A 57,671-nucleotide genomic window follows, 5' to 3' on the forward strand; every position below is an offset into this window, starting at 1 on the left:
GCGACTTTTCGTAAAAAAATGATCAGACAAAGCAGAGTTGATCAATAGCCGCTCAGAGTTGAAAGATATATCGTAACCGAAACAGGCCTGTCTACGCAGGCTTGCGCTGGAAATCCTTGTGGTAGTTTGTTCTTCACCACAGTGTCATCAGCCTGGCATGTATCCGTTTTTCAACTGGACGGCGCTCACTTAGGCGCAAGGCGAATAGCACCGTCAAGCCGAATCACTTCGCCGTTGAGCATGTCGTTTTCAATGATATGCAGGGCTAGTTTCGCGTAATCCTGTGGAGTGCCCAAGCGACTTGGGAATGGCACATTGGCTGCCAGTGCGTCCTGCACCTCTTGGGGCATGCCAAACAGCATCGGTGTACCGAAAATGCCGGGGGCTATCGTCATATTGCGAATACCGTCACGCGCCAAGTCGCGCGCGATGGGTAATGTCATGGCCACTATGCCGCCTTTGGATGCGCTGTAGGCTGCTTGGCCAATTTGACCGTCGTAGGCCGCAACACTGGCCGTAGAAATGAGAACACCGCGCTCGCCAGTAGCCTCGGGCTCGTTATCCAGCATGGCCGTCGCAGCGAGGCGAATCATATTGAAACTGCCAATCAAATTGATCTGGATAGTTTTGCTGAATGCAGCTAGATCGTGCGCTCCTTTTTTGCCAGCCGTTTTTTGTGCCGGAGCAATGCCGGCACAATTAATCAAGCCAGAAAGCCGGCCTAACTTGACTGCTGCGGCAACGGCTGCTTGACCATCGGTTTCTGATGTGACATCCGTTTTAATGAATGTGCCGCCAATTTCGCGCGCTACTAGTTCGCCTTTGTCAGCCTGCAGATCAGCCAAAACGACTTTGGCCCCACGTTCTGCCAGCATGCGTGCAGTGCCTTCGCCTAAGCCGGATGCGCCACCTGTGACGATAAAAACATTATTTTGAATGTGCATGAAGTCTCCTGATTGTGCTGTGTTATTGATGGCTGTTTTGATTCAGCCTCATGCGAGGTGTGCAAATCATTATAGGGAGCCGAGGCTTTGCAAAAGTGCATGCATGTCTCTGCTGCTTTGCAGTGACGGGCTCCATCTTTGCGCAAACGTTGCGTCAAAAATAAAAAAGCGACACTGTGTTTTTCACATGTGTCGCTTCGTAAGAGGTCTTGTAAGACCTTGATTTTGCTTGTAAATGGTGCCCCGGGCCGGAATCGAACCGGCACGCCCCTTAACGGTAAGCGGCAGATTTTAAGTCTGCTGTGTCTACCAGTTCCACCACCGGGGCTTGCAACAAACGGCGTATCGCTGTTTGTTGCGAGTCGGCATTCTACTTCAATGCAGCGCTTACCTTTTGGAAGTTATGAGGCAAATTGTTGGCAGCGATGGCAAGGTTCAATTTTTTGGGAGGCGCTTTGCAATTTCTTGAAGTAATTGCTTGGCTAATTCCCGCTTACTGGCCCTTGGTAGTTCTACGTGGCCGCTGTCATCAAAAATAGTCAGGATATTGTCGTCTTGGCCAAAAGTGTTCGGACCAATATTGCCTACCAGTAGAGGAATCCCTTTTCGCTTGCGTTTGGCGCTGGCAAATTCGACCAGATTGTCGCTTTCAGCAGCAAAGCCCACGCAGTACAACCGCCCTGATTGTGCTGTTGTTGAGCGGGCGATGGAAGCCAAGATGTCAGGGTTTTCCACGAAATTCAACTGAGGTGTACTTTCCCCTTCCGCTTTTTTGATTTTGTGCTCAGCAATTTGAGCAGGGCGCCAATCGGCCACGGCTGCGGTTGCAATGAAGATGTCTGCAGTGGTTGACTGTGTCAGCGCAGCATCAAGCATTTGCTGGGCAGATTGAACGTCCAGACGTTGCACATTGCGGGGTGTGGGCAGTGCGACTGGGCCACTGATCAAGGTCACTTGTGCCCCTGCTTCTTGCGCAGCCTGTGCAATGGCGTAGCCCATTTTTCCGCTCGAACGATTGGTGATGCCGCGCACTGGATCGATCGCTTCAAAGGTGGGGCCTGCGGTGATCAGGATACGTTTGCCAGCAAGGACTTTTGGGGTGAAATGGGCAATGACGTCATGCACGATCTGTGCGGGTTCGAGCATTCGCCCATCACCGGTTTCGCCGCATGCTTGTAAACCATTGCCTACGCCGAGGATAGTGGCGCCATCCTGCGTGATTTGCTGCATGTTACGCGCTGTGGCTGGGTGCAGCCACATTTCGCGGTTCATTGCGGGCGCAATCAATAAAGGAATTTTTCCAATGGGGCGGGCCAAGCACATCAAACTCAGCAACTCATCGCTGCGCCCTTGCGCCAGGCGAGCGATGAAGTCAGCGCTGCAAGGTGCCAGCACCATGGCGTCGGCTTCACGGCTGAGGTTGATGTGGGCCATGTTATTGTCTGGACGGGCATCCCATTGGGAGATGTAGACAGGTCGGCCAGACAAGGCCTGCATGGTCGTAGGGGTGATGAATTCGCAGGCCGCTTCGGTCATGACGACCTGAACGGTGGCCCCTGCTTTTATCAGCTGGCGACACAGCTCTGCACTTTTGTAGCATGCCACGCCCCCTGTCAGCCCTAAAAGAATGTGCTTACCAGCCAGTTCAGCTGGGGCTGTAGTTGAAATGGCGGGCTCTGCCTCATCAGGGGTTGGAACTGGGCTGTGGTAGGTAATGGGGGATGGTGGTTTTTGCATGGTGAGTGAGGGGCAATGCAGAGCCATTGTCCCGATGGGAGGCTGCATGATTGCGCAATGCGCGTGTCGTTTTTGTCAATCTTGGACTGGCCGGTGTTCTTGGACGCGCAGTTGCACCGTGCGTCGCAATCGTTCAGTCTAATAGATATCTTGTTTCCCCGCGTGCCTCAGCTGAGGCGAACGCTGCTTTTGCATTTACTGTCTGCGCAGATGGTGTTGAACCTGCCATTGCTTGAAACGCACAATTCATCAGGTGCTCAAGTTCGCTCGGCTGGAGCAGGTGGTTTTGCGCATCGCGAGGCATCTTTTCTAGAATGCAAAGCCTGCAGATAGAAACAAACACAACCCAAAGGAGACATGCATGCAGCAAAAAATCGTACTGAAAGGTTTAGCGATAGTTGTCGTGGCGGTACTCGTGGCCTGTGGTTCAGGCGCGGAGCATCAGGCTGCAGACCCGATTCTGCGTGAGGAGTTGGCACCAGTGGCTGTTGCTTGTCCGGTGCAGGTACCGCGTGATGCGCGCTGCCTTGGCGGCAAGGATTTCAATGGGGCTTACTACTTGATTGCCATTCCTGCAAATTGGCAAGGTGATTTGGTGATGCATGCGCACGGTGGGCCAGCCTTGGGTGCTCCGACCATGGCGCGGGTTGAAGATGATCTGGGTCGATGGTCCATCATGGTGCGTGCGGGATATGCATGGGCTGGCTCATCGTATCGCCAAGGTGGTGTGGCAGTGCGCGCTGCGGCAGAGGATACGGAGCGACTGCGCCGTATCTTTCACGCTTTTGTTGAGAAACCCACGCATACGTTCTTACATGGCCAGTCTTGGGGGGCTAGTGTTGCTGCTAAGACGGCAGAAATGTTCGCTTCAAATAGTGCGCAAAATCAACCATACGATGCGCTCCTTTTGACAAACGGCGTTCTGGCAGGTGGCACGCATTCGTACGATGTCAGGTTGGATTTGCGCGTGGTTTACCAATACCTGTGTGGCAATCATCCACGGCCAACAGAACAGCAGTACCCGCTCAATATTGGGTATCCGGCAGGTGCAACAATCAACAATGCCAACATTGCAGCAAGAACACAGGAATGCTTGGGGCTTGAAATGCCGAGGGCGCAGCGCACAGCGCAGCAACAAGCCAATATTGATACGATCGTGCGCGTTGTCCGTATCCCTGAAGACGCGATTCAATCACACCTCAATTGGGGAACAAGGCACTTTCAGGAGATCGTGAGCAAACGCACAGCTGGTGTCAGTCCATTTGGTAATACCGGTGTGCGCTATAGCGGCTCCAGCGACGACGCGGCCTTGAACGCAGGCGTGGAGCGTTTTGTGGCAGATCCGAAAGCGTATGCAATGCTAGCGCATGATACTGATTTGACGGGGGCAATAGCTGTGCCGATTTTGAGTGTCAAGTGGATCAATGATCCAACTGCCTTTGTGGAGTTGGATCATTTTTTCAAAAAAACCATGGATGCCGCTGGTGCGGGCGATCGTCTCGTTCAAACCTTTACGCGCACAGGCACGCACAGTTACCTCAATGATGCAAGTTATGTGGGCTTGATGCAGGCGCTATCTGATTGGGTACACGGCGGCCAGAAGCCCACACCACAGGGCGTTGCCGAGCGCTGCGAGCAAGCGTCTTCGCAATACGGCGCGCAATGCACGTTTGAGCCGCTCTACCAACCGAAACCGTTGGCAACTCGCGTGCCTGAACGCCAGCGGCCACAGTGATAGATTCGAGGGCATTACTCTTTGAACAAGGCGCGTGCCTCGCCCAGCGATTGGGCGATTCGGGTGATGTGTTTGCTCAGGCGCTCTAGCCAACGTTGTGCAGTCAATTGTTCAAGCGCTGTGGCCGGGGTGATGTGCTCATTGACCGCACCTTCTACCACGTTGCGCCGAGCTTGGCTTTGGTGCTCATGAACCCATTCAGTGATTTGTCTCAGCTCCTCTGACACCTCTTCTTGCACAACAACGCTATCGTCTGTGAGCCACATCGCCGTTTGCTCCAGCGTAGGGGGTAGGCGGCTGGCTAAGGCCCACAATGCAGGCTGCTCGCGTAGCGTGTCTGCGTGGCTGATGCCTGCCAAGTCGTCGCGCAACACCCGGGTTTGGTCCAGTAGCAGTAACAGGTGCATGAGGCGCTGCTGGTCTGCAGCTGACTGAGGTGCGGGCAACTTGGTGATGTAGCTGTCTACTGCGTGCAGCAATTTGTCCAAACTTATCCCACTTTTATTGGAAGCTAAAGGCTGGCCTTGGAGTCGTTGTGCCAGCAAATGGCAGGTGTCTGCCAAGCCCAGGCTGATGGTTTTTTCTGCCGCTGCAATGGCCAAGGCAGGTACAGACAGTAAGGTGTTATCGAGCATGCGCAAACCCGGAGGTGCATGCTCTTTGATCATGCGGCTGACCAGCCTGGCTAGCCCTTGCGTTTGCGGCAAAAAGACTGCAGCGCCCAATACACTGAATGTGGTGTGGAATGCGGCCAGTGCTAATGCAGTGTTGACACCGTCGTGGCGCATGCCCCAAACATGTACGCCCCAGAGAAACAGAGGCTGCAGAATGACAAACGCCAATAGGGCTGAGCCAAGGTTAAAGAGCAAATGCACAAGTGCGGTGCGTTTGGCATTGGCCGTGCCTCCAACCGCGGCAAGCAAAGCCGTGGCTGTGGTGCCAATGTTTTGGCCGATGACCAGTGCCATGGCCTGCGAGAAATCAATGGCCCCGCTTGAAAGTGCCGCGAGGGTCGTTGCCAGTGCCGCGCTGGAGGCTTGCAGCACGATGGTCATTACCAAACCAATGAGAATCAAAAGCAATTGGGCGCCAATGCCAGGTGATGCAAATGCGCTCAGATCCACTTGAGTGGCTAAACCTGCCATGGCTTGCTGTAGGAAATCAATGCCGACAAAAATCAAGCCAAAACCTGCCATAGTCAGCCCAGCGAGAGCAGCGCGGTCTTTGCATAGCAGCTTCATGATGGCACCAATGCCGATGATGGGCATTGCCAGACTGGAAATGGAAAATTTCATACCCAGTAGCGTGACAATCCAGCCTGTACTGGTGGAGCCAATATTGGCGCCAATGATCACGCCGATGGCATTTTGGAATGTCAGCAAACCTGCGCTGACAAAGCCGATGGTGGCCATGGTCGTTGCAGTTGATGATTGCACCGCTGCGGTTGCCCCCATGCCTGCCAGCATGGCTTTGAGGGGCTTGCCCGTTAAACGGGCCAAGCCTGAACGCAGGGCTTCGCCGGCTATGGCTTTGAGACTGTCTGACATCAGCACCATCCCAAGCAAGAATAGTCCTATGCCGCCGGCCAGCGTGCTGAGTGTTGCGATCACGAACGCTTTCTAATGGTTTTTTGGAAAGTGTGGATTTAGAGATGTTTGGGGATGCCTCCACCGCTTTAGAGGCTGCGCAAGTTTGTTTTTGCCAGCCTCTAAAGTTCGATGATTTTTACGCTACTTGCGTGGCTTTTTCGATCAGCGTTTTAACCTGCTGCACGTCGGCAGGCAACACCTGAACCCGCTTGGGTAAGGCTTCAATGCCATCGAACTGCGCTGGGCGTTGAGGCTCTCGGCCCAAGGCTTCAACAATCGTGGCGCTGAATTTGATCGGCAAGGCCGTTTCCAGTACCAGCATGGGTTCGGCATCGGGCTTGTGGATTTCACGGGCCACCTTCACACCATCAGCAGTATGGGTGTCAATTTCCTGTTGGTGTTGTTCCCAAACAGCGCGGATGGTTGCTAACCGATCAGGATGGGTGCTTTTACCACTGACAAAACCAAAACGCTCTTCTTGAGCGATGAAGCGCGGATCAGCGCTTAAATCGAAATAGCCTTGTTCAGCGAGAGTGGTGGCAAACAGTGTTTTCAATTCTGCGCTGTCGCGGCCTAGCAGGTCGAACACGAAGCGTTCGAAATTGCTGGCTTTGGAGATATCCATGGAAGGGCTGGAGGTCTCCAAGGTGTTGGCGCTGCTGCGTGGCCGATATACGCCTGTTTTGAAGAACTCGTCCAACACATCATTTTCATTGGTTGCAACCACCAGCTGTTTAATGGGGAGGCCCATTTGGCGCGCCACATGCCCTGCACAGATGTTGCCGAAATTGCCGCTTGGTACTGTGAACGACACCTGTTCACTGTCAGTTGTTGTGGCCTGGAAATAACCGGCAAAGTAATACACCACTTGGGCCAGTAAGCGTGCCCAGTTGATGGAGTTGACTGTACCAATTTTGTACTGCTGTTTGAACGTCAGGTCATTACTGACTGCTTTGACAATGTCTTGGCAGTCATCGAACACACCCTCAATGGCGATGTTGTAGATGTTGGCATCTTGCAAGCTGAACATTTGCGCTTGTTGAAAAGGGCTCATGCGGCCGTGCGGACTGAGCATGAAGACGCGCACGCCCTGTTTGCCGCACATGGCGTATTCGGCTGCGCTGCCTGTGTCGCCCGAGGTTGCGCCCAGAATGTTCAGTTCAGCACCGCGGCGGGTGAGTTCGTACTCAAAGAGATTGCCGAGCAATTGCATGGCCATGTCTTTGAAGGCCAATGTGGGGCCGTTGGAGAGGCCTTCGAGCCACAAGCCTTTTTCCAACTCACGCACAGGTGTGATGGCATCGGTTCCAAAAACGGCCTTGGTGTAGGTATTGTGGGTCAGTGCGCGTAAGTCGCTGGCAGGGATGTCATCAATGTAGAGTGACAAGATGGCAAAAGCCAATTCTGCGTAGCCTTGCTGTTGGTAAATGGTGCGCAGTTGTGGCAAAGACGCTGTGATGTTGGGGTAGTGCTCGGGCAGGTATAGACCGCCATCAGGGGCCAAACCTTCGAGCAGGATGTCGCAGAAACGTTTACGGGCTGGGTCACCACGGGTGGATAGATAAAGCATGGTTCTATACAGAGGGGGATAAGAGAAAGAGGTATGCAGCAGTGTGGGCCTAATGCCCACTGCGGCGTAGAACGTCACGGGCGACGCCACCATACCAGTAAGTATGGAGCAAGTCGGAGACTTCTTGCGCGTCATGGTCGGCAATGCCTTGTACCGAAATGACCACTTGGTGGTGAGCACGGTCATAACGCGTTCTTAAACCATTGCGCCATTGTGGCTCATGGGCATGTTCAGCCAATACGAGTTGTATGCACATAGTGCTATACCAATCTTGCAGACTAAAGCCACTTTCGATGTTGATTTCAGCAATCTCGTGCCAGGCGATCAGCTCTTCTTGCCCGGGCCAACCTACGGAAATGCCTGTGCGGGTGAGGTGCATCACAGGACGTTGCGCGCGCAGTATCAGTACACCAATTGCCGCTACGCATGCCAACAGCGCAAGAACATACAAACCTTGCTCCCATATTGGATTGCGCTGCGATTGCGACAGGATAAACAGCATGCCGATGGCCAGAACCCCGGTGGCAGCGACTGGGAGCAGTATTTTTTCTTCAAGGTCGGTGGCCTGTGTGCCTTCTTGAGCCCACTCGCGTAACTCGGCAACCCGTTCAGGCAAGAGGGTTGCGTTGTCTTTTGCGGCATCGCTAAATTGCAGTTGGAGTTTATCAACGACAGTGAGGGGTGTTGTGCTGCTGGGCTCGCTGATGGGTTGGGTAGGGTGTGACGCACTGGCGTGGGCTAAGCCAAATGCTTGTAATAGGCGGGAGGAGTGGCGCTGTTGGTAGCGTTCAACAATCGCTTGGCTCCAGCGTACTCCTGCTGCTTTAAATCGTTGGTAGCTGGTAGGGTGGCTGTCAAATTTTCCGGCTTGCCTTTCTTGCAAGTGCGACCGCGGATCAGCGAAAGCGTGTAAACGTACTTGCTTATCAAACTCTGCAAGGATGCTTTGTGAAGTTTGGTGCGGGCTTTGTTGCCATGCGTCGTCTAATACGTTTGACAAGACCGGGCTGAGCTCCGTTAGGCGCAGGGAGGTGGTTGCAAAGGTGCTGGCGCCTACAAGTGCGACTTCAACTTGGTCTGCTCGCAACTCTTGTTGGCGCTTGTGGGAATAGAAGGCGATATCAAAGCTGTGCAGAAAATACCCGGCAATCGCATGGCTGGGTTTGTTAAGCCAGTGCAGATAGCCCAACTCGCGTTGCCCATCCCGGACGCTGCTAAGCCGTGCGTGGGCCATGGCGTAAGTAGTGCTGAAGGCGCGGCCCTGCGCCGTATCGTTGGCGGCGAAATGCGCCAATTCATGTGCAAGTAGCCCGGCAAACTCTTTGCCACTGAGGTATTGCATCAAAGGCAAGCACAGGTAGAGTGTGCGCTTGCCTTCGGCAATGCACGTCTCGTCAGGCAGCAGGAGCGCCGAGTCGGTGACGAAGAAGTGTGGCATAACGCCGGCCACAATGTACTCTGGTGGCGGGGTGTGGGTTTTGTTTGCGACTTGTTGCACAAAACCCCATAGTTTGGGGGCTTGGCTGGGGTCTATCAGTTCACCATCTTGGCGATCTGGAGTGCTGTTGACAGTTTGGGCGAAAGTGTGCCGCCAGCGCAGTAGTTGAAGTGCCGCAACACCGATGATAATCAGTAAGCCTAGCAGCAGGCCCAGCGCCGTTTTGTAATGCCATGCAGAGTTTGCTGCGCGATGCAGTGCGCGAATGGTTTCTGCGCTGAGTTGGGAGATTGCACTTCCAAAGAAGCAAAACCACAAGAGCAACAGTACCCACGGCAAACAGGCTTGCCCTTTGGAGAATAGGCGCATCAATTGCTCAGCAGATTGTTGCGCGCGTATTCCTAGCATGTGGGTGCAGGCGAGGGCAGTCATACCGCCAATTAGACCAATACAAGCGAGGATAAAGGCAAGGCTTGTAAGTCGATATGGCAACGCCATCGTCCAATGCTGATTGATACCAAGGCTACTGTTAGACCACGACAACCAAGCACCAGACCACAGCATGAGCACTGCAGGCGCAAGCAATATGGCCCCTGCTAGCCAGCGTTGCTGCGCAGGGGTGAGGGATGGTGGCAGTAGAGGCAGTGGCATACAGCATCAGGCAATCGCATGGTCCGATTTGCGGATTGGCGTTTACCTTAAGGCAGTGCCAATGCCATTTAGCCGGTTAGCGATCGAGTTGGGCAGTTGCTTGCAGGAGGACTGCCCATACGCCTTCTTAGTTCAGCTCTTCTTTACGTAAACGCACGACAGAGCCGAGCACGGTGGGCAGGGACTGAATGCTGGCCAAGGCATCGTTCATGGTGCCTTCACGGGTGCGGTGAGTGAGAATGATCAGGTCTGTTTGGTCAGCGCCTTCGCCAAGCACATCGTCCGATTCGCGTTGCAAGAGTGCATCAATACTGACGCCATGCTCTGACAAGATGGTGGTGATTTTTGCCAGAACACCAGGCTCGTCGGAAACGCGCGCGCGCAGGTAATAGCTGGTGACCACTTCTTCAATTGGCAGCACGGGCAAACTGCTCTGCGCCGCATTGAGGCTGGCTGATTGGAAGCCCAGTACCGGGGTGTAGTGTGCTGGATCGGCGCCTTGCAGGCGAGCGATGTCAACCAGATCGGCAATCACAGCGCTGGCTGTCGGCTCAGAGCCTGCTCCTGCGCCGTAGTACAGCGTGGTGCCTAATGCATCACCATGTACCACAACCGCATTCATCGCGCCTTCCACGCTTGCAATCAAGCGCCGTGCCGGAACCAGTGAAGGGTGCACGCGCAACTCAACCCCTTTGTCTGTACGCTTGGCGATGCCCAGCAGTTTGATGCGGTAGCCTAACTGTTCTGCGTATTGAATATCTACGCGTTCGAGTTTGGTGATTCCTTCAATATGTGCTTTGTCAAACTGAACTGGAATACCAAACGCAATGGCACTCATCAATGCAGTTTTGTGTGCAGCATCAATGCCTTCAATGTCGAAGGTCGGATCGGCTTCTGCATAACCCAGGCGCTGCGCTTCTTTGAGTACGGATGCAAAGTCCAGGCCCTTGTCCCGCATTTCCGAGAGGATGAAGTTGGTGGTGCCATTGACGATGCCGGCAACCCAGTCAATACGGTTGGCAACCAAGCCTTCGCGCAATGCTTTGATGATGGGAATGCCGCCAGCGACCGCCGCCTCGTAAGCAACAATCACGCCCTTGCGGGCAGCTGCTGCGAAAATTTCAGTGCCGTGCACAGCCAGCAGAGCTTTGTTTGCTGTGACAACGTGCTTGCCTGCTTCGATGGCTGCCAGTACCAAAGTCTTGGCGATGCCATAGCCGCCGATGAGTTCGATGACCACATCCACGTCATCGCGTGAGACAACTTGTTGTGCATCGCTGACTACTTCAATGTCATCGCCCACAATGCTGCGTGCGCGATTGGTATCGAGATCAGCCACCACCGTAATGGCAATCTCGCGGCCTGCACGGCGGCTAATTTCTGCCTGGTTGCGTTTGAGAACGGTAAAGGTGCCAGCACCAACGGTGCCGATGCCCAGAAGGCCTACTCTGATACGGGTCATGGTCTTGGTTCAATAGAACTGTGGAGGGAAATGGGGGCGCATTGCAGAAGTACTGCCCAGCAAGTGCGAGCGTGTTTGCCCTGCGGTTTTGCGCCGTTGGGATGTGCTTATGCGCTATTGGTTTTCTTTTCTGCCGCACGCAGGATAGGTTTTGAGGGTGCTGTTCGCTCGCGAACGGTTTTAAGGAAGCGAGCAATGCGCTCAATAGCCTCGCGCAAATCGGGCTCATGCGGCAAGAATACGATGCGGAAGTGGTCTGGCTTGGCCCAATTGAAGCCTGTGCCTTGCACCAGCATAACGCGCGTTTCTTTGAGAAGCTCAAGGAAAAACTGGCGGTCATCAGCAATGGGGTACATCTCCAGATCCAGCTTGGGGAACATATACAACGTCGCTTGTGGCTTGACGCAGGTGATACCAGGGATGGCCGTGATCAACTCATAGGCCAGATCGCGTTGGCGACGCAGACGTCCACCTTCCCCCGTGAGTTCATTGATGCTTTGGTAGCCGCCCAGTGCTGTTTGAATGGCCCATTGGCCAGGCACGTTGGAGCACAGGCGCATGTTCGAGAGCATATCCAAGCCTTCAATGTAGTCTTTGGCGCTTTTCTTATCACCAGAGACGATCATCCAGCCAGCACGGTAGCCGCAGGAGCGGTAACTTTTTGAGAGGGAGTTGAATGTCAACGTCAGCACGTCAGTGGACAAGCTTGCAATCGCCGTATGGGTGTTTCCGTCATACAGTACCTTGTCATATACCTCGTCGGCCAGAATGACTAGGCTGTGCTGGCGTGCAATTTCAATCAAGCCCTGTAGGGTTTTCAAGGAATAGATGACCCCAGTCGGATTATTGGGGTTGATGACCACAATCCCCTTGGTACGTGGTGTGATCTTGCTGCGGATATCGGCTAGATCGGGCTCCCAGTTGTTATCTTCGTCGCACAGGTAGTGCACTGGTGTGCCGCCGGAGAGGTTCGTCACCGCAGTCCATAGCGGATAGTCGGGGGCAGGCAGCAACAACTCATCACCATCATCGAGCAATGCGTTGGTGGCCATGGCAATCAGATCGCTGGCGCCGTTGCCGAGGTAAATATCATTAAGCGTCACGCCCACAATGCCTTGGCGCTGTGTTTCGTGCATGACAGCCTTGCGGGCAGCAAAGATCCCTTTGCTGTCCGAATAGCCTGCCGAAGCAGGCAAATTGCGAATCATGTCCTGCTGAACCTCCTCCGGCGCATCAAACCCAAAGGCAGCCAAATTGCCAATATTGAGCTTGATGACTTTTTGGCCATCGTCTTCCATGCGACGCGCCTCTTCGACAATCGGCCCGCGAATGTCGTAGAGAACGTGTGCCAACTTGGTGGACTTGTGGATCGGTTTCATGAAGATACCTGTAGCCTAGATGTGGAGGTGAGAGGAAACCTATAATTTGACCACAGTTGATCGGGGTTGATTCCTGATAATTGCACAGATAAACACTTGCACCATGAAATTCCACGCAGAACACCCAGAATCGAGCTCCATCATCGCCCACGGAAGTGGATGGATTCAGTTGCCTCAGGCACGGTTTGAAAGCTCAATGGTGCTCAGCAGTGAGGGGTTGTTACAGCCTTGGGAGTGCTCCTCGTTTGATGATTTGACGGCTGAGCATTTTGCTCAAGTGGCTCAATGGTCCAAGGAGCAGGGGATCCAAGTCGTTTTGTTTGGCAGCGGCTTGCGCAACCGTTTCCCGCCAGTGCAGTGGTTGCGTCCGTTTGTGCAGGCTCAATTGGGCTTGGAAACGATGGACACTGCAGCAGCTTGTCGAACCTACAACGTGTTGGCAGGAGAGGGTCGCAAGGTTTTGGCGGCATTGATTCTGGAGTAAACCCGCCGCTATTACGTTGCCGAAACGTCAAAGAGTGTCTTGGGGTGAGCGCGACCGGATAGCTCTACATAACGGGATCTTGCTTGGCGTTTCAATGCTGGCTTCGTTTTGCGGACACTCATTGGTGTTTTTGAGTGAGCGCAGAACTTTAAAGGAACAGTTGGTAGTTTGGCCCTGTCCTTTACTTGCAAACGCGAACGGATTACAATTGCAGGTTGCGCCGGGCCTGCAACTTGCATCGCCGTTGAGCTTATATGAATCGGTGTGTTAATCCCTATTTCGTGGTCCGCTACTGAATGTGGGATTGATAGATTCACACTAAGAGCAATGGGGTTTGTAGTGTGCGGCAACTTGCTGCAGCGAGCAGTGATGATGTTCACTCGAACACTTTTTCTACGGTCAAGAAAGCGGCTGGTTATACATCAGCGGGCTATTTTGTACGGTGATTAAGGGTTGTCAAGAATTTTTTCACGGTTTGCGCTAGGTTCGACATTTTTTCAACGACACATTAGATTGAGAGACCCTATTAATATGGCGATCGTTGTCAATAAACCACTTCCCGAGTTTGAAGCCAGCGCAACTGGAGGCGTAACGGTAACGAATACCTCCCATAACGGACAAATTCTGATTCTCTATTTTTACCCTAAAGACAATACGCCCGGCTGTACAACAGAGGCGATGCAGTTCAGGGATAAATACGATAAGTTTGTCAAGTTAGGGGCCGAAGTTTTTGGCGTCTCACGTGACAACATGAAGTCACATGACGGTTTCAAAGAGAAGTTGGAATTGCCTTTTGAGTTGATTGCGGACACAGAGGAAAAAATGTGTCACATGTTTGGTGTTGTGAAAAACAAGATCATGTATGGCAAGAAGGTCAAAGGCATTGAACGTAGCACTTTTTTGATCAACGCTGACGGCGTATTGGTTCAGGAGTGGCGTGGACTGAAAGTACTTGGGCACGTTGATGATGTGCTCAAGGCTGTCAAGGCGCTCAAGGGCGCGGAAAAACAAGTGGCTTAATTTTTTACCGCTTGTAGATGGTAAGTCTTTTTATTTTGAAGAATCCTGAGGAAAAGTCCGCGTGATGTGCGGACTTTTTCTTTTTGCGCGCTTGTGCGGAGCTTGGTGTGGGCACTTTTCTGATGCCTGCATGAAGTCTGGCGCGTATAGAATGCCGCATTCTTTCAACCCATCTCTATTGAGTGAACATCATGTCTTTGAACAACGTTCCCGCAGGTAGCAAAGCGCCAGAAGTCTTTAACGTCATTATCGAAATCCCGCAAAACGCTGATCCGATCAAGTACGAAGTAGATAAAGAGACTGGCGCGATCTTTGTGGATCGTTTCATCAATACCGCGATGTTCTACCCTGCCAACTACGGGTATGTGCCACAAACCTTGTCTGGCGACGGTGACCCTGTTGATGTTTTGGTGCTAACGCCTTACCCACTGCAGCCCGGTGTAGTGGTGCCTTGCCGTGCGTTGGGTATTTTGCGCATGGAAGATGAGTCTGGTGTGGACGGTAAAGTTTTGGCTGTGCCTACAGAAAAGATTTTGCCTGCCTATGCGCATTTGAAGAGCATTGCCGATGTAAATGAAGGTACGCTCAATGCGATTAGCCACTTTTTCGAGCACTACAAAGATCTTGAAAAAGGCAAATGGGTCAAAGTGCTGGGGTGGAGTGGTGTGGAAGATGCACACAAAGAAATCACAGATGGCATTGCCAACGTGAAAAAATAAAAATGGACACGACGCCTGTCAGCGTTGAATATGCTTTGAAAGCCATGGGCAATGAGAATGTGCCGTGGCTTTTTTTCATGCCTTAACGTCATTTCAACGCATACACAAAATGTAGGCTGGCTAAGAACGTATTTAGGATCATCACGCAGACAGCGTTGGAGTTGAGAAGGATGTCATGCGCGAAAATGCAGTCGGACAATCTGTCCAGGCGAGGATTCCTGACACAGTAGCGCACTTTGGACGCTCAAATCCAAAGGGAACCAAACCCCCTAACCAGCCAAGATGGTTTAAATTCCAGCGCATGATTACACCCCGCAGCGCCCTGAAGTTCGACCTCTTTGCCCAAGCAGGGCGCACCCGCAAACTTGAAGAAGTGTGCGACCCATTGCAAGTCATCGCCAAGCACATCGACTTCAAGGCGCTAGCGGCTTTGGTGGTGCCATTTCTTGGCCGAGGCGATGCAAGCAAAGGCGGCAGGCCAGCCTCCCCGGAGGATGTGATGGTGCGGGTCTTAGTGCTCAAGCAGCTCTACAACCTCAGTGACGAGCAGATGGAGTACCAGTTGCTTGACCGCATGAGCTACCAGCAGTTTTGTTTACTTGAGCAAAGTCTCAATGTGCCGGATCGCAACACCATTTGGCGCTTTGGGCAATCGCTGGGCATTGATGGAGCTGGGGCTTTGTTTGAAGGCGTAGAGCTGCAACTGCGCCGCCACGGCTACATCGCCAGAGGCGGACAAGCCATTGATGCGACCTTGGTGCCGGCGCCCAAGCAGCACATTCGCAAAGAAGAACGCACCCAATTGCAAGAGGGCCAATCCCCCGATTGGAGTGACGCCAAAGCGAGGCAAAAAGACACCGATGCCACGTTCACTAAAAAGCACGGTAAAAGCTACTTTGGCTACAAGCTCAGTGTGAGCGTGGATGACAAGCATGGCTTTATTCGAGGCGTAGCCACACGCACAGCCAGCGAGCACGACGGCCACCACTTTGACCAAGTGCTTGATACGAGCAATACAGACAAGCAGGTAGATGCAGACAAAGGCTATGACAGTGCCCAAAGGCGCGAGATGCTCAAAGTGTTGGTTTTTAAAGATGGCATCCAACGCAAAGCGCAAAAGAACAAACCATTGAGTGATTGTCAGCAAGAGCGCAATCATCGCATTGCCAAAAGAAGGGTCAAGGTCGAGCATGTGTTTGCCGGTATACGCCACATGGGCGGCAAGCATGTGCGCACCATTGGCATGGCCAGAGCGGCTGTGGCCATGACCATGATGGCCACTTGCTACAACCTCAAACGCCTGGCCTCTTTCCTGCACCGGGGCGTTGATGCCTTCTACAAAACCAAGCCCTCAAAGACAGAAGTGCNGGGCGTTGATGCCTTCTACAAAACCAAGCCCTCAAAGACAGAAGTGCGTCTGCAAACAGCAAAAGCGTAACAAAACAGGGCCAAAAGGCCCTGTTTTAGACGATTTATGCGCCATTTCTGGCCTCAAACCCTGTTTGGATCTGAAGTGTGCAGATTTTGCATGGGTTAAGAGAGGTGCCTCAAAGTACAAGGCCAAGAACGCATTGCGGCGCGGCCTCTTTTTTGCGTTTTGCGCGACTGTGGGAAGATCCTGAACACGTTCTTAAAGAGCGTGTGTTGCGAGTCGGAACTCGGGATCATCAGGGTATGCTTTGATTGTGAAACCTAAACTTCGCATCAGGCGCAGCATGCCATCGTTGTTGGTGAGTACCAAGCCAATGATCTCTTGCAAGCCCTTGTCGCGTGCAACATCCATGATGCTATGCATCAGGCGTGAGCCGAGCCCCTGACCTGCGAATGCATCATCCACGACAAGCGAGAACTCGCACGTCGTTTGGTCTGGATTGGTGATGTAGCGTGATACGCCAATGATGCGTTCACGCAGCAGTTTGAGGCCTTGTTCGTTGGTGAACTCTTCTTCAATTACAGCGCAAAGCGCCATTTCACGGTCGTAGTCGATCAATGTGAATTGCGCCAGCATGGATGCAGGCAGTTCCGATAAGCGCGAGACAAAACGGAAGTAACGACTTTCGGGTTTGAGGCCTTTGACCAAAGCTTGTAGGCCATGTGCATCATCAGGATGAATGGGGCGAATGCGGTACTCGTCACCACCACGCAAAGGCCAAATCTGGTCGTAGCGTGTGGGGTAGGGCAGTATGGATAAGTGACCGTATTTCCCAACCCGCCCAGGTGCGGTTTGCACGGCGGTGCCTACAACGATGCGTGCGTCCACGGCAACGACGCCGTTTTCGTCCACGATGATGGGATTGATATCCATCTCGCGCAGTTGAGGCAAGGCGCAGACCATTTCTGAGACGCGCAGCAGCACTTGCTCAAGAGCGCCTCGGTCTACCGCCTTGGCTCCACGCCATTCGTCCAAGGTCTCTGCCGCACGAGAGCGCTCGATCAAGCGTTTCGCCAAAAATTGATTCAATGGCGGTAACTCCATGGCATGGTCATCGATCAATTCGATCATGGTTCCACCGGCACCAAAGGCGATAACAGGGCCGAAGGGCTCATCTGTTACTACACCAATGTAGAGTTCCCGCCCCCGATTTTTGCGTGCCATGGTTTGCACCGTTAAGCCGTTGATGCGTGCTTGCGGACGTTTTTCCCGGACGGTGTCCATCATGTCGTTGTAGATGTCACGTACAGCCGTGGCACTCATCACGTTCAGTGCAACGCCACCGACATCTGATTTGTGTGAAATATCAGGAGAGTCGATTTTCAGTGCGACAGGAAAACCCAACTGTGAAGCGATCATCATTGCTTCGGTAGGCGTGCGTGCCAGCAGCGTCTGTGTAACGGGGATATGGAAGGAGGAGAGTAGTGCTTTGGACTCCATCTCCGTGAGGATGTGGCGCCGCTCAGCCAATACACCTTCAATCAGCAGCCGTGCGCCTTCAACATCAGGCGTGGCGAGGTTTGATGAAAGCGGTGGCGGGGTTTGTTGTAGCAGTTGCTGGTTTTGATAGAACGACGCAATGTTTGAAAAGGCACCCACCGCCGCTTCAGGTGTGCGGAAACTGGGAATTTTTGCGTTCGACAGGTTTTTGCGCGCATCACCCACTGTGGCATCACCCATCCAACACGCTACCAATGGTTTATTCAATTGCGGGCGTGCTTGAATGAGTTGTTCAGCTACTGCGATGGGGTCGACGCCCCATTTGGGTGAGAAGATGACCAATATTCCATGAATGCTTTTGTCGCGTACGGCCGCATCAAGTGCTGCGCGAAACGCTGCTGGGCCAGCCTCTTCGGAGACATCAATCAAGTCGGTAAGCGATGCGCTGCTGGGGAGCTCTGTTTGGAGTTGTTGGGCTACTTCGCTGGAAAGCGTGCCCAACTCCAAACCCATTTCGTTGGCCCAGTCTGCGGCCAAAACGCCAGGACCGCCCCCATTGGTGATGATGCCAAGCTTTTTGCCTACAGGCCGGTAGCGAGATGCAAGGCATTTGGCTGCTGAGAACAGCTCTACAAATGAACGGACCCGCACGGCTCCAGCGCGGCGAAGCACCGCGTCGAAGACATCATCGCTGCCCACGATGGCGCTGGAATGGGTTTGAGCCGCCGCCGTGCCCGCAGCTTTACGCCCAGCCTTGAGTACGACAACTGGTTTGGAAAAGGCCGCAGCGCGCAGCGCGCTAGTGAAGCGGCGCGCATTGGCAATGCCCTCCATGTACACCACGATGCCTGAGGTGCGCCGGTCAGTGGCCAGAAAATCCAGCACATCCGCCAATTTGACTTGTGACAGGGGGCCGGGTGATACCACGGTGGAAAAACCTACGCCATTGTGCTTGGCCCAGTCAAGAATCGATGCGGTCAACGCACCTGATTGCGCTACCAATGCCAATTGCCCGGGAGCGGCCAGTTGGCCAACTGCACTGGCATTGAGTTGTAGGTGTGGGCGCTGCAATCCTTGGCTGTTGGGGCCTAACAGCCAGATTCCCATGCGCTGTGCAAGCTGGTGCATGGCGCTTGCCTGAGCATGGTCTATGCCGCTGGACAGCACAATAGCCGCCTTGACTTTGACGCGCCCCGCTAGTTCTAAGGCTGCCATGATCTCTTGATGCGGCAGGGCGATGAGAGCCAAATCGGCTTTGGTTGATGCCAAATCTGCCAGTGTGCCAGTCGTCGTGTTATCCAGTCGGGTGATTTTGCCGGTAAACGACGCTTGACTCAGATAGGCGTGCAGTGCCTGCGCTTGAGGCGTTTGCTGCGCGGGCTCGGACTCAGGGCCGGTAAACAGCAAAATCGACTGGGGGTCAAACAATGCAGAAAGGTAGTGCTGGTCCATAGCGTATGGTCAAAGAGAGGATAAAAGCCGCTGCAGCGTGGGTGCAAGAGTGCTCCGAAGCGCAAAGGGGTTGCATTGCGGTTTGCCCACAGGCACATTGCATGCGATTGTGCCTATTATGGATAAAGGTTCAGAGGTCGAACTTAGGGTAATCTTGAGCCTCTTGAACAGGTTCTAGCGTAACTTGTTGAAATCCCCATCTTCTGCGTTCGGGCGCTGCTTTGTGTCCCGTGTGTTCTGGCTTTATTGCTTGCGTTGTGCCCATGTTTGCTTCCACTTCTGTGAAAATCGATGCTGTTGTGACGCCGCGCCAACGCGCCTGGAGACGATTCAAACGCAGTCGTTTGGGGTATTGGAGTTTTGTGGCTTTTTGTACCATGCTGTTGGTCAGTTTGTGTGCAGAAGTGCTCTCCAATGACAAGCCTTTACTGCTCCGGTACGAGGGGCAATACTATTTCCCTTTGCTGAAAAACTACCCTGAAAAAACATTCGGTGGTGATTTCGAGACGCCTGCGGATTACCTAGATCCTTTTATTCACCAGCGCATTACCTCGGATGGCAACTGGGCCGTTTTCCCGCTCAACCATTACGGCGCTCGCACGATCAATTACTACAGCACTGCCCCAGACCCGGCCCCGCCGTCTGCAGACAATTGGCTGGGAACTGATGACCGTGGCCGAGATCTATTGGCGCAATTGCTGTATGGGTTTCGTGTCAGCGCGTTGTTTGCGATTGCACTAACGGCTATTGGTGTGGTGTTGGGGGTGCTGATTGGGGCCGTGCAAGGTTTTTTTGCGGGCAAGGTGGATTTGTGGGGGCAACGGTTGTTAGAGATATGGAGCTCCATGCCCGAGTTGTTTTTGTTGATTATTCTCAGCGCGATTTTTCAACCGAGCGTTGGTTTATTGCTGATTATCTTGAGCATCTTTGGCTGGATGGGAATGTCAGACTATGTGCGTGCTGAATTTTTGCGCAATCGCCAGTTGGACTATGTCAAATCAGCCAGAGCCTTGGGGGTGAGCAACTGGCAGATCATGTGGCGCCATATCTTGCCCAATAGCATGACGCCTGTGGTGACGTTTCTGCCTTTTCGCATGAGTGCGGCTATCGCCTCTTTAGTGGCTCTGGATTTTCTGGGCCTTGGTGTGCCACCGGGAACCCCTTCATTGGGGGAATTGCTCAACCAAGGTAAGAACAACTTGGATGCCTGGTGGATTGGTGTGTTCACGTTCGCCTTGATGGTTATCACGTTGCTGCTGCTGACTTTGATGGGGGATGCACTGCGTGATGCGTTGGATCCACGCAAGGTGCATAGCGAGATAGTGCCAAAGGTGCCCCGATCAAATAATTCGAACGCTTCAGCTGAGACCAAAGGAGCTGCAGCATGAGTGGTGTGAAGCGTCATGAAATAGCTGACCGAGATGTATTACTTGATGTGCACAACCTGCAAGTGACTTTTGCGGCTAACGAGACACCTGCGGTGCAAGGAGTGAATTTTCGGATCCATCGTGGCGAGAAATTGGCGTTGGTGGGCGAGTCTGGCTCTGGGAAATCTGTTACAGCGTTGAGCTTACTGAGGTTGCTTGAAGGCGCGCAGTTGTCTGGGCAGGTGATGTTGGAGGGGCGCGATCTCCTGCAACTCTCACCACGTGAATTACAACGGGTACGCGGTGATGCGATTGCGGTAGTTTTTCAAGAGCCCATGACAGCGCTCAACCCCTTGATGACGGTTGGACGGCAAATCGCAGAGGTGGTCGAACTTAAACAAGGGGTTTCCAAAAAGCAGGCCTGGCAAGAAGCCATTGCCTTGCTGGCGCAAACCGGTATTCCAGAGCCGCAGCGCAGAGCGACGGCATACCCGCACCAACTCAGTGGCGGGCAACGCCAGCGCGCAGTGATTGCCATGGCGTTGGCCAATCGCCCAGCCCTGCTGATTGCCGATGAGCCCACAACCGCCTTGGATGTGCACTTGCGCATGCAAATTCTTGAGCTACTCAGCCAACTGCAACAAACCACAGGCATGGCTGTGCTGATGATTACGCACGATCTGAATTTGGTTCGCCAGTTTGCAGACACTGTTGCAGTCATGCAAAACGGCCATATTCTGGAGCAAGGCCCCGTACAGCAAGTCTTCGGCATGCCGCAGCATGTGTACACAGAACGACTTATTGAAAGCAGGCCTGTGCGGGATGTTGCCACTCCCGTTGGCGAAGCATTGAATGCAAACCCCTGTTTGGCTGCTGCTGCATTACAGGTGTATTACGACGTTCCACAAACAGGAGTGCGTGGTTGGTTTAGAAAAGGCCAGTTCCAAGCCGTTGCACCGATGGACTTTGTGCTGCAGCCTTGCGAAACATTGGCTGTGGTCGGGGAGTCAGGTTCTGGTAAAACGACCTTGGCACAAGCCGTGTTGGGCTTGCTTCCTGCGCAGGGCACACTGGAGGTCATGGGGCAAACGTGGCAGCAACCTTCTGCACGCAACAGCGCGCATAACAAGCATTTGAGAAAGCAGGTTCAAGTCGTTTTTCAAGACCCGTTTTCAGCGTTATCGCCGCGCTTGACTGTGGGCGAAATTGTGGGAGAAGGCTTGCTAGTGCACGCCGCCCATGCAAGTGCACAAGACAAGCGTGAGCGAGTTTTGCGCATGTTGGCTGAAGTGGGGTTGACGCAAGCGCAATTTCCGGGCCTGTTAGAGCGTTATCCGCATGAGTTCTCTGGAGGTCAGCGCCAACGGATTGCGATTGCTCGTGCTTTGGTGGTGGAGCCTGCGGTATTGGTGCTTGATGAGCCTACCAGCGCCTTGGATGCCACCATTCAGCAACAGGTGCTGGCTTTGCTACAACGCTTGCAAAAAGAGCGCGGTCTGGCCTACCTCTTGATCACCCATGATGTAGATGTCGTCAAGGCGATGGCCCACCGCGTGATGGTGATGAAATCAGGGCAAGTGGTTGAAAGTGGCGATGTCTGGCAGATTTTGGAACAGCCGCAGCATCCCTACACGCAGGCGTTGGTTGCTGCTGCTGGCTATGGACAGCCGGGTTAGTTTTAAAGAACATCCAAATCGACTGTTCAATGAGTGAGCTCCGCGGCGACGGTTGAGTGGGCTCATGCTGCGTTCTTGGTATGTTCAAGAGTTTTTGTTGCATTGCAGCAAAAAAACAATCTTTAGCGGACAATGCCAGTTTTTTAAGAATCTGCGCTTGGCTTCTATCGCCATTTTCTGCGCAACCCGCAGATGCGCTATTGAACAGTAATCACAGTACCGGTATGAATGAGCAAGTAGGACGAAAGGGCGCAGTGAACCCTTGGTGGGCAGTAATGGCGCTGGCGCTGTCCGCCTTTATTTTCAACACGACAGAGTTTGTGCCTGTGGGCTTGCTGTCTGACATCGGTCAGACCTTTGCTATGCGCACCGAGCATGTGGGCTTAATGCTCACCATTTATGCATGGGCCGTGGCATTGGCGTCATTGCCTTTGATGTTGCTGACACGTGAGATTGAACGGCGCAAGCTACTGGGCGTGGTGTTTGTGGTCTTCATTGTCAGCCATGGGGTGTGTGCCTTGGCAACCAATTTCCCTGTGTTGTTGGTCGGCCGTTTGGGGATTGCTGCTGCACATGCTGTGTTTTGGTCGATCACCGCATCGCTGGTGGTGCGCATTGCACCTCCCGGACGCAAAGGGCAGGCCTTGGGCATGTTGGCTACCGGGACCTCCTTGGCAATGGTGTTAGGCATCCCGTTAGGGCGTGTTATCGGCGAGTGGCTTGGCTGGCGTTGGACCTTTGTGCTTATTGGTGTGGTCGCAGCTTTGGTGATGGGGTTGCTCATGCGCTTGTTGCCGTTGTTGCCCAGCAAGAATAGTGGCAGCCTCAGCAGCTTGCCCATTTTGCTTAAACGTCCAGCGCTGGTGAGTATTTATGTGCTCACTATTACAGGGGTGACGGCGCATTTCACTGCCTATAGCTATATGGAGCCTTTTGTGGAACAGGTTGCCCAGCTGGATGCGCAATTTGTCACGTGGGCTTTGCTGCTATTTGGGGGGGCAGGTTTGCTCGGCTCGGCCTTGTTTAGCTGGCAAGGGCTTCAACGGCCTGCATTGTTTTTACTGTCCACGTTAGCTGCATTAGCAGTGTGCTTGCTCAGCTTGTGGGCCAGTGCCTGGCACGCAGGTAGTCTGTTGGTGTTGGTTGCGCTGTGGGGTATTGTCTTCATTTGTTTTGCATTGGCCATGCAAGCACGTGTTTTGGGCTTGGCCTCAGACTCTACTGATGTGGCGATGGCTTTGTACTCCGGCCTGTTTAATGTAGGTATAGGGGCTGGGGCGTTGCTGGGCAACCAGGTGGGCGTTCATGCAGGGCTGTCTTACATCGGTGTAGTCGGTGGTGCGATTGCATTGCTGACGTTGTGTGGCGCAGCCATGGCGCTTTCTCGCTATCGTGCTGGTTTTGCCGCTGAGCGTATTTAAAAAAAGGCGACCTCATTGATGAGGTCGCCTTTTTTTATGTTTCCTACTATTGCCAGAGTCGTTTAACTGCGACGTTAAACCCCTGCTGCGCTGGCCTGCTCATCTGCGTGGTAGCTGGAACGGACCATGGCGCCGACGGCGGCATGGGTAAAGCCCATTTTGTAAGCTTCGTCTTCAAACATCTGAAAGGTGTCTGGGTGCACGTAACGTTTGACAGGCAGGTGGCTGTTCGATGGTGCCAAATATTGCCCAATGGTCAGCATGTTGATGCCGTGCTCGCGCATGTCGCGCATGACCTGGAGAATTTCTTCATCTGTTTCCCCCAAGCCGACCATGATGCCACTCTTGGTGGGGACGTTGGGGTGCAGTGCCTTGAATTTTTTGAGTAGGTTGAGACTGAACTGGTAATCCGAACCTGGGCGCGCTTGTTTGTACAGGCGTGGTGCCGTTTCCAAATTGTGGTTCATGACATCGGGCGGTGCTGCCTTGAGAATTTCGAGCGCACGGTCATCGCGACCACGGAAATCGGGCACGAGAATTTCAATCTGGGTTTGTGGCGAAAACTCACGAATGCGCTGAATGCACTGCACAAAATGGCCGCTGCCACCGTCACGCAAGTCGTCACGGTCTACGCTGGTGATGACTACATAGCGTAGTTTCAGGGCAGCAATGGTTTTGGCGAGATTCAGTGGCTCGTCTTTATCCAATGGATCTGGGCGGCCATGACCGACGTCACAGAACGGGCAGCGGCGCGTGCACTTGTCTCCCATGATCATGAAGGTGGCGGTGCCTTTGCCAAAACATTCCCCAATGTTGGGGCAACTGGCTTCTTCACAGACTGTATGCAGATTGTGCTCGCGCAAAATCTGTTTTATCTCATAAAAACGGGTCGTTGGCGAGCCAGCTTTGACGCGAATCCATTCTGGTTTTTTCAGCAGCTGGCCTTGTTCAACCTTGATAGGAATGCGCGCCAATTTGGCTGCAGCTTTCTGCTTGACGGTTGGATCGTAAGGAGCGGTGGACGCTGGCTGCGTGGGCATGGCTGGAGTCGTCATAAACACGTGGGCTATGAAAGCCGAGCAAGAAAAGGTTAAGTGAGCTGCTTGTGAAGCTGCAGGCTAAGCACCGATGACACATCGGCGACAACAGAGCAAGCGCCCATTGTATGCATGTCTGTCGTAACAAGGTGTTCGTAGCCACAAGGATTGATGTTGGTGTAGGGCTGCAGATCCATGGCAACATTCAATGCCAATCCATGGTAAGTGTTTCCTTTGCTGACCTTGATGCCTAAGGCTGCTATTTTGGCCATCCCGCAGAAATCAGGAGATGCTTTTTTCACAACGTTTGCAGCATCAGCTGGCGGTGTTGAACGATTTTTTTCTAGAGGCGAGGTTGCTTCTGCGATGCGTACGTACACACCAGGGGCGCCGGGAATGCGCTCGGCCGCGATGCCATAGTGTTGGAGCGTGTCAATGGTGGCTTGTTCAAGTCGATAGACGTATTCTTTAATGAAGATGCCCAGACGCTTGAGGTTGATCAGTGGATATGCCACCAACTGACCGGGGCCATGGTAGGTGACTTGGCCACCCCGTGCAGTTTGCACAATCGGAATGTCGCCTTTTGCCAGAATATGCTCTGGTTTGGCCCCAAGCCCCAACGTAAATACTGGAGGGTGTTCACACAGCCACAACTCATCCGCGCTGTATGCTGTGCGCTGTGCGGTGAACTGCTCCATGGCGTAAAGGGTGGGCTGGTACGCTGCCAACCCAAGCTGTTTGACAATCACAGTAGGGCTCAAACAAAAAAATGGTGACTGCCGCGGTCAGAACACCATTTTTGAAAGCGGGTGTGCAGTCAATTCACGGTAGATGCCATCGAGGTGATCGCGGCTGGTTGCCACAATCGTGATGGTAATGCTTTGGTATTTGCCTTCACGGCTCTCACGAAGTTCAATAGTTGTTTCGTCAAAATCTGGGTCGTGCTTGTTGGCAATGGTTTTGACTGCCTCCAAGAACGCATCGGATTTCAATCCCATGACTTTGATGGGAAAGTCCAGCGGGTATTCGATAACAGATTCTGGTTGGGTATTGGGGGTATTGTTTGATTCAGTCATGCTGTTCTATATATGGACTATGGGCCTGAATTAAAGGGGCAGAGCGAACTGCCTGACTATGGATGCTTATGTAGCTTCGACTGAGTGGGTGGGCGACGCCACAAAATTACCGGAAACTAAGCGCAATTGTCTGTCGCATCGTGCCGCCAGATCTTGGTCGTGTGTGACCAGTACAAAGGCGGTGCCGTGGTCGCGTGCCAAGTCCAGCATCATGTTAAAAACGGCATCTGCCGTTTCTCTGTCGAGGTTACCGGTCGGTTCGTCGGCGAGTACGACTAAAGGATCGGTAACCAGTGCCCTTGCAATCGCAACGCGTTGGCGCTCACCGCCGGAGAGTTCAGCAGGGCGGTGCTGCAAGCGTGCGCCCAAGCCTACTTTTTCGAGAATGGCGGTGGCCTTGTTGCGGCACAGTTGAGCGCTGGCGCGGCGAATACGCAGTGGCATTGCCACGTTTTCTAATGCAGTCAGTTCAGGTAGCAGATGGTGAAATTGGTACACAAAGCCCATCTTGCTGTTGCGCATAGCTCCGCGCTGGTTGGTGCTCATGGTTTCCAGTTGCTGGCCATCCAGTACGACGGTGCCGCTGCTGGGTTTATCTAACCCACCAAGGATGTGCAGTAAGGTGCTTTTGCCAGAGCCGGACGAGCCCACAATGGCCAGAGTTTGACCTGCATAGACATCCATAGAGAGGTCTTTAAGGACGGTGACATCCAGTGCGCCTTCCTGGAAACGCTTGACTAGGTGGTGCGCACTCAGAATGGCTTTATTCATAGCGTAATGCCTCCGCAGGGTTGATACGGCTGGCACGCCAGCTGGGGTACAGGGTCACGACAAAGGCCAAAACCAAAGCCACGACGCAGATGGAGACAATGTCATGCATTTGCGGATCGCTTGGAATCTCACTAACCAAGTACACGTCTTGCGGTAGAAACTGAAAGCCTAGGACCTTTTCAATGGCCGGGACGATGACATCAATGTTGTTGGCTACCAGCAGGCCCAAGCCCAATCCCGCCAATGTGCCCAGCACGCCCACCATGGCACCTTGTACGACAAAAATTGCCATGATTGAACCCGAGGTGGCGCCAAGCGTGCGCAAGATAGCAATATCCGCGCGCTTGTCGGCCACAGTCATGACCAAAGTAGCAACCAAGTTGAATGCAGCCACGCCGACAATAAGCGTCAAGATGATGAACATCATGCGTTTTTCCATTTGTACGGCAATGAACCAGTTGCGGTTTTGCATGGTCCAGTCGCGTAGCAGCAATGGATCGGTCAAGGTGGCTGCTAGCTGCTGCACCACTTCAGGCGCTTTGTGCAAGTCCTTGAGTTTGAGCCGGATTCCTGTTGGCGCATCAAGACGGAAGATGCGCTGCATGTCTTCGTAATGCATCATGGCCATGCCGGAGTCGTATTCATAGTGACCTGAGTCAAAGGTGCCAACGACCTGGGCTTGCTTTAAACGTGGCAACACACCTGCAGGGGTAACTTGACCGGATGGGGCGACCACAGTGACGTTGTCTCCAATGACGACTCCCAGTAAGGTAGCGAGTTCTTTGCCCAGCACAATGTGGAAGCTGCCGGGCGTGAGCTGGTTGAGCACCTCTTTATTCATACTGCTGGCTAAATCAGTCACTTGTGGCTCTAGTGCAGGATCAATGCCTCGCAATACCACGCCACGCATATCATCGCCACGTGCTAACAGCGCCTGAACCGATACAAAAGGGGCCACACCAATCACTTCTGGATTGCGTCTGACCTGTTCTGAGACACGCTCAACACTCGGTAAGGTTCCGCCACGCGGGGCAAATACTTCGATATGCGAGACGACCGACAACATGCGATCACGCACATCGCGTTGAAAGCCATTCATCACAGACAAAACAATGATTAATGCAGCCACGCCCAACGCAATGCCAATGGCAGAGACGCTGGCGACAAAAGACAGCAGGCCCTTGCTTTGGCTGGTGCGCCCTGCGCGGGTGTAGCGCCAACCCATGGACCATTCGTAAGGAGTTTGCATAAAGGCTTATGAGTGAGATGTCGCGTTTAATGCGCAGCCATGCTGCATCAAACGGTGGAGTAAAAAGAAAACAGGTATGCCGGTTGATGGTTGATACCAGCGCGCCAGCCTTGCTTTTTAGGGGAAAGTGGCGAAAAGCGGCCATTGTGCATGAAACGGCGCTTGCTGCTGGTGTGATGGTATGGGCCTTTACGGTTATTGCATGGCTAAATAAAAAGAGCAGAAGCAGGGGGCAATGTAGCTTCATGGCATGGGCAACCACAGAAGGTGACATTGGATGGAAATCGGTTGCGCATACAATGCCGCCTGAATCCCTTGGTTGATTGCGTTAGACTTAGATGGCTTTTGATGGGGTTGCCACATCAAAGTTTAGCGGCGCAACTTCTTTATTTAATCTCATAGGTTGCTTGCAAGTGTGCAAGTGGCGAACTGGAACGTTATGTCACAGCAGGATAAAGATACCGAATCACGCATTGCCTTGTTTCTCGTATTCGGCTTGATTGCCGCCACCGTTATTGGTGTGGTGTGGTTTGGTGCGCACAGCGTGCTCAAGAAAAAAACGGCGGCGCCTGTTGAACTGGTTTCTTCTATCCCTGCCTCGACAGTCCCAGAACAGGCCCATGACCAGCCCTTTGTGCTTGAATCTGGTGATCTGGCACGCTTTTATTTCACTAAGGGTCAGGCAGTCACGGCTGAAGATGCCAAAGTGCAGCCTACATTGACCAAGTTGCTGGAGTTGGTCAAAACCGGTGGCTTCTTGCAGTTGCTCCCATTCAATGGTGGTCAGCCTGAAACGGCTGCTGCTGATACCCTTGTTCAAGCCCGTATTGAGCAACTGCGTGCGCAGTTGCTGCGGTTGGGCGTGCCTGCTGACAAGCTGCAGGTTGCGGCGGTGCAGATTGATGCCGATAGCAAGGATTGGGCCCATGCGCAGCGTATTGATGTAGTGGCCAAGCCTGCCGCGCAACCGTCCTTGGCACAAGTGGGGCCTGCCGGCCTGGCTCCAAGCGATGCGGACGCGACTGAAGACGGACCTCGTGTTGCTGTTGAAAATGGTGTTGTGAAGTTTTACTTTGCCGTAGGCAGCGATACCTTGGCGCAAGGGGCTTCTGAGGCGCTGCTGGATGTGATTGCTGCGGTGAACAGCGGCAAACGGGCGATTGTTTCAGGTTTTACTGATCCAACCGGAGATGCCGCATTGAATGAAGAATTGTCCAAAAAACGGGCATTTGCTGTTCGCGATACCTTGATTCAACTCAACGTTCCCGAAGACAAAATTGAGTTGGAGAAGCCACAGTCCTACACAGGGACGGGAAACAACGCTGAAGCCCGCCGTGTAGAGGTGCGCATCGAGGGATAAGGTCCCGCAGCGAAAGTAGTGATTCTTTGTTTGAGTGTTAAGGGGCCTTTGAGGCCCCTTTTTTTATTGGATGATTGGTGAGGGCGCAGTCAGACGTAGATAAGCAGGTGCTTATGCTGGTATTTTGTTTTTGTATTCGTGCGTGGTTGCCTTTGCGTTTTCCTTTTTAGACTATCGCTGACATTTGTTTTTTTTGTGAGGTTGTACGCGCCCATCTGGCTTGAGTGCAGACGCGGCCGTGACGATTGCCTGGCAATAGGCATAATGGTGCAAAGGGGTACTTTGTGGCGCATTTATAGTGTCTGCACAGTATCAAAACTATCCTGATGGAAAGCCGCATTTGATGAGAGCTATTGGTAAACAAGAACCGGTGCAGGCACTCAAAGCTGCTTGGCATGCCAAAGCGGCAGTAGCGCACGAGTACCGTAACTTCTTTTTGGCGTGGCGTAAAAATCCCAAGGCAGTCGGTGCCGTGATGCCTTCAAGTCCTGCTTTAGCGCGTGCGATCACTCGCCATATAGAGCCTGATTCTGGCCCGATTTTGGAGTTGGGTGTTGGCACCGGAGTTTTCACAAGGGCTCTGTTGGCACGTGGGGTGCATCAAGCCGATTTGATACTCGTGGAGCGTGACTTGCAGCTGGCTGATGCCTTGCGAGGCCAGTTTCCGTTAGCGCAAGTCGTTACCGACGATGCATGCCGCTTGGGGCGACACGGGCTGCAGCATGGTACTGCGATTCCTCCTTTAGAGGCGGTAGTTTGCGGCTTACCTTTGTTGAATATGACTGCTACTCAGCAGTTGCGTATTGGGCGTAGCGTTTTTGCAGCCTTACAACCTGGGCGCTCGCTCTATTTATTTACTTATGGATTGCGTTGCCCGGTACGTTCTGCTGTTAGGCTAAGGTTGGGCGTGCAAGCTGAACGCATGGAAACGGTGGTGGCTAATGTGCCTCCAGCCCACGTGTGGCGGCTATGGCGGCAAGAGTGATTCTTTGAAAAAAGCGCTTCGTTGAGATGAAGCGCTTTTTTTTGATCAATGCCCTTGTTCTGCTTGATCAAGCAAACCTTGAACAATCTGTTGCAGTACTTCTGGTGAGGTTTCGCTACTCATCAGCGGGGCAATGTGCAGCCCAACTGGACTGAACATGCCGCGTCGAAAAGGCTTGACCATGGCGACATTCTGGCCGTTGCGCACTTCAATACGCGAGAAGAATGAACCCCAGAGATTGGATAGCGCCATCGGAACGATAGGCGTATCAATGCCTTCGGCACGTGCATCTGCGACGATTTTTTGTATCCCACGACGAAAGCGTTGCAATTGGCCATCACGGGTGATTCCACCTTCCGGGAAAATGCCTACCAAGTCACCATTGCGCAAAGCTTGTGCTGCCTTTTCGAAGGCGGCATCAAAGGCTTTTGGATTTTCACGCTGTGGCGCGATCGGAATGGCTTTAGCCATACGAAAGATGAAACCCAGCACAGGATTTTTGAAAATGCGATAGTCCATGATGAAGTAAATAGGACGAGGGCTAGCGGCCATCAGCAATACGGCATCTACAAAACTGACGTGGTTGCACGCCAAAATGGCTGGGCCGTGTTCAGGGATATGCTCGCGCCCCTGAATCTTGAATCGGTAAATCACATGGGTGAGTACCCATGCCACAAAGCGCAGTAAATACTCAGGCACCAAGAGGAAAATATAGGCCGCCACAATGGCGTTGGTGATGGCCAGTGCCAGAAAAATTTGAGGAAGACTCAAGCCCCATTGCAGCAGCAGGCCTGTCAAGATGGCGCTGGCAATCATGAACAATGCATTGAGAATGTTGTTCGCTGCAATGATGCGTGCGCGGTGCGTTGGTTGCGAGCGCATTTGAATCAAGGCATACATGGGAACGCTGTAGAGACCTGTGAATAGGCACAGCAACAGCAAATCTGCCATCACGCGCCAGTTGGCTGCGACACCAATAAATTGAGCAATGGACAAGAGCTGGCCGGGGTCGTTCAGGTTGCGCGTAGCAAAATACAAATCCACTAGGAAAATGCTCATGCCGATGGCGCCTACAGGAACCAAGCCAATTTCCACTTGTTTGCGCGAGAGTACCTCGCACAACAGCGATCCGATACCGATACCGATGGCAAAGACTGTGAGCAGTAACGACGCCACTTGTGTGTTGCCATGCAGTACATCTTTGGCAATGACAGGGAATTGGCTCATCAACACCGAGCCAACAAACCACATCCAACTGATACCTAAAACTGAGCGAAAGACCACCACGTTTTCAGCGGCCAGTTGCAGGTTCTTCCAGGTTTCGCTGAAAGGGTTGAGGTTGATGTGTAATTTGGGGTCAGTCGCTGGTGCGGCAGGAATGGCTGCACTGCTCCAATAACCCAGTGCGGCTAACAGCAAACAGCCTGTTGCGACGAACATCCGGCCCCACTCTCCCATATCGATCAACACACCGCCCAATAAGCTGCCCAACACAATCGCCACGAATGTACCCATCTCAATCATGCCGTTGCCGCCTGTTAATTCGGCGGGGTGCAGCTGTTGCGGCAAGTAGGCGTATTTGACTGGGCCAAACAGAGTGGATTGCAAGCCCATCAGAAAAATACAGGCCAGCAACACACTGACGGTGTTGAAAAAGAAAGCCAAGGCGGCAATGGCCATGATGGCTATTTCCAGCAATTTCAGTTGCCGAATAATCAACCTGTGTGGGTGTTTGTCGGCCAGTTGGCCTGCTGTGGCTGAAAACAGCAGGTACGGCAAAATGAAAATCGCGCCAATAACCAAACCCGCCATTTCTGGTGGGAGCCAACTGATAGACAGCTGGTAAGTGACTAGAACGGTAAAAGCAAACTTAAATAGGTTGTCGTTGGCTGCGCCTGCGAATTGGGTCCAGAAAAATGGCGCAAAGCGCCGTTGACCCAGCAGTTTGAATTGACTGACTTCTTCCGGTTTGGTTGAAGTGGCCGTGTTAGGGGTGTGTTGCATAGTCACGGGTGCTGGTCAGTTGGTTGATGATGGGCTTGGGTATTGACTTCGGGCGCTTTGGCGTTATACAGCATTTGAAGCAAGGGCCATGCAGCACAGGCTGCCAGCACATGCTTGAGGCTGTGGCCTGAAAGGTAGCCAGCTGTCAATGTAAAGAAAAAGTGGTCACCCCATTCGGCCAGTTTGGCCAGGGCATACCAACACAGGATTGGCGTGAGGGCGATGGAGAGGATAGCCGCTTGGCGGCGTGCTGGTTGCATCGCCAAAGCCAATAGCAGTAGCATGCCGCCAGCTTGGACGATGATCCAAGGCGTGAAATTGCCTGTATGGCGCCAAACACTCAAGGCGATAGATGCTCCCGCGAGGGTGATCACGGTCATGATGCTGGCGCTCGTGTCGTCCAAGGCTTGTTGCACTGCCAAGCCGACAATGGCGGCAAACACCAGTGCCATAGCCAAGCGATCCCAGAAAACGCCAGCATCATCGGGATGTAAATGGTAGAGCGAGGAGGCGACAGCTGTGGCGGCAAAACCAGCAGCGGCTAAAACCGATAGCCACCACCAAATTGGCAGTGGTGCGCGTAGCGTACCCAAAGCCAATGAACGCCATAAGCACCAGGCAATGGCAACACCTGCGGCCATTAAAGGAAAATTACTCAGCACATCCATGGCACGGGGAATTCCCCAGAGTGTTCTGTCGTCTGCAAACGCGTGGTAATGCGCTGCCTGAGCCATGGCAGGCAGCGCAATGGCTAATACAACGAGAAACAGGACGTAACAGCAGAGTGATAGGGGGCTAAGGATGAAAGGTGGTTTGTGCATGGCGTTTTCTATTTTCTGAATGAGGCAGGTGAAATAGTGTTGCCAGTGTCACTGGAATGAACGAATGAGTATCTCGATAAATCAAATAGCGATGCCAATTGTCTTTTAGGTATTAAATAACGATACATTTTAGGATCGTGGTTCGGTAGGCCTTTCATGGCAGAGGCCAAGGCGTAGCGGAACCGGCATTGCACAATCAGTGGGAGCGTTGCATGAGTACGAGCAGGGAATTGGTATCCGTTATCAAAAAAGAGCTGAAAGCCAGCCAAATGACTTATGCAGACTTAGCGCAGGCCTTGGGCATGGCAGAGTCAAGCGTTAAGCGCATGTTAGCTAAGGGGGATATGTCGCTCTCGCGCATTGATGCGATTTGCCAAGCACTTGGTTTGGAGTTTGCCGAGCTGGCCCGGCGTGTGGCAGACCAACAACCGATGATGGCGCAATTGACCGTAGAACAAGAGCGGGCCGTGGTGGCTGACAAGAAATTGTTGCTGGTTGCTGTAAATGCCATGAGCCTATGGACTGTGGAGCAAATGGTTGCGGCCTATCAAGTCAACGAGGCCGAGTGCGTGAAGTATTTGGCACAACTCGATCGCTTAGGTATTTTGGAGTTGCGGCCATTGAACCGTTACCGCTTGAAGTTGGCTAAAACTTTCAAGTGGCGCCCCAATGGCCCAGTGATGCAGTTCTTTCGAGAGCATGTGGCACTGGATTATCTGGGCGGTAATTTCGCGCATGATGATGAAGGCTTGTTCCTTGTGCATGGCAACATCAGCCGTGCAGCAGCGCCCGGGCTGCTTGAGCGCATGCATAAGTTGGGACAAGACTTTTCGACCCAGCACTTGAGCGATCAGAAAGTCCCCGCTTCAGAGCGCGAAGGCTACACCATGATTTTGGCCCTGCGGCGCTGGGAGTACTCGGCCTTCACTGCATTGCGGCGGTGAATGGTATTGAAGTAAGGCTCCTTTGACCTTTGGGGTGAGGCAGCAGGACGCGGCATGCATCTATTCATGCTGCGATAGGCAGGTTTGCCGCGTAAAGCAGTTGACGGCAAAGGCTATACTTTGTCGACGCTGGAGTGGGCGCGCGCAAATGTGCTGGGAGAGATGTGGCATGCATGCTCGCTCTGTTTTCAGTACCTCACGAATTTTGCAATGGCAGCCTGGGCGCTGTCTTTTGGCGTACGCATGCAAACTACTTTTAGAAAAATTGCGATTCTGGGCAAGTACCAGATCAGCCCCTCACAGGATGCGCGCAAAGCCGCGCGTGCTGTGGTTGACGATGTCGCCCGATTCCTGATTCAGTTCGGCTGCGAAGTGGTCATCGAGGCAGAATCAGCAGAAAATCTCGATGTACATGGTTATCCGCTGTTGAGTCCACGTGAGATTGGTGAGCAGTGTGATTTGTGCATTGCCATTGGTGGGGATGGCACCATGCTGGGCATTGCCCGTGAATTGGCGCCTTACGGCACGCCGCTTATTGGTATCAATCAAGGGCGATTGGGATTTGTGACCGATTTGCCGCTGAACCATTACCAAGATCAACTCGGACCGATGCTGCATGGCATCTATGATCAGGATCTGCGGCCATTGATTTATGCCACGATCGAACGGGAAGGTGAGCAGATCTTCAGCGGTCATGCCGTTAATGATGTGGTGGTTTCGCGTGGAGCGATGTCAGGCATGTTGGAGTTTCGCGTTGAAGTGGAAGGACAATTTGTCTCAAACCAACGCGCTGATGGCTTGATTATTGCCACACCAACAGGCTCAACGGCTTATTCCTTATCGGTCGGTGGGCCGATTGTGCATCCAGCAACTTCTGGCTGGGTGGTTGCCCCCATTGCGCCGCATAAACTCTCCAATCGTCCGTTGGTGCTGCCTGATAGCAGCAAAATCAGTTTGAAGCTGCTCTCTGGTCGGGATATGAGTGCCAAATTCGACATGCTGAATATGCCGGAGTTGCTCATTGGCGATATCTTGCATGTAGAGCGTTCGCAGTACAGTGCCCGTTTTCTGCATCCCAAGGGATGGAGTTATTTTGCCATGCTGCGTAGTAAATTAGGCTGGAATGAAGGAGGCAGTTGATGGCATTGCGGCGCTTGGTGTTGCGTGATTTTGTGTTGGTACAGTCGTTGGAGCTGGATTTTCAAACGGGTTTCACCGTGCTCAGTGGGGAGACTGGGGCAGGCAAATCCATTTTGGTTGACGCCATGCAAATGGCCTTGGGCGCACGAGCAGAGTCTGGTCTGGTGCGCGAAGGAGCTCAACGAGCAGATATCGTTGCTGAGTTCGATCTCTCTGATAAGGCCGCACCGGCCTTGCATGCGTGGTTGCAAGCCCATGGTTTTGACGTGGATGAAACGGTAATTTTGCGCCGTACGGTGGACAGTCAAGGCAAAAGCCGTGCGTGGATTAATGGGACGGTCGCCACGGTGGGGCAATTGCACACGTTGGGGGAAAGCCTAGTCGATATCCATGGCCAGCATGCTTGGCAAAGCTTGATGCGGGCGCAGTCTGTGCGCGAACTGCTTGATGCCTACGCGCAGGCTGATGATGCGCAAACCCAGCGTGCCTGGCGCGCGTGGCGAGATGCGACTGAAGCGCTGCAGCAGGCACAATCGAATGCGGCACGGCTGCGTCAAGACCGTGAACGCCTGCAATGGCAGATTGAAGAAATGGGGAAGCTGGCTCCTCAAGAAGGAGAGTGGGAGGCGCTCAATAGCCAACACACCAGACTCACACACCTTCAAGACCTGCAGCGTGCTGCCAGTCATGCATGGACGCTGCTTGATGGCAGTGAGGGTGAGGTAGGAGCTACGCAAGCACTGAACCAAGCTGCGCAGGCTTTGGCAGAGCACCGTGCGATTGAGCCGCAATTTGCAGACTGGGAAAGCACCTTGCTGCAATTGCTTGATCAAGTCGCGGACGTTGCGCGCAGTTTGCGCGATTATGCGCAGTCGCAAGAGTGGGACGCCAACGATCTGCAAAGTCTGGATGCGCGTGTAAGCCATTGGCTGACTTTGGCGCGACGCCATCGCCAGGCGCCTGAGGCGTTGCCTGCATTGTGGGCTCAGTGGAAGGTGGAGCTCAAGGCACTTGATGCAGGTATTGATCTGGAAGCCTTAAGCGCCACGGAGCAAAAGGCCAAGCACGAGCTTGACCATGCGGCGCAAGTGCTTTCACGTCAACGCCATGCAGTCGCGCCCCAACTTGCTGCCGCGGTGACAGAGGCGATGCAAGAGCTTGGCATGGCAGGAAGTGCGTTTTCCATCGCTATCAAGCCGCTGCCTGAGCCGCAGGCGCATGGCATAGACGAGATTGAGTTTTTGATTGCCAGCCATGCAGGTGGTACTCAGAAACCATTGGGAAAAGTCGCTTCTGGTGGTGAACTCTCTCGGATCAGTTTGGCAATTGCCGTATGCACTAGCCGACTGGGGTTGACGCAAACCTTGGTGTTCGATGAAGTGGATACGGGCATTGGTGGTGCTGTTGCCCATAGTGTTGGGGCCTTGATGCACCGCTTGGGTCGCGACCGCCAAGTGCTCGCCGTCACGCATTTACCCCAAGTGGCTGCCTGTGCGGATCAGCATTTATTGGTGCAAAAAAATCGATCATCAGAAGGCGTTAGCAGTATGGTAGCGCCGGTGCTTGGAGAGGAGCGCGTGCATGAAATTGCACGTATGCTGGGAAGCGAGGCGATGACCGGCGCGACCTTAGCCCACGCGCGTGAAATGCTGTTGGCAGGTGAATTCGACAGGCACAGCACGATGCAGGTTAAAGCAGGCCGAAAGACAGCATCAAATAAACGGAGCAAACATGCGTGAATTGGTGGTAATGACCGGTATGTCCGGTTCAGGTAAATCCGTAGCCCTTAGTGCGCTGGAGGATGCCGGCTACTACTGTATTGATAATTTACCGCCAGAACTATTGATGGCCAGCTTGGCGCTTGAAAGAAACCAGCGCATTACTCAACTGGCCATTGCTATTGATGCCCGAAATGCGGCATCTTTACCGCTGGTGCCCCATATTCTCGAGTCTGTGCGCCAGCAAGGGGTGAATGTCAAGGTCATATTCCTGGATGCCTCGACCGATGCGCTGGTGCGCAGGTTTTCGGAAACGCGTCGCAAACACCCACTCGCGGCAGGGGAAGATGCGCATGGTGACGATGCTTTGGTTCAGATGATTTTGCGTGAGCGCCAATTGATGGGCGCGTTGCGCGACATGGCGTTAGTGATTGACACCAGCCACACCCGCGCAGCCCAACTGCAAAGCAACTTGAAAACGATTTTGGGGGTTGTGCAAGAGCACTTGACCTTGGTGTTTCAGTCCTTCTCATTCAAACGGGGTGTGCCGCGCGATGCCGATTATGTGTTTGATGTGCGCATGCTGCCCAATCCCCATTACGAGCCTGCGCTCAAAGTGTTGACTGGGATTGACCCGCCGGTAGCCGCCTATTTGGATGCCCAGCCTCTGGTGCGCAGCATGCAAGATGATATTGCAAGCTTTTTGCACAAGTGGCTGCCGTATCACGCTGAGAACCACCGCAGTTACGTCAGCGTCGCCATTGGATGTACTGGCGGGCAACATCGTTCGGTGTATTTAGTCGAGCGTCTCGCACAGGTCTTTGCGGCGCAGTGGGTGACACTCAAGCGACACCGGGAAATTGAACTCAGACAGGCGCCTCAGTCCGCAAACGGTTAACCTTGTTCAGAGACGTGCTTGGTTCTTGCTGCACTAATCGCCTAATAAGCCCTCATGGAGTGACTTGTATGAACACACTAAAAAAAGCAATACGCATTCCTCTTCGTGATTCAGAATTGGGCGAGGGGTTGACCATCAAACGTGCCTTGCCTACCCGTGCCCTTCGCACAGTTGGGCCTTGGTGCTTTTTGGACCATGCAGGCCCAGTTGCACACAATATGATGAATGTGGGCCCGCACCCTCATATTGGCTTGCAAACCTTCACTTGGATGATTGAAGGTGAAATCATGCACCGCGACAGCTTGGGCTATGAACAAGTGATTCGTGCAGGTCAGATTAATTTAATGACGTCAGGCCGTGGCATTAGCCACGTGGAAGAAGCCCACAGCACAGGGGGGTTACATTTAGTGCAACTTTGGATTGCATTGCCTGCATCCCACCGCCATGGCCCAGCGGCATTTGCCCATTACCCGGAACTTCCTCGTTGGGACGATGGGGCTTGGCAATTCACCTTATTGGCCGGTAGTTTGGGGCAGCAGCACTCCCCTGTAGAAGTGTATTCACCATTGGTGGGTGTTGATATTCGGTTGACTGCGGGCGAGGCCAATGCCAATGTGAGCATGGAGCTCAACCCAACGTATGAATATGGTGTGTTGGTATTGAAAGGGCGGACCAAGATCAATGGCGAGATGCTTGACCCCAGTGACTTTTTGTACTTATCAGCAGGGGCTGCGGTGCTTGAGTTGGCGCGCGATGGTCATGAGGATTTGCAACTGATGGTTATCGGTGGCGAACCATTGGCGCAAACGCCCATCATTTGGTGGAATTTTGTTGGCTATAGCACCGAGGAAGTGGTGGAAGCAACCCGTGATTGGCAAGCGCACAGCGAGCGGTTTGGCACAGTACTTAATACACCGTTGAAGCGTTTGCCAGCCCCTTCTGTTGAGGGGCTAGTGTTGCATGCACACCAGCGCAAGAGCGAGGAGTAAGTTCCTAGCGCAGTCTGGTGGATTGGCTGTTTTGCTCTTTTGATTTTAGGGTTGTTTAGCAGTCTAACTGCGGCTGGTCATCCTGGTCTACGTTGCGAAGAGGTGCCATTCTCGCTTGTAAATTTAGGTGTTGATTTTTCCTCTTGCACTGTCTGTTTTTGATCCGATAAGGCTTTGGCGATGCTGGCTGAAAGTAACAAGATCGCGCTGGAAAAATAGAGCCACATCAACAAGGCAACGAGCGAGCCAGCTGCACCATATGCTGAAACCGCTGCGGCCCCAGACAAGTAGATAGCCATTGCATGTTTGCCTAAGGTAAACAGCACTGCGCCAATGGCTGAGGCTATGATCAAGTGACGCAAAGAGGGTTTTGCGCCATCACTGATGCGCATCAGGCCCACAAAAAGTAGCAAGACAAACAGGAACGACAAACCTTCATTCAAGGATGACCACAGCCATGGGTGAATCCAGGAATCGCCCAGCATTCTGGCAACTACGCGCAGCACGGCAGATAGGACGAGGGATGCCATAAGCAGCCCACCCAGTGCCAGCATATAGCCTACACCCCGCAAGCGCAAAACAACCACCCACCACCAAGGTTGGTTGCCGTCTTTTGCGACGCCCCAAATCATTTTGAGCGAGTCTTGCAGGGCAACAAACACACCGGTTGCCGCCATCAACAGCACACCAAAGGCAATCACACTGGCGATCAATCCTTGGGTGGGGGCAGTGGCACTTTGCATCGCTTGCTGAATAGCGGAGGCAACTTGCGGGCCGGTTACTGCTTGAATTTGAGTCAGTACCGTGTCTTGAATCATGTTGCGATCAAGCCACCAGCCCAAGCCAGCAACCATCAAGACAAGCAATGGAGCCAAACTGAGCATGGCATAAAAAGCCATGGATGCACTCATGCGCATTCCATCAACGGCCATCCAGTGCATCACGCCTTGAACTGGCCAAGAGTTCAGCGCCCGCTGTTGAAGGCCGTGTGCAGAAGTTGCTGTTGGGACTTGTTTTTCGCTGTTCATGGATGCCACTTTAACAGCCACAAGAAAATACACCGAGCCGTTTTGATGATTGAATCATGCTAGGCGCTTTAGATACATTGGCCTATGCACAGTTTGATTTAGAACGTGAGCACATTCTAAAAGGAGAGAAGAGAGCCGCATCAGGCTAGATGTGTTGAAGCATTGGGTCGCCAATAGGTTTTGTTATAGCTTGTCACGGTGCCGCTTTCCAAGTCGAAGGCGAGGCGCTCGGTCAGGGTTTCTAAGGCTCGGCCGTAGAGGTGAAAGAGCAGGGTGCGGCCTTCGCCGCGCATGTGAATGCTGTGGATGTCGTCACCTAAATACGCAGCCGATGTGCCGGGTTGCACAATCAGTTCGCGTTCCAGCTCCAGCGTGCCGCGTTGCGGGTCGCTGCCATCATCGGTGCGGCGGTAGATGCGGTTGATTTCTTGCCCTTGGATGGCGACGATCACGGCCCAGGTGCGGTGGTCGTGCGGTACGGAGTTTTTGCCTGGCAGCTGCGTGTTCAGGTAGAGCGCGTAGCTTTGGTCGGGGTTGGTGTGCAGTGCATAACGGGTGGAGAGGGAGCCGTTTTGCGGGGCGGGGAAATCCTCCGGTGCAAACCATTCTTTGTGTGCGGCCAAGCGTTCCAGAATCGCAGCGGTTTCTTTTAAGGTTTCGCGATCAATGCCGCGCTGGGCGTGCAGTTGCTGGATTTCTGCCATCGTGGCGCTCACACCGGCGGCGCGTGCGGTGGCTATTTCGCTGTGTTGTGTCATGGTGTGCTTCTCTGTTGGGGTTTCAGAATTTTGTTTGCGTGTGTTTGAGCTGCTTAGCGCATCAGTTTTTCAAGGCCGATGGTTTTCTCCACCCCCACCACAACGAGGATGGAGAGCAAGACCATCGTCACCGAAATAGCAGCCACCACCGGATCGTTGTTGTACGAGGCGTAGCTGTAGAGCTGGATGGGCAGCACGCTGAAGTTGGTGCCGCTCAAAAAGAGCGATAGGCCGACGTTGTCAAACGAGACGATGAAGGCAAAGAGCGCGCCCGCAAAGAGGCCGGGGCCCAGTTGCGGCAAAGTCACCAAGCGGAAGGTTTGCCACGGCGTGGCGCCCAAGTTTTGCGCGGCCAGTTCTTGGCGGGTGTCAAAGGCCATCAAACTGGCGGAGACGGTGCGGATCACATAAGGCAAGGTCAGCGCCAAATGCGCAACAAACAAGCGCGAGGGTTGGTGTGACCAGCCGTATTGCGAGAACACGGCCAGAATGGCCAAGCCGCTGAGGATCATGGGCACAAAAAGCGGCGTCATCAGCACCGTGCGCAGCAGCGATTGGCCGGTAAAACGGCTGCGGTTCAAACCCAGCGAGGCGGCCAAGCCCAGCACCACGGCGGCCGCGGCTGTGCCTACGCCTAGCAGCAGGCTGTTCCACGCGGCTTGCAGAAACTCGGTGCGCTGGGCGATTTGGGCATACCACTTGAAGGAGATGCCTTCATCGGGCCAGCTCATGAAGTCGTGCGTGGTCAGCGAGACGGCGAACACCAGCAGCAGTGGGCCAATGACGAAGATCACCACCAGCGCACTCCACAGCGCCAGCCAACGGTTGGAGGAGGATGTTGTCGTACGGCTCATGATTTACCTCCGCCCACCAAGTTGGGGCGCTCGCCCAGTTTGGCGGCGACGGCCACTACTGCCCATACGGCAATGAACAAGATGGCGGCCACGGTGGCAGCTTCACGCCATTCGAGGTAGTTGATGGCGAGGTCGTAAATTTCGGATGCCATGACTTTCATATTCGTGCCGCCCAGCAAATCGGGGGTGACGTAGGCGCTGGCACTCATGGTGAAGACCAAGATCGAGCCAGCCACAATGCCCGGTGTGCACAGCGGCAAGATGACGTGCCAAATCACGCGCCAGCGGCTTGCGCCTAGGTTTTGGGCGGCCAGCAGCAAGCTGTTGTCGATCTTCAAAACCGAGGTCATCAGGCACAGCAGCATGTAGCCAAAGTAGACATGCGTCAGGCCGATGACCACGCCGGTGACGTTGTACATCAGCGTGACTGCGGGCAGGCCAAAGTGCGCCAACCAGCCATTGAGTAAACCTTTGGGGCCAAGCAAAACCACCCAAGCCAGCGTGCGCACGACCAAGCTGGTCAGCAGTGGCGATAGCAGGAGGATGGCTAAGAAGGCGCGTTTGCGGGGGCTGAGTTCGCGCATGTACAGCGCCACGGGAAACGCCAGCACCAGCGATGCCAGCACCGTTGCCAAGCTGATGCCCAGCGTGCGCAGCATCAAGCGCAGGTTGTAGGAGTCGGCGAAAAAGCTCTCGTAGCGCGCCAGCGTGAAGGCCCAGCTGCCATCGCTTTGCGTCTCGATCACACTGGCGATCAAGAGCTGCAAAACAGGCGCTAAAAACAGCACGCCGATGAAGGCTGTAGCCGGGGCGAGCAGCAGCCAGTGCTTAGAGGGGGATGAGGCAGAAGCGGTGGTCATGCTCATTCCTTAGGCAGGGCGATGGTGTCGGCCACGGCCCATTGCGCAAACAGCGGTGCGTTGCCTTGCAGCGCGTCCATCCACGGGCCAGCGGCTTGCTCACCGCGCAGCTCTTGCCCCAAGCAGCGGATGGTGAATTGCACGGTGGAGCCTAAATATTCCAGATTCAACAGCTCGGCTGGCACGCTGTTTATGCCAGCGGCATCTGTTGCGCCTTCAACACTTAAGCGCAAGCTGTGCGATGGGATGGCGTAGCTGCGGTGGTCAGAGTGGGCGTTCAAGGGCGCAGGCACCTGCAAGGCGGCGGGAGGCGCAGCCTCCGTCATTGCCGCCGCCAATTGGTATTGGCCGTTGCCAATTGGGGTGACTGGGCCGGTGAGCACATTGGTATGGCCGACAAAGGCCGCGACAAAGCGCGTAGCCGGTTGGGTGAAAATTTCACGTGGGGTGGCAAATTGCTGCAAACGCCCATGGCCGAGGATGGCTACGCGATCTGAGGTGGAGAATGCCTCATCCAAATCGTGGGTGACCAAAATGGTGGTCATGCCTGTGAGGCGGTGAATCTCGACAAAATCGCGGCGCAGTTCTTGGCGCAGCTTTGCATCCAAATTGCTCAGTGGCTCATCGAGCAGCAGCAGGCGAGGCTCCAGCACCAAAGCGCGGGCCAAGGCCACGCGCTGCTGCTGCCCGCCTGAGAGTTCACGTGGGTAGCGCTTGGCTAAGCCATCCAAGCGCACCAGCTCCAGAATGCGGCCCACGCGGGTGGCGATGTCGGACTTGCTCACCTTGGCCATGCGCAGGCCAAAGGCGATGTTGTCAAACACACTCATGTGGGGGAAGAGCGCGTAGTTTTGGAACACCATGGCCGCACCGCGCTGGTGGCTGGGTACGTGCTCAAGCTGGCGGCCATCCAAGGTGATGCGACCCGCATTGGGCTGAATAAAACCCGCAATCATGTGCAAGGTGGTGGTCTTGCCGCAGCCCGATGGCCCCAAGAGCGAGATGAACTCGCCTTGCTGGATCTCCAGATTCAGGCTTTCAACGGCGGTGTGATCACCAAAGGTTTTACGCAGCCCTTGCAGGGAGAGAAAGCCGGTTTCTTCCGAAAACAAGTTCGCAGGGCGGGTATCCATGGCTTGCAATGATGGCGGGTGGTTGGACATGCTGAATCCGATGCTCAGCGCTCTAGCGCGCGTTCGAGTTTGCGGGTCCAGTCGCGACGATCTTTGACGAGGACGTCATTGTCGATCTTAGGCTGAGCGGCCAACACGGTTTGGGTAGGCACGCCCAAGACGACTAAGTCAGCAGGTACTTCGACCTTGGTGTTCACTGGGCTGTAGAACAGCTCACGCACCAAAGTTTGCTGCGATTGTGGCGCGAGGAACCAGTTGATGAACTTTTGCGCACCAGCGGCATTGGGCGCGCCCTTCACAGGGGCAACCATGGTGTAGCTGGGAATGGCGCCTTCTTTGGGCAGCACAAAGGCCAGATCGGGCAGCTTGCGCACCAGTGGCAGTGTGCGGATGGTGGCGCTCACGCCGACTTGGTATTCACCCAAGAGGATTTTTTCTTCATGCTTGGCGGCAGCGGGTTCGAGCACACGGGCGCATTTGGCCAGCTCGGTAAAGCGGGAGATGCCTTGGTCGATCTTGCTCACGTCAGCACCAGCGAGCATCAGCACGGCATTGAGGGTATAGACCTGACCGGCTTTTTCCAAGCCGAGGTGGTTGCAGAACTCGGGGCGAGCGAGGTCATTCCAGCTGGTGGGAGCGGCCCAACCGTTTTTGGCGAACGCATCTTTGCGGTAGTAAATGCCGGTGACAAAAGCGCCAATGCCTACGCCATCATTGTCTTTGGCACGTGCGCCTTCGGCTGTGTCTTGGTAGTTGGTGACGATGGTCGTGTCAATCGGCGCCAGCAGGTCTTGGGTGGAGGCCAGGCGCTGGGTCACGTTCTCAAACAGCACCACATCGTATTCAGGCGCGTTGCGGGTGGCGGCCAACTTGGCGACGTTGTTGGGCGCGGTGCCGGGAACCCAGTCGATGGTGACGTTATTGTCTTTCTCAAACTGGGCGAAGATTTTTTTGTAAGTCTCATCAAGCTGGCCACCGAAGGATGCCACCACGATGCGGTTTTGGCGCGTGTCGGCGCCTTGCGCTTGGGCTGCCAGCGGCAGCACGGCGGTCAAGACGGTAGCGGCCAAACCGACTTGGGTGAAAAGGCGACGGGAGAAGGGCAATGCCATGGGGTGTTCCTGTTCTGGTTCAATGAATGCCGGCTGAGTTGTTGGATGCGGCATGGATTGGAGAGGGTGTTTCAAACGTGAAGGGTGAACGCGTGCTCGGTGGTCAACATCGCACGGCGTTGCACCACGGCATGCCGTGCGCGCTGCAGTGTGTGGTTATCTTGTGCATGGGCTTGGCGTTCGGCTTCACGTCGGTTTTACGTTGGGTGTGCTGCGGGTTAAGCCGCTGTGCTTGCCAAGCTGTTCACCAGCGCGACCAAGCGTTGGTGAGCGGTCACTGCAGATTCGGCATGGAAGGGCGGGTGACCAAAGCGGCCAAAACCGTGGTTGGCGCCAAGGTACACATCCACTTGGGCTTGTGCATTGCCCGCCAAACCTTCGCGCAGTTGGGCGACCAGCTCGGGTGGGGTGCGGTGGTCCAACTCGCCAATGTTGACGATGGTGGGCAGCGCAATCGCCGGGAGCTTGGCCAAATGGCGCTCCATGAAGGTGGGGTAGTAGGCAATGGCCGCGTCCAAACCATCGGCTTTGGCAGATGCCTCAGCTGCAGCCAGCAATGCCAGCTCACCGCCAATGCAATAACCGACGGTGGCAATAGGCACGCCCGCGCCGACCTTGGCGCGCAAAAAGCGCACAGCATCCAGCACATCCAAGGCGCTTTGGGCGCGATCGACCGCACCGCCAAAAGCGCGGCCGCGTTGTTGGTCTTCGGGGTTGTATTCCAAGGCGATGCCGCGGCCTTCGGGCTGGCGCCAGTACAAATCGGGGATCAGCACCTCCCAACCTTCGGCCACGTATTTTTGGCCGACGACTTCAATCCACGCGTTGAGGTTGTAGATCTCAGCCAAAACCACGATGGCGGCTTTGGGCTTGCCATTATTGGCATTGGCGGGCAGGTGAATCGCTTGGTAGCTGCCTTGGCCTTCAGGTGCGGCAATGGTGACGAGAGCGTGAGACATGGGGCTTGTATCCTTGGTCGTTGTGGCGGCATCGGCCACGCCGGTGTCGGATTGGGTTCTTTGTGGGAACTGGGGCTCACCTTGGCGCACTTGGGCCAGTAATTGCTTTTCCCAATCGAGGTAGACGCGCATGGCCACGCGGTCGCCTTGGCGGCGGCTGGCTGCCCAAAACAGGGTGTCAATGCGCTGATCTTGCTCTGGCACCAGACTAGCGGGAGCCGGGGCAATGGTGGGTAGGCCAGCCTCTATCCATGCTTGAAGGCCGCCACGCACTACCAGCACATTGTGGCGCTGCTCGGGCGGAAGTGCTTCTTGCAAGTCATTGGCGAGCAAGTGGGCCGCTTCAGAATCGGCAGAAAAAACCACTGCTTTAGCGCCATTTTGCAAAGCGGTGCGCCAAGGGCTTAAACGGGCGCGGTTGGCCCAGCGCGCCGTCCATTGCGTTGTGCCTACCGTGCCTTGCAGGTATTGCGCGCTGTTGTCGCAGTGGATGGCGATGACCGCTGCATCGGCTTGTGGTGCAAGGCCTGCGGCGGCTTGCTCCAACATATCTACGGCCTCTTGCAGCGAAATTTCTGCGGCGATGCGAGGAGCCGCTGTGCGCGGCACTTCGACTTTTGCGGCTTCATCGGCCTTGTGTTTGGCACTGCCGGTGAGGGGCAGGATGAGTGTGGTGGCAGCTGTCTCGACATTCGCGTTGGCGTTTGAGTCCGCGTTCGATTCCGCACTCGCATCCGTTGGGATTTTTGTTGCGCCGGTTGCACCTGTGGCACCGGTTGCAATCGGCGCGATGTGCACTTCCCAGCCCATTTGCTTGAGCCAGCGGGCCGATGCGGTGGCGCGCACGCCATTGTCATCCACCAGCACAATGCGGGCACCCCAAGTGCCTAACCAGCGGTCTGTGGCTTGCACCAGCTGGCCGCCGGGCGCGTGGATGGCGCCAGCAACGCTGCCGCTGGCAAATTCTTCAGCCGTGCGCACGTCCACCACCACGGTGGTGCGCTGCGCCCGCTCAGCGGCGGATTGCCAGTGCTGTACTTGCTCGGCTGTGGCTAGCGGCAGTGCAAAACGCTGGCGCAGTGCGGCTGCGCGCTCTAACGCAATGGTTTGTGCGGCGGCGCTGGTGCTGCCAAAAACTTGGGTAGCATCTTGCGCCAATGGGTGATTGGCCAATTGCCAGCCGTGCAAACCATCGTTAAGGGCAAATACCTTGTTGGGAATGCCAGCATCAATCAGGCTTTGCGCGCCAATCAAACCGCGGGTGCGCCCGCCGCAGGCCACCACCACCGTGGTGGAGGGTGAGGGGGCAAGGTCTTGAATGCGGTACATCAGCTCAGCACCAGGGCAGGCGATTGCTGTTGGAATGTGGCGGGCTTTGTACTCGGCCACGGTGCGGGGGTCCAACACAACCACATCGGCTTTTTGTTCAATCCACTTGGCCAAAGCATCAGGCTGCAGCATGGGCGTGGCGTAGTGCTCACCCACCCATTCGCCAAAAGCTTTGCTTACGCCGAACACCCCGTAGAACAGCGCTTGCGTGGTTTGTGCTTGCCAAAGCGCGTGCCCACCTGCTAGCAGTTGCACATCGCTATAACCCATGGCTTGCAGGCGCTTGGCGGCCAAAGCGGCAATGCCGTGCCCGTGATCCAAAAGCACAACCGGGCAGCCGAGGCGCGGCACCAGTTGACCGACGATGCGTTCGAGCTGGCTGTAAGGCGCGTTGACGGCGCGCAGCAAGTGGCCCGTGCCGTACTCGCCTTCTTCGCCCACGTCGAGCAATGCCTGCTCAATGGCTGCCGTTTGCAAACGCGCTACCAAATCATCCAAAGAAATTTCGCGAATACTCATGCCAGCTCATCGATCGCCACCTGTTTGGCGTTGGGGATTCATCACGGATCCACTGCTGTGCAGTGGGTTTGTCAGCCAGAGTCTTGCCAAGAAGGGGCATGTGCCAATTGCTGGGTTTTTATTGCAAGCTATGACTAGCTATTGCAAGGCCGTGATGGTAGGGGCAGGGCTATATGCGATCAAATACTGTTCTTGAATATGTTTATGATTTTTGAACAGATAAGAAATTAGATGATTGAAGGCTGAGTTTTATTTTTTATAACACTTTGAATTTAAATATTTTTATAAAATTATGAGGTTTGGGGGAGTTGGCTTAATTTTAAAATACATTAAATTTCTGCATGTATTTGTTGGCTCTCTTCATGAATTAGAGGGCTGTGCGTGTTGCATTAAGCGTGGTTGCCTTCGCGCAGCAGCTTGAAGATTTCTTTGGCAAACGGGTTCAGGCTGTGCGGGCGTACCCAGAGGTGGTAGGTCACCTCTGGCAGCTGTGGCAAGCCATCTTCAGCGCCCAGCAAACGCACTCCGGGGCCTACCATTTCCATGCTGCGGGCGGTAATGCCAAGGCCAGCCCGCAAAGCGGCTTTAATGCCCAAAGGGCTGCCGGAGGAGCACACCTGCGTCCAAGGGATTTGTGCGCGCTCAAGCGCATCGATGGCGCTGCGGCGAAACAGGCTGCTCTCATCGCCCAAGATCAATGGCAAAGCGCGGCCAGCCGCAATGTTGAAGTGCGCGGCGCACAACCACACCGTGGGCGATTTGCGCATGGCAAAGCCTTCGAGTGCGGCATCTTCTCGGGTGGAGAGCGCTAAATCCAATTCGCCTTGGTGCAACTGCACCATCAGTTGTGGGCTGCGTGCGACCACCACCTCAATGCGCAATTGCGGCATGGAGCGGGCAATGCGATTGAGCATTTGCGGCAGCAAGGCATCGGCCACGTCGTGGGGGGAGCCTAAGCGCAGCACGCCACCTTCGCCTGTGGCTTTGAGCGAGCGCATGGCATCGTCATTGAGCGAGAGAATGTCTCGCGCATAGCGCAGCAATTGCTCGCCGTGCACCGTCAGGCGCTTGGCGCGACCATCTTTGACAAAAAGCGGCAAGCCCACTTGCGCCTCCAGCCGCTGCATGTGGTGGCTGATACCTGATTGGCTGCGCCCGAGTTGCCGTCCCGCCAATGCGAAGGTATCGGCATTGGCAATGGTCACAAAGGTGCGTAGCAATTCAAGGTCGAAGTGGGGAGTTGGCATGAACGACTACTTTGAATGAGGATGTATTTTGATATGCAAGTTCAAGAGTAAAGGGTGATGGGCGCACTTTCAGATTGTTTGTAGTACAAGACGTGCTGGGACTTGACAGCTATGAATGCACGCAGCATAGGATCTGCTGTCATGGTTGCAAGTAACGGTGCAATTAAACGCTGCTCATCGTAGTTGTTTGAAAACATGTGCGCTAGTAGTCGACGCATGGTATCGATGATTTTTTCAAAATTAACAATGGCTCTTCCAAGCGCAGCATATTCATTAGTTATTTGAACTTGATCTTCTTCGTTAAACATTGATTTTTGAAATTTTATGTGCGATCACCCCAAAACCGGCGCCAACAGCCGCTTCAACTCCCCCTCATCCATCCCACGCCGTTTCGCCATTTCCTCCACCTGATCTTTCCCAATCTTCCCTAGCGTGAAGTAATCGGAATCAGGATGCGCAATCTGAAACCCAGACACCGATGAAGCAGGCCACATGGCCAAGCTCTCGGTCAGGCTCATGCCAATTTCTTCGGCATGCAGCACCTCAAACAGCGGCGTTTTCGCGCTGTGGTCTGGGCAGGCCGGGTAGCCGGGGGCGGGGCGGATACCTTGGTATTTCTCGGCGATCAGCTCTTCGTTGGCTAAAGATTCATGCAGCGCATAGCCCCACAAATCGGTGCGCACGCGCCAGTGCAGGTATTCGGCAAAGGCTTCGGCCAAGCGGTCGGCCAAGGCTTTGAACATGATGCCGGAGTAGTCGTCCAGCGAGCGGCGGAATTCTTCTTCCTTCTTCTCTACGCCCAAACCGGCAGTCACGGCAAACAGGCCTACGTAGTCTTTCACGCCGGATTCTTTGGGTGCGACGAAGTCGGCCAAGCAGCGGCTGGGGCGCATCACGCCGTCCACCGCTTGTTTAGGGGCTTGCTGGCGCAGGCCGTACCAGGTCATCAGCACTTGGTCGCGGTTTTCGTCGGCGTAGATTTCGATGTCGTCTTCGTTCACCGTATTGGCCGGGTAGAGGCCAATGATGCCGCTGGCTTTGAGCCAGCGCCCTTCGATGATTTGGCGCAGCATGGCTTTGCCGTCGGCAAAGACGCGTTTGGCTTCTTCACCGACGATTTCGTCTTCCAGAATGGCGGGGTAGGGGCCGGCCAAATCCCAAGTTTGGAAGAAGGGGCCCCAGTCGATGAAACGCTCTAGCTCGTGCAGGTCAAGGTTTTCGATGACGCGGCGGCCAAGGGCGCGTGGCGTGGTGGGTTGGTAGGCTTGCCAAGCTTGTAGACCAGCCGTTCTTGCTGAGTCCATTAACGGGCTTGGTGTTTGTGATCCGGCTTCGACGGGCTCAGCCTGAACGGAATTGGAAGTGCCGGTTGTACCTGCTGCGGATGGCCACCATTTGTTTTCACGGGCTTTGTCCAGCGGCCACAGCTGCACGGGCTTTTTATTGGCGTGCTGTTGGCGGACTTTTTCGTAGTCGGCGAGCGTTTCGGTAATGAAGTTAGTCGCGCCATCGCCCAGCAGGTTTTGCGCCACGCCTACGCTGCGCGAAGCATCGGGCACGTAGACGACGGGGCCTTCGTAATGCGGGGCGATTTTGACTGCGGTGTGCACGCGGCTGGTAGTTGCGCCGCCGATCAGCAGCGGAATACCACGTTCTTTGAACCAGCCGTCTTTGTTCATCTCGCTGGCGACGTACTGCATTTCTTCCAAGCTTGGCGTGATCAGGCCGGAGAGGCCAACGATGTCCGCGCCTTCTTCCTTGGCCTTGGCCAGAATTTCGTGGCACGGCACCATCACGCCCATGTTGACGACTTCGAAGTTATTGCATTCGAGCACGACGGAGACGATGTTTTTGCCAATGTCGTGCACATCGCCTTTGACGGTGGCCATGATGATCTTGCCGTTGCTTTTGACTTCCGCGCCGGATTCTTTCAAGAGGCGCTTTTCTTCCTCGATGTACGGCACCAAGTGCGCCACGGCTTGCTTCATCACGCGGGCGGATTTGACGACCTGCGGCAAGAACATTTTGCCCGCGCCAAACAAGTCGCCAACGATGTTCATGCCGTCCATCAACGGGCCTTCGATCACGTGCAGTGGGCGGCCGCCTTTGGCGACGATTTGCTGGTAGACCTCTTCGGTGTCTTGCGTGATGAATTCGGTAATGCCTTGCACCAACGCGTGGGCGAGGCGCTTTTCCACCGGCACGGGGTTTTCCGGTGTGCCGCGCCATTCGTATTTTTTGCTCTCGTCCTTGGCTAGGCCTTTGGCGTTTTCGGCAATTTCCACCAAGCGCTCGCCCGCGTCTTCGCGGCGGTTGAGGATCACGTCCTCCACGCGCTCGCGCAGTTCGGGCTCCAGGTCGTCGTACACGCCGACCATGCCCGCGTTGACGATGCCCATGTCCATCCCCGCTTTGATGGCGTGGTAGAGGAATACGGTGTGAATCGCCTCGCGCACAGGATCGTTGCCGCGGAAGGAAAAGGACACGTTCGACACGCCGCCGGAGACTTTCGCACCGGGCAGGTTTTGCTTGATCCAGCGTGTGGCTTCGATGAATTCCACCGCGTAGTTGTTGTGCTCTTCAATGCCGGTGGCGACGGCAAAAATGTTCGGGTCAAAGATGATGTCTTCCGGCGGGAAGCCGACTTCGTCCACCAAGATGCGATAGGCGCGCTCGCAAATCTCGATCTTGCGGGCGTAGGTATCGGCTTGGCCCACTTCGTCAAACGCCATCACCACGGTGGCCGCGCCGTAGCGTTTGATCAGCTCGGCCTCATGCTTGAATTTCTCTACCCCTTCTTTCATGGAGATGGAGTTGACGATGGGCTTGCCCTGAATGCAGCGCAGGCCCGCCTCGATCACTTCCCATTTCGACGAATCGACCATGATGGGCACGCGGGCGATGTCGGGCTCCGACGCGATGAGGTTCAGAAAGCGCACCATCGCGGCCTTGCTGTCGAGCATGGCCTCGTCCATGTTGATGTCGATGATCTGCGCGCCGTTTTCCACTTGCTGACGTGCCACGGCCAGCGCTTCTTCGTACTGGCCGTTGAGAATCATGCGCGCAAACGCTTTGGAGCCGGTGACGTTGGTGCGCTCACCGATGTTGACGAAGAGGGAGTTATCGTCAATAACAAGGGGCTCAAGGCCAGAGAGGCGCATGGCGGGCGGGGCGATGGGAGAAGCGGGGGTAGACGTGCTGGACATGGAGCGATCAATTCATCGTGTCTGCGGGATTACCCGTCATTGTGCCAGCGGGTGCTGGTGTTGCACCACTACTTGGGTGGCCCAAGGCGTGCAATTACGCGGTGGTGGCGTTGGGGTGTCGGGTCAGGCGCTGGCCGTGGTTTGGTTTTCTGCGCTGGTATCTGTACTGACTGTTTGAGTGCTATTGGGCAGGCCAAAAATGCGGTCAAAACACCAGGTGAACACAAAGGTATAGACGAGGAAGAACACCATCAAACCAAAATCCATCACAAAGGCTTGCCAGAGGGTAACGTTCAATTGCCACGCAAACAGGGGCACCAGAAACACAATCAAACCGCCTTCAAAACCCAAGGCATGGGCAATGCGGCGCTTGATGCTGCGGCCTTTAACGGTTTGCTTGGCTTCCCAGCGCTCAAAAAAAGTATTGAAAACGTAGTTCCAGCTGACAGCGATGGCAGATGCCGCCACGGCTGCAACTAGTGCCTGCGACATGCCTCGCCCGCTGACGAAGGCCAGTCCCCAACTAGAGACGGCGATGGCAATGATTTCGTAAATGGTGACGTACACAATCCGGCGACGGATGCCTTGTAACTGCATGGGAATAACTCTGGGAACCAAGGAAAACCCGAGACTGTAGCGCGTTTGCAATGGCATTGCACCTAATTGGCGCATGGGCAATAGACAAAGCCGGTTAGAAAGCTATGCTGTAGCTTTTGTGTAACCTTGGAGACAATCCATGCCCCCTAGCAAGAAAGCCACCACCACAGCCAAGCCAAAAGCCACGACTGTGAAGGCTGCTGCGGTCAGCCCATCTGCTGAAAAAGCCTCTGCAGTCCGAAAGCAAAAAGTGCCTGTAGCCAAGCTGCCTGCAACACCTGCACGCGTTGAGCGTCAAACCGAGCCAGCGCCTAAAGTACGCAGCTACCAGCATCAACATGCGTTGCCTTCATATTTGAATCCTGAGCATTTGGGGCCATGGGGCATTTACCTTAAACAGGTTGATCGAGTCACCCCCTATCTGGGCCATTTGGCCAAATGGGTTGAAACACTCAAGCACCCCAAGCGGGCGTTGATTGTAGATATTCCTATCGAGCTCGATGATGGCACTGTGGCCCACTTTGAAGGCTATCGGGTGCAGCACAACTTATCGCGCGGGCCAGGCAAAGGCGGCGTACGTTTCCACCAGGATGTGACGCTGTCTGAAGTGATGGCTTTGTCGGCTTGGATGTCGGTTAAGAATGCGGCTGTGAACGTGCCTTACGGCGGTGCCAAAGGTGGTATTCGGATTGATCCGCGCCAATATTCGCAAAACGAACTGGAAAAAGTAGCCCGCCGCTATACCAGTGAAATTGGCCTGATTATTGGCCCAACCAAAGATATTCCTGCACCTGATGTCAACACCAACGAAAAGGTGATGGCCTGGATGATGGATACCTATTCGATGAACGTGGGCGCTACTGCGACTGGCGTGGTGACTGGCAAGCCTATTGAGTTGGGGGGATCCTTGGGGCGCCGTGAAGCTACGGGGCGCGGCGTATTCACGGTTGGGGTGGAGGCGGCCAAACTCATTGGTCTTCCCATTGAAGGTGCACGTGTTGCCGTACAAGGCTTTGGGAATGTGGGCGGTATTGCTGGAAAACTTTTTGCTGAAGCTGGCGCGATTGTGGTTGCGGTGCAAGACCACACGGGCACCGTCTATAGCGACAGCGGTTTGGACGTACCAGCATTGCTTGAGCATGTGCGCGAAAGTGGGGGCGTTGGGGGCTTCAAACAGGCTGACAGCATGGCGGCGCAAGAGTTTTGGGGTGTGAACTGTGACATCTTGATTCCAGCTGCGCTGGAAGGGCAGATCAATAAAGACAATGCGCACCAGATCAAAGCCAAGATGGTGATTGAAGGCGCTAACGGCCCGACCACGCCAACAGCAGATGACATCTTGAATGACAAAGGCGTTTTGGTGCTGCCCGATGTGATTGCCAACGCCGGTGGTGTGACGGTGAGTTATTTCGAGTGGGTGCAGGATTTCTCCAGCTTCTTCTGGACAGAGGATGAAATCAACCAGCGTTTGGTCAAGATCATGAAGGACGCTTTCAATTCCGTTTGGCATGTTGCGCAGCAGCATAAGGTGACCCTGCGTACAGCCACCTTCATTGTTGCCTGTACCCGCATTTTGCAAGCGCGCGAATTACGAGGGCTGTACCCTTGATGCGCCATTGCCAGAGAGCTCTGGTGATCGTTGTCGTGGGGGCATGGCTTGCGGGTTGTGCCAACCACTTGCCTGCGCAGGAGAGAGAGGCTCCTGTGCAACACCAGGAGGAAACCAACGTGTGCATGGTGTACCGCGCCATGATGACTGCCCCCATGCCACCTCAAGACATGGAGCGTTTGCGTGTGGCCTGCGAAGCATCTATGCCTGAGTGACGTGGCATTATTGGGTGTGTGAATTAGCGATTAATGCGTAAGCCACCGCGCAGAAAATCTGTAAAAACACGAAACACCTAGGGTTTTCCTGGGTGTGTAGCGCACAAAAAGCCATTTCAAGCAGAATTACGAATCATTCTCTAACTCAATATTGATGGTTATGACAGATCAAACAACTGCAAGCACTTCCAGCACTTTCACGCGCCGCAAGTTCATTGCATCCACAGCCGGGGTGGCGGGGCTTGGTGTCGTGGGCTATAGCGTTTTTGGTGGCAGCCAGTACAGAGCTGCGACTGCAGACCGTCAAGTCGATGTGCTGCTCATTGGCGCGGGCATCATGAGTGCCACTTTGGGTACTTTACTGGCAGAGCTAGAACCCGGCTGGACTTGCGAGGTGTTTGAGCGGCTTGACCAAGTGGCCGAAGAGAGTTCCAACGGCTGGAACAATGCAGGCACCGGGCATGCTGCGTTGTGTGAGTTGAATTACACACCGATGGACACCAATGGCAATGTGCAAATTGCCGCTGCCTTGCGCATCAATGAAAGCCACCAAGTCTCGCGTCAATTCTGGGCGCATCAGGTGCGCCAAGGAGTGCTGGGTAATCCACGCGACTTCATCAATTCCACGCCTCATATGAACATGGTGTTTGGTGAGGAAAATCGCCAGTTCATCGACAAGCGGTTAAAGGCGCTGTCGGTTTCGCCGTTGTTTACAGGCATGGAGTCGAGCACCGATCCTGAACAAATTAAGCAATGGGTGCCTCTGATGATGGAGGGGCGTGCTGATGGGGAAGTGCTGACGGTTACGCGCAACACCATGGGCACTGATGTGAATTTGGGCGAAATCACCCGCCAGTTTTACCGCTACTTGTCGAGTCAGCCCCATTTCAAGATTGTCACGGGCCACGAAGTGCGTTCTATAACCCGCAACGAAGATGGCACATGGCGGGTTTCTGCATTTGACATGCGTGATGACAGCAAAATCCAAACCGTGGATGCCCGTTATGTATTCATTGGCGCCGGTGGCGCGGCATTGCCTTTGCTCCAGCTTTCGGGCATTCCTGAGTCAAAGAGCTACGCGGGTTTTCCGGTTGGCGGCGAGTTTTTAGTGACAGAAAAACCTGAAATTGCCAAACGCCATTTGGCCAAGGTATACGGTCTGGCTGATACCGGTTCGCCACCAATGTCGGTGCCGCATTTGGATACGCGCATGCTCGATGGCAAGCAGGTGCTGCTGTTTGGCCCATTTGCGACCTGGTCCAGTAAGTTTTTGAAGAATGGCTCTTACTTTGATTTGCTCAAGGCAACGACTTTTTCCACTGTGATTCCGCAACTGCAAGTGGGAGTCGATGAGTTTGGATTGATCAAATATCTAGCAGGTCAGTTGAGCTTGAGTAAAGAACAGAAGATGGATTCGCTGCGCCGCTATATGCCCGAAGCCAAGGATGAGGATTGGCGCCTGTGGCAAGCAGGGCAGCGCGTGCAGATCATCAAGAACGACCCGGAAAAAGGTGGCCAGCTGAAACTGGGGACTGAGGTGGTGGCTTCACAAGATAAATCGTTGAGTGCGTTGCTTGGTGCATCACCTGGTGGTTCGACCTCTCCAGCCATCATGCTGTCGCTGCTGGAGACGGTGTTTCCACAGCAGATGCAAACAGCGGCATGGAAAGACAAGATCAAGCACATCGTGCCAAGCTATGGCGTCAAGCTCAACGAAAATCCTGCGTTGTTGGCGCAGGTGTGGGCAGAGACGACAGAAGCACTGCAGTTGGCTATGGCTCCGCCAACCCTGCAAGGCGTGGCCGCTGGCAGCCATCCTGTAGAAAATCCTGCTGAAGTGAAGAAAGTGCCAGACATCGCTTTGTAGGATTGTGTCGTCGGTGTGCGGCAATATAGGCATTTCCTGCGACTATATACTTGCTGCATTGCTTGTGCTGATGCGCAAAAAAAAGGCTGCTCGATGGTGCGGCCCTTTTTTTTGAGGCTTAAAAGTAGCGTTTCGCAGTTGTTTTGCGCAAAAAAAAAACCGCACAAAAATGTGCGGTTCATTTATTTCCAATGAATCTTATTTTTTTGAATAATTCAAAAAAAATCATTGGTAGGCGCGATTGGATTCGAACCAACGACCCCCACCATGTCAAGGTGGTGCTCTAACCAACTGAGCTACGCGCCTGAAGCGAAGGCCGCATTGTATAGGGCTTTTGAGTTCATTTTTGGAAGTTTGGTGTTTTTTTTCATTTTTTCCTGTTTTTTTGTTTTTTAGCTGTTTATCTTCGTTGCAACGTGTGCTGGACGGAGTGATCGCGGCAATCAATATGCCATCTGCGGGAAGCTTCCGATTGCTTCTGCAGATGGCGTTTGTTGCCGAAAGATGCACAGCACTGATGTTTAGAAGGGGGCGTCAATATCAACTACGTTGATGAGTTTGTGGTTCACAAACTCTTTGATGCCCAGATGAACCAGTTCTCGGCCATAGCCAGAATTGCGCACGCCGCCGAATGGCATGTCGGCCTTGACACGTGTGGGTTGGTTTACGAACACCATGCCGGTTGAGATTTTCTTGGCTACTTCTTCGCCATGTTGGACGTTTTGAGTGAACACTGAACCACCCAATCCGAACGGAGAATCGTTGGCAATACGAATGGCGTCAGCTTCATCTTTGGCGCGGAAAATCATGGAAACGGGGCCAAAGAATTCCAGATGGTAGGCAGGGTTGTCTGGTGTGACATTGGTCAGGATGGTGGGCTGAACAAAAGCGCCTTGAGCAGGCACCTTGGGGCCAACTTCTGTGGCAATGGCGCCGTGGGCCACAGCCTGATGTATTTTTTCTTTGAGCTCATCTGCCGCGCTTTGTGAGGACAGCGGCGCCAAGGTGGTGGAGCGCTCAGCGGGGTCGCCAGCTTTGAGCTGAGCTACGCCTTCTGTGTAGAGGCGCAGATATTCGTCATAGACAGAATCAACCACAATCATGCGTTTGGAGGAAACACACACTTGGCCGCCATTCCAATGGCGACCGAATACCCCCCATTTGGCGGCTTTGGGGACATCTGCATCGTGAAGGACAACAAAGGCATCGGCGCCTCCGAGTTCCAGGGTTGATTTTTTCAACGCTTTGCCTGCTAGACCAGCAACGATGGCGCCAGCACCTTCCGAACCTGTCAGTGCAACACCATGAACGCGAGGGTCGTTCAAAATCAATTCAATTTGGGTGTGTTTGACAAACAGGTTGATGAAGGCGCCTTCAGGCAGGCCTGCATCGCGCATCAGTTGTTCAAAGGCTTTTGCGCTTTGGGGGACGTTGGAGGCGTGTTTGAGCAGCAGGGTGTTACCCGCAGTCAGTTGAGGTGCCAGAATGCGGGCGATTTGGTAGTAAGGGAAGTTCCAGGGTTCAACGGCCAGCAGCACGCCTAATGGCTCATGCACGATGTAGGCCTTGCCATCAGCGGCAGACACAGGAAGTACATCGGGTTGGAGTAGGGACTCCCCATTTTTAGCGAAATACTCCAGAATTTGTGCAGACAACTCGACTTCTGCCTCTGCTTCACCAATCAGCTTGCCCATCTCTAAAGTGAGGATGCTGGCGTATTGAAAAGCATTATCCCGTAGCAGTTTGGCTGCCTTGTTTAAAACGGCTGCGCGAGTGGAAAAAGGGGTTTCCTTCCAGTTCAAAAATGTCTGATGTGCGTGACCAATAGCTTGTTGAACCTGCTCGTCAGTGGCATCTGGAAAAGTTTTCA

Annotated in this window: 45 protein-coding genes and 2 tRNA genes (1 of these 47 running past the window's edge); 18 read left to right on the top strand and 29 right to left on the bottom strand. The window is 54.2% G+C overall.

Annotated elements, in window-relative coordinates; translation table 11 throughout:
• Positions 1-185: 185 nt before the first annotated feature.
• From E9531_RS02440 to coaBC, 3 genes are all read right to left on the bottom strand, one after another.
• The gene (locus E9531_RS02440; RefSeq protein ID WP_136572126.1) at positions 186-944 is read right to left on the bottom strand and encodes a 3-hydroxyacyl-CoA dehydrogenase; all 759 of its coding nucleotides are present in this window, start codon (positions 942-944) and stop codon (positions 186-188) included.
• A 236-nt stretch (positions 945-1,180) separates the two neighbouring features.
• Positions 1,181-1,272 (bottom strand) — tRNA-Leu (locus tag E9531_RS02445).
• A gap of 107 nt (positions 1,273-1,379) precedes the next feature.
• Complete coding sequence (gene coaBC, locus E9531_RS02450; RefSeq protein ID WP_136572127.1) at positions 1,380-2,681, bottom strand: bifunctional phosphopantothenoylcysteine decarboxylase/phosphopantothenate--cysteine ligase CoaBC; 1,302 nt, start codon at positions 2,679-2,681, stop codon at positions 1,380-1,382.
• A 361-nt stretch (positions 2,682-3,042) separates the two neighbouring features.
• Between coaBC and E9531_RS02455 the strand changes: the two genes are divergently transcribed.
• Positions 3,043-4,416, top strand: coding sequence for a hypothetical protein (locus tag E9531_RS02455; RefSeq protein ID WP_136572128.1), 1,374 nt, complete (start codon positions 3,043-3,045; stop codon positions 4,414-4,416).
• 14 nt (positions 4,417-4,430) lie between these two features.
• On the opposite strand, the gene E9531_RS02460 is transcribed toward E9531_RS02455, so the two are convergent.
• From E9531_RS02460 to E9531_RS02480, 5 genes are all read right to left on the bottom strand, one after another.
• Complete coding sequence (locus E9531_RS02460; RefSeq protein ID WP_211343345.1) at positions 4,431-6,026, bottom strand: Na/Pi cotransporter family protein; 1,596 nt, start codon at positions 6,024-6,026, stop codon at positions 4,431-4,433.
• Positions 6,027-6,141: 115 nt separating this feature from the next.
• The gene (gene thrC / locus E9531_RS02465) at positions 6,142-7,575 is read right to left on the bottom strand and encodes a threonine synthase (protein ID WP_136572262.1); all 1,434 of its coding nucleotides are present in this window, start codon (positions 7,573-7,575) and stop codon (positions 6,142-6,144) included.
• 49 nt (positions 7,576-7,624) lie between these two features.
• The gene (locus E9531_RS02470; protein WP_136572129.1) at positions 7,625-9,664 is read right to left on the bottom strand and encodes a M48 family metallopeptidase; all 2,040 of its coding nucleotides are present in this window, start codon (positions 9,662-9,664) and stop codon (positions 7,625-7,627) included.
• Between the two features lie 127 nt (positions 9,665-9,791).
• Positions 9,792-11,126 carry a homoserine dehydrogenase gene (locus E9531_RS02475; RefSeq protein WP_136572130.1) on the bottom strand — a complete coding sequence of 445 codons (1,335 nt, stop codon included), beginning with the start codon at positions 11,124-11,126 and terminating at the stop codon, positions 9,792-9,794.
• 107 nt (positions 11,127-11,233) lie between these two features.
• The gene (locus tag E9531_RS02480; RefSeq protein ID WP_136572131.1) at positions 11,234-12,505 is read right to left on the bottom strand and encodes a pyridoxal phosphate-dependent aminotransferase; all 1,272 of its coding nucleotides are present in this window, start codon (positions 12,503-12,505) and stop codon (positions 11,234-11,236) included.
• Between the two features lie 103 nt (positions 12,506-12,608).
• On the opposite strand from E9531_RS02480, the gene E9531_RS02485 reads away from it, so the two are divergent.
• The 4 genes from E9531_RS02485 to E9531_RS02500 all read left to right on the top strand — a co-directional run bounded on the left by E9531_RS02485 (position 12,609) and on the right by E9531_RS02500 (position 16,166).
• Positions 12,609-12,989, top strand: a complete 381-nt coding sequence (locus E9531_RS02485) for an Mth938-like domain-containing protein (RefSeq protein ID WP_136572132.1) — start codon at positions 12,609-12,611, stop codon at positions 12,987-12,989.
• Between the two features lie 531 nt (positions 12,990-13,520).
• Positions 13,521-14,009, top strand: a complete 489-nt coding sequence (locus E9531_RS02490; RefSeq protein WP_136572133.1) for a peroxiredoxin — start codon at positions 13,521-13,523, stop codon at positions 14,007-14,009.
• 191 nt (positions 14,010-14,200) lie between these two features.
• Positions 14,201-14,728: an inorganic diphosphatase gene (gene ppa, locus E9531_RS02495; RefSeq protein ID WP_136572134.1), complete on the top strand. Its 528-nt coding sequence runs from the start codon at positions 14,201-14,203 to the stop codon at positions 14,726-14,728.
• Between the two features lie 304 nt (positions 14,729-15,032).
• Positions 15,033-16,166, top strand: a complete 1,134-nt coding sequence (locus E9531_RS02500) for an IS5 family transposase (RefSeq protein WP_244609954.1) — start codon at positions 15,033-15,035, stop codon at positions 16,164-16,166.
• A gap of 192 nt (positions 16,167-16,358) precedes the next feature.
• Here E9531_RS02500 and E9531_RS02505 read toward each other — a convergent pair whose 3' ends face one another.
• On the bottom strand, positions 16,359-19,052 hold the full coding sequence (locus E9531_RS02505) for a bifunctional acetate--CoA ligase family protein/GNAT family N-acetyltransferase (protein ID WP_136572135.1): 2,694 nt from the start codon (positions 19,050-19,052) through the stop codon (positions 16,359-16,361).
• Between the two features lie 263 nt (positions 19,053-19,315).
• Here E9531_RS02505 and E9531_RS02510 point away from each other — a divergent pair, with 263 nt between their 5' ends.
• The 3 genes from E9531_RS02510 (at position 19,316) to E9531_RS02520 (ending at position 23,516) form a co-directional block, all read left to right on the top strand.
• Complete coding sequence (locus E9531_RS02510) at positions 19,316-20,440, top strand: ABC transporter permease (protein WP_136572136.1); 1,125 nt, start codon at positions 19,316-19,318, stop codon at positions 20,438-20,440.
• Entirely contained in the window at positions 20,437-22,095 is a 1,659-nt protein-coding gene (locus tag E9531_RS02515; RefSeq protein WP_136572137.1) for an ABC transporter ATP-binding protein, read from the top strand. The genes E9531_RS02510 and E9531_RS02515 overlap by 4 nt, the downstream gene beginning before the upstream one ends.
• Positions 22,096-22,319: 224 nt before the next feature.
• Positions 22,320-23,516, top strand: coding sequence for a sugar transporter (locus E9531_RS02520; RefSeq protein WP_136572138.1), 1,197 nt, complete (start codon positions 22,320-22,322; stop codon positions 23,514-23,516).
• A 74-nt stretch (positions 23,517-23,590) separates the two neighbouring features.
• Here the strand turns inward: E9531_RS02520 and lipA are convergent, their stop codons facing one another.
• The 5 genes from lipA to E9531_RS02545 form a co-directional block, all read right to left on the bottom strand.
• On the bottom strand, positions 23,591-24,571 hold the full coding sequence (gene lipA / locus E9531_RS02525; protein ID WP_136572139.1) for a lipoyl synthase: 981 nt from the start codon (positions 24,569-24,571) through the stop codon (positions 23,591-23,593).
• Positions 24,572-24,606: 35 nt separating this feature from the next.
• Positions 24,607-25,251 (bottom strand): lipoyl(octanoyl) transferase LipB, encoded by a 645-nt coding sequence (gene lipB, locus E9531_RS02530; RefSeq protein ID WP_136572140.1) that lies wholly within the window; start codon positions 25,249-25,251, stop codon positions 24,607-24,609.
• Positions 25,252-25,338: 87 nt separating this feature from the next.
• Positions 25,339-25,629, bottom strand: a complete 291-nt coding sequence (locus tag E9531_RS02535) for an HP0495 family protein (protein WP_136572141.1) — start codon at positions 25,627-25,629, stop codon at positions 25,339-25,341.
• A 66-nt stretch (positions 25,630-25,695) separates the two neighbouring features.
• Positions 25,696-26,400 carry a lipoprotein-releasing ABC transporter ATP-binding protein LolD gene (gene lolD, locus E9531_RS02540; RefSeq protein WP_136572142.1) on the bottom strand — a complete coding sequence of 235 codons (705 nt, stop codon included), beginning with the start codon at positions 26,398-26,400 and terminating at the stop codon, positions 25,696-25,698.
• Positions 26,393-27,649, bottom strand: a complete 1,257-nt coding sequence (locus E9531_RS02545) for a lipoprotein-releasing ABC transporter permease subunit (protein WP_136572143.1) — start codon at positions 27,647-27,649, stop codon at positions 26,393-26,395. Before E9531_RS02545 ends, lolD begins: the two co-directional genes overlap by 8 nt.
• A gap of 8 nt (positions 27,650-27,657) precedes the next feature.
• On the opposite strand from E9531_RS02545, the gene E9531_RS02550 reads away from it, so the two are divergent.
• The 3 genes from E9531_RS02550 (at position 27,658) to E9531_RS02560 (ending at position 29,994) form a co-directional block, all read left to right on the top strand.
• Positions 27,658-27,972, top strand: a complete 315-nt coding sequence (locus E9531_RS02550) for a hypothetical protein (RefSeq protein ID WP_136572144.1) — start codon at positions 27,658-27,660, stop codon at positions 27,970-27,972.
• A gap of 116 nt (positions 27,973-28,088) precedes the next feature.
• Entirely contained in the window at positions 28,089-29,009 is a 921-nt protein-coding gene (locus tag E9531_RS17940) for an OmpA family protein (RefSeq protein WP_136572145.1), read from the top strand.
• Between the two features lie 343 nt (positions 29,010-29,352).
• The gene (locus tag E9531_RS02560) at positions 29,353-29,994 is read left to right on the top strand and encodes a class I SAM-dependent methyltransferase (protein WP_136572146.1); all 642 of its coding nucleotides are present in this window, start codon (positions 29,353-29,355) and stop codon (positions 29,992-29,994) included.
• A gap of 45 nt (positions 29,995-30,039) precedes the next feature.
• Here the strand turns inward: E9531_RS02560 and E9531_RS02565 are convergent, their stop codons facing one another.
• A complete protein-coding gene (locus E9531_RS02565; RefSeq protein ID WP_136572147.1) occupies positions 30,040-31,998 on the bottom strand; it encodes an MFS transporter in 1,959 nt (652 codons plus the stop codon).
• Positions 31,999-32,000: 2 nt separating this feature from the next.
• A complete protein-coding gene (locus E9531_RS02570; RefSeq protein WP_136572148.1) occupies positions 32,001-32,819 on the bottom strand; it encodes a hypothetical protein in 819 nt (272 codons plus the stop codon).
• A gap of 212 nt (positions 32,820-33,031) precedes the next feature.
• On the opposite strand from E9531_RS02570, the gene E9531_RS02575 reads away from it, so the two are divergent.
• The 5 genes from E9531_RS02575 (at position 33,032) to E9531_RS02595 (ending at position 38,508) form a co-directional block, all read left to right on the top strand.
• Positions 33,032-33,763 (top strand): helix-turn-helix domain-containing protein, encoded by a 732-nt coding sequence (locus tag E9531_RS02575; protein ID WP_136572149.1) that lies wholly within the window; start codon positions 33,032-33,034, stop codon positions 33,761-33,763.
• A 243-nt stretch (positions 33,764-34,006) separates the two neighbouring features.
• Positions 34,007-34,903 carry an NAD kinase gene (locus tag E9531_RS02580; RefSeq protein ID WP_136572150.1) on the top strand — a complete coding sequence of 299 codons (897 nt, stop codon included), beginning with the start codon at positions 34,007-34,009 and terminating at the stop codon, positions 34,901-34,903.
• Positions 34,903-36,642: a DNA repair protein RecN gene (gene recN / locus E9531_RS02585; RefSeq protein ID WP_136572151.1), complete on the top strand. Its 1,740-nt coding sequence runs from the start codon at positions 34,903-34,905 to the stop codon at positions 36,640-36,642. Before E9531_RS02580 ends, recN begins: the two co-directional genes overlap by 1 nt.
• Entirely contained in the window at positions 36,635-37,519 is an 885-nt protein-coding gene (rapZ, locus tag E9531_RS02590) for an RNase adapter RapZ (RefSeq protein ID WP_136572152.1), read from the top strand. The genes recN and rapZ overlap by 8 nt, the downstream gene beginning before the upstream one ends.
• 68 nt (positions 37,520-37,587) lie before the next feature.
• Positions 37,588-38,508, top strand: a complete 921-nt coding sequence (locus E9531_RS02595) for a pirin family protein (RefSeq protein ID WP_136572153.1) — start codon at positions 37,588-37,590, stop codon at positions 38,506-38,508.
• A gap of 77 nt (positions 38,509-38,585) precedes the next feature.
• On the opposite strand, the gene E9531_RS02600 is transcribed toward E9531_RS02595, so the two are convergent.
• The 11 genes from E9531_RS02600 to E9531_RS02650 form a co-directional block, all read right to left on the bottom strand.
• Positions 38,586-39,536, bottom strand: a complete 951-nt coding sequence (locus E9531_RS02600) for a YihY/virulence factor BrkB family protein (RefSeq protein WP_136572154.1) — start codon at positions 39,534-39,536, stop codon at positions 38,586-38,588.
• Between the two features lie 140 nt (positions 39,537-39,676).
• Complete coding sequence (locus tag E9531_RS02605) at positions 39,677-40,294, bottom strand: cysteine dioxygenase family protein (protein WP_136572155.1); 618 nt, start codon at positions 40,292-40,294, stop codon at positions 39,677-39,679.
• A gap of 53 nt (positions 40,295-40,347) precedes the next feature.
• Complete coding sequence (locus tag E9531_RS02610; RefSeq protein WP_136572156.1) at positions 40,348-41,148, bottom strand: ABC transporter permease; 801 nt, start codon at positions 41,146-41,148, stop codon at positions 40,348-40,350.
• Positions 41,145-42,008 (bottom strand): ABC transporter permease, encoded by an 864-nt coding sequence (locus tag E9531_RS02615; protein WP_158291702.1) that lies wholly within the window; start codon positions 42,006-42,008, stop codon positions 41,145-41,147. The genes E9531_RS02610 and E9531_RS02615 overlap by 4 nt, the downstream gene beginning before the upstream one ends.
• 2 nt (positions 42,009-42,010) lie before the next feature.
• On the bottom strand, positions 42,011-43,171 hold the full coding sequence (locus E9531_RS02620; protein WP_211343346.1) for an ABC transporter ATP-binding protein: 1,161 nt from the start codon (positions 43,169-43,171) through the stop codon (positions 42,011-42,013).
• Positions 43,172-43,185: 14 nt separating this feature from the next.
• Entirely contained in the window at positions 43,186-44,307 is a 1,122-nt protein-coding gene (locus E9531_RS02625) for an extracellular solute-binding protein (RefSeq protein WP_136572158.1), read from the bottom strand.
• Positions 44,308-44,471: 164 nt separating this feature from the next.
• Positions 44,472-47,060: a rhodanese-like domain-containing protein gene (locus E9531_RS02630; protein ID WP_136572159.1), complete on the bottom strand. Its 2,589-nt coding sequence runs from the start codon at positions 47,058-47,060 to the stop codon at positions 44,472-44,474.
• Between the two features lie 389 nt (positions 47,061-47,449).
• Positions 47,450-48,307, bottom strand: a complete 858-nt coding sequence (locus tag E9531_RS02635; RefSeq protein WP_136572160.1) for a LysR substrate-binding domain-containing protein — start codon at positions 48,305-48,307, stop codon at positions 47,450-47,452.
• A gap of 41 nt (positions 48,308-48,348) precedes the next feature.
• Positions 48,349-48,615, bottom strand: coding sequence for a hypothetical protein (locus E9531_RS02640; RefSeq protein ID WP_136572161.1), 267 nt, complete (start codon positions 48,613-48,615; stop codon positions 48,349-48,351).
• A 24-nt stretch (positions 48,616-48,639) separates the two neighbouring features.
• Positions 48,640-51,468, bottom strand: coding sequence for a methionine synthase (gene metH, locus E9531_RS02645; RefSeq protein ID WP_244609955.1), 2,829 nt, complete (start codon positions 51,466-51,468; stop codon positions 48,640-48,642).
• A gap of 168 nt (positions 51,469-51,636) precedes the next feature.
• The gene (locus E9531_RS02650; RefSeq protein WP_136572163.1) at positions 51,637-52,110 is read right to left on the bottom strand and encodes a PACE efflux transporter; all 474 of its coding nucleotides are present in this window, start codon (positions 52,108-52,110) and stop codon (positions 51,637-51,639) included.
• A gap of 139 nt (positions 52,111-52,249) precedes the next feature.
• Between E9531_RS02650 and E9531_RS02655 the strand changes: the two genes are divergently transcribed.
• On the top strand, positions 52,250-53,719 hold the full coding sequence (locus E9531_RS02655; RefSeq protein WP_244609940.1) for a Glu/Leu/Phe/Val family dehydrogenase: 1,470 nt from the start codon (positions 52,250-52,252) through the stop codon (positions 53,717-53,719).
• A 369-nt stretch (positions 53,720-54,088) separates the two neighbouring features.
• Positions 54,089-55,801: a malate dehydrogenase (quinone) gene (gene mqo / locus E9531_RS02665; protein ID WP_136572165.1), complete on the top strand. Its 1,713-nt coding sequence runs from the start codon at positions 54,089-54,091 to the stop codon at positions 55,799-55,801.
• Between the two features lie 229 nt (positions 55,802-56,030).
• Here mqo and E9531_RS02670 read toward each other — a convergent pair.
• Both E9531_RS02670 and E9531_RS02675 read right to left on the bottom strand, forming a co-directional pair.
• Positions 56,031-56,107 (bottom strand) — tRNA-Val (locus E9531_RS02670).
• A gap of 215 nt (positions 56,108-56,322) precedes the next feature.
• Positions 56,323-57,671, bottom strand: the 3' portion of a protein-coding gene (locus E9531_RS02675; RefSeq protein ID WP_136572166.1) for an NAD-dependent succinate-semialdehyde dehydrogenase. The gene runs 40 nt beyond the window's last position; 1,349 of the gene's 1,389 nt are visible here — the last part of the coding sequence; its start codon lies beyond the right edge, outside the window; the stop codon is at positions 56,323-56,325.

Source organism: Lampropedia puyangensis, from assembly GCF_004833285.1.
GTDB classification, from domain to species: Bacteria; Pseudomonadota; Gammaproteobacteria; order Burkholderiales; family Burkholderiaceae_C; genus Lampropedia; species Lampropedia puyangensis.

Excerpts from the sequence above, each read along its gene's own strand:
- E9531_RS02440 (WP_136572126.1), bottom strand. The coding sequence starts at position 944 with ATGCACATTCAAAATAATGTTTTTATCGTCACAGGTGGCGCATCCGGC.
- coaBC (WP_136572127.1), bottom strand. The coding sequence starts at position 2,681 with ATGCAAAAACCACCATCCCCCATTACCTACCACAGCCCAGTTCCAACC.
- E9531_RS02455 (WP_136572128.1), top strand. The coding sequence starts at position 3,043 with ATGCAGCAAAAAATCGTACTGAAAGGTTTAGCGATAGTTGTCGTGGCG.
- thrC (WP_136572262.1), bottom strand. The coding sequence starts at position 7,575 with ATGCTTTATCTATCCACCCGTGGTGACCCAGCCCGTAAACGTTTCTGC.
- E9531_RS02470 (WP_136572129.1), bottom strand. The coding sequence starts at position 9,664 with ATGCCACTGCCTCTACTGCCACCATCCCTCACCCCTGCGCAGCAACGC.
- E9531_RS02475 (WP_136572130.1), bottom strand. The coding sequence starts at position 11,126 with ATGACCCGTATCAGAGTAGGCCTTCTGGGCATCGGCACCGTTGGTGCT.
- E9531_RS02480 (WP_136572131.1), bottom strand. The coding sequence starts at position 12,505 with ATGAAACCGATCCACAAGTCCACCAAGTTGGCACACGTTCTCTACGAC.
- E9531_RS02485 (WP_136572132.1), top strand. The coding sequence starts at position 12,609 with ATGAAATTCCACGCAGAACACCCAGAATCGAGCTCCATCATCGCCCAC.
- E9531_RS02490 (WP_136572133.1), top strand. The coding sequence starts at position 13,521 with ATGGCGATCGTTGTCAATAAACCACTTCCCGAGTTTGAAGCCAGCGCA.
- ppa (WP_136572134.1), top strand. The coding sequence starts at position 14,201 with ATGTCTTTGAACAACGTTCCCGCAGGTAGCAAAGCGCCAGAAGTCTTT.
- E9531_RS02505 (WP_136572135.1), bottom strand. The coding sequence starts at position 19,052 with ATGGACCAGCACTACCTTTCTGCATTGTTTGACCCCCAGTCGATTTTG.
- E9531_RS02510 (WP_136572136.1), top strand. The coding sequence starts at position 19,316 with ATGTTTGCTTCCACTTCTGTGAAAATCGATGCTGTTGTGACGCCGCGC.
- E9531_RS02515 (WP_136572137.1), top strand. The coding sequence starts at position 20,437 with ATGAGTGGTGTGAAGCGTCATGAAATAGCTGACCGAGATGTATTACTT.
- E9531_RS02520 (WP_136572138.1), top strand. The coding sequence starts at position 22,320 with ATGAATGAGCAAGTAGGACGAAAGGGCGCAGTGAACCCTTGGTGGGCA.
- lipA (WP_136572139.1), bottom strand. The coding sequence starts at position 24,571 with ATGACGACTCCAGCCATGCCCACGCAGCCAGCGTCCACCGCTCCTTAC.
- lipB (WP_136572140.1), bottom strand. The coding sequence starts at position 25,251 with ATGGAGCAGTTCACCGCACAGCGCACAGCATACAGCGCGGATGAGTTG.
- E9531_RS02535 (WP_136572141.1), bottom strand. The coding sequence starts at position 25,629 with ATGACTGAATCAAACAATACCCCCAATACCCAACCAGAATCTGTTATC.
- lolD (WP_136572142.1), bottom strand. The coding sequence starts at position 26,400 with ATGAATAAAGCCATTCTGAGTGCGCACCACCTAGTCAAGCGTTTCCAG.
- E9531_RS02545 (WP_136572143.1), bottom strand. The coding sequence starts at position 27,649 with ATGCAAACTCCTTACGAATGGTCCATGGGTTGGCGCTACACCCGCGCA.
- E9531_RS02550 (WP_136572144.1), top strand. The coding sequence starts at position 27,658 with ATGAGTGAGATGTCGCGTTTAATGCGCAGCCATGCTGCATCAAACGGT.
- E9531_RS17940 (WP_136572145.1), top strand. The coding sequence starts at position 28,089 with ATGTCACAGCAGGATAAAGATACCGAATCACGCATTGCCTTGTTTCTC.
- E9531_RS02560 (WP_136572146.1), top strand. The coding sequence starts at position 29,353 with ATGAGAGCTATTGGTAAACAAGAACCGGTGCAGGCACTCAAAGCTGCT.
- E9531_RS02565 (WP_136572147.1), bottom strand. The coding sequence starts at position 31,998 with ATGCAACACACCCCTAACACGGCCACTTCAACCAAACCGGAAGAAGTC.
- E9531_RS02570 (WP_136572148.1), bottom strand. The coding sequence starts at position 32,819 with ATGCACAAACCACCTTTCATCCTTAGCCCCCTATCACTCTGCTGTTAC.
- E9531_RS02575 (WP_136572149.1), top strand. The coding sequence starts at position 33,032 with ATGAGTACGAGCAGGGAATTGGTATCCGTTATCAAAAAAGAGCTGAAA.
- E9531_RS02580 (WP_136572150.1), top strand. The coding sequence starts at position 34,007 with ATGCAAACTACTTTTAGAAAAATTGCGATTCTGGGCAAGTACCAGATC.
- recN (WP_136572151.1), top strand. The coding sequence starts at position 34,903 with ATGGCATTGCGGCGCTTGGTGTTGCGTGATTTTGTGTTGGTACAGTCG.
- rapZ (WP_136572152.1), top strand. The coding sequence starts at position 36,635 with ATGCGTGAATTGGTGGTAATGACCGGTATGTCCGGTTCAGGTAAATCC.
- E9531_RS02595 (WP_136572153.1), top strand. The coding sequence starts at position 37,588 with ATGAACACACTAAAAAAAGCAATACGCATTCCTCTTCGTGATTCAGAA.
- E9531_RS02600 (WP_136572154.1), bottom strand. The coding sequence starts at position 39,536 with ATGAACAGCGAAAAACAAGTCCCAACAGCAACTTCTGCACACGGCCTT.
- E9531_RS02605 (WP_136572155.1), bottom strand. The coding sequence starts at position 40,294 with ATGACACAACACAGCGAAATAGCCACCGCACGCGCCGCCGGTGTGAGC.
- E9531_RS02610 (WP_136572156.1), bottom strand. The coding sequence starts at position 41,148 with ATGAGCCGTACGACAACATCCTCCTCCAACCGTTGGCTGGCGCTGTGG.
- E9531_RS02615 (WP_158291702.1), bottom strand. The coding sequence starts at position 42,008 with ATGACCACCGCTTCTGCCTCATCCCCCTCTAAGCACTGGCTGCTGCTC.
- E9531_RS02620 (WP_211343346.1), bottom strand. The coding sequence starts at position 43,171 with ATGTCCAACCACCCGCCATCATTGCAAGCCATGGATACCCGCCCTGCG.
- E9531_RS02625 (WP_136572158.1), bottom strand. The coding sequence starts at position 44,307 with ATGCCGCATCCAACAACTCAGCCGGCATTCATTGAACCAGAACAGGAA.
- E9531_RS02630 (WP_136572159.1), bottom strand. The coding sequence starts at position 47,060 with ATGAGTATTCGCGAAATTTCTTTGGATGATTTGGTAGCGCGTTTGCAA.
- E9531_RS02635 (WP_136572160.1), bottom strand. The coding sequence starts at position 48,307 with ATGCCAACTCCCCACTTCGACCTTGAATTGCTACGCACCTTTGTGACC.
- E9531_RS02640 (WP_136572161.1), bottom strand. The coding sequence starts at position 48,615 with ATGTTTAACGAAGAAGATCAAGTTCAAATAACTAATGAATATGCTGCG.
- metH (WP_244609955.1), bottom strand. The coding sequence starts at position 51,468 with ATGCGCCTCTCTGGCCTTGAGCCCCTTGTTATTGACGATAACTCCCTC.
- E9531_RS02650 (WP_136572163.1), bottom strand. The coding sequence starts at position 52,110 with ATGCAGTTACAAGGCATCCGTCGCCGGATTGTGTACGTCACCATTTAC.
- E9531_RS02655 (WP_244609940.1), top strand. The coding sequence starts at position 52,250 with ATGCCCCCTAGCAAGAAAGCCACCACCACAGCCAAGCCAAAAGCCACG.
- mqo (WP_136572165.1), top strand. The coding sequence starts at position 54,089 with ATGGTTATGACAGATCAAACAACTGCAAGCACTTCCAGCACTTTCACG.